Below are 56,281 nucleotides of genomic sequence, written 5' to 3' on the forward strand. Positions count from 1 at the left end.
GGTCTCGGTGCTGCTCGTGCCGGTGTGGCTGCTGGTGATGTGGGGTGGCTATGCGTTCAAACGTCGGCGCGCGGAGCTGCATCGTGGGGCGCGGGTGGCAGGGCGTTAAGGCGTGTCTGTTTGCGTGAGATTGCGTGGGCGGGGATTTTTCGCTCACGCAGTTCATTGTGGCCATGGCGGCCAAATGACTTCAACGTCATAGACCAGCTGGCGGGCTCGTCGCAGCACTCAACAGGCAACAAAAAACCCGCGAAGCCTGATGCTCTCGCGGGTTTCTGGAATGCGTCGGACTATGCCGTCATGCTTGATGGCAGGGCCGGACTGAAAAAATCCTTGCTATCGATTTCCTGTAGCGGGCCTGACTGTTTTTTATTCCAAACATACCCCCAAAAATACCCCCAGACTCCGCGCGCTGCCCTGCTTATCCACAATGTTCCAACGTGTTCCGGTGCTGTATTAAAACCCAGTAGAATGATCCGTGGTCGCGCCCGATCGACGGATCGCAAACCGGGTTCCCTCACCCGGCAGGCGCGGCCTCCTTTATGAGGGGTTTTGCGTGAGGGCGCATGGACGAACTAGATTTATACCGAATCGCTGACACCTATACGCTAGTTGATGCCGCCGCCTTGCTCGTCGGGGAGAAACCGAGCCGTGTTTGCCCGCCGCGTAGAGGCATATGCAAGCGTTACCACCTCCCGCGTTTCGAACCTCTCGATAAGGGTGCCACCGATCTAAACAGTAAGGCAGATTCATTTGATGTAGCCTTGAAATCGTTGCTGCACGCCGTTGAGGGAGGGACGCTCCCGGCAAAATTGAACCTCGTGATTGACGAGGAAATGGCGGCGATGGCGCACGTGATGATGCCGGGATGTGAGATTGCCGGGCCTATCAACCCCGGCTCGGCCACCATACTCGCCGATGATCTGAGGGAATGGTTGACCTCGCGTGGTGTCAAGTCAGGTTTCTTTTTCCCGGAAGTCAGTCCATTACCGGCCAGCGATGCGGCGTTGATTGAGCGCTTGCGCGCCGCCGAAACCGCGCGCGACATATTGATGCGAGAACTCGCCGCGCTTTCAAACGTTGAGACAGAGCGCGACAACCTGCGAGAGCAGACCTCCGCGCTGGCAGATGAGGTTGGTCAATTGACGGGTTCATTAGATGCTGCCGGTACGAGAATCCGCGAACTGTCAGGCAACCAAGCACAGGGCAAAAGTAGAACTGCGATGCTTCGGCTGATCGGCGGCCTCGCCATGTCCGGACACGGTATCGATATTCATGGCGGCCGTCTTGAGGGTATTGGGCAAGTCATTTCCGATATGGCATCAAAAGGCGTCAGCGTAAGCGAGCAAATGTTGCGCGACAGACTTAAAGAGGCGGCTAAATTGATCGATCGGCTGGACCCAAAGTAACGATTTCTACCCTGAACCCCAATATTGGGAACGGTGAAACCAATATTGGGTTCTTCCTGCTCGCTCTTCTCTAGCCTTCGCTCTGTGTTCCGGGATCGTCCCGGAGCGTTCTTCCAGAGCCGAGCATGAACGAGCAAATCAAATCCGCACTCACCATCCTGCGCCGCAAACAGGTAGAAGCCGCAACTGGCCTTTCGCGCAGCACGATCTATCAGCGCATCAAAGACAAGACCTTTCCACCCGCGATTCATTTGTCGTCGCGCAGCGTTGGATGGAGGACGCGCGGGCGGTCCTGCGTGCCGTCGAGCGGCGCACGCGGGTACGCCGCGAATCGGCGACCGACAAACCCGGCGACCTGCTCGCCCGTCTCCGGGCAAATCAAGACGTGCGCACCGCCGTGATGGCGCTCATTCGCGGGGCGAATCGCGATGAGTGACCGCTCTCCGAAAATGCCCCGTCGATTCGCGAAACGGGCCGCCAGGTGGAACCGCCTCCTCGTGCAGTGTGGCGCAAAACCGCTCGATGACGCGCGCGTGCAAGCCATCTATGAGCGCCACGCCGAGCGCCAAAGAATGGCCGATCCGTGCGCTGGCTGCTTGAGCGTGACGAAAGCAGCGCAAGCCCTCGGGACGCGTCGCAGCAGCCTTTTCGAATGGCTCGACCGCGAGGGCTGGCTGCATCGGACGTTTGGCGGCGGACGGCATGCGACGAGTCACGCGCTGTCCGAGGGGTGGGCCGTTCAGCGCGGCAAGGGGGCCGTGTCGTGGCCGCAAATCACGGCGGTGGGCTTTCAGGAACTCGCTCGCCGCCTCGGCGTGAATCCGGAGGCTGACCCTGCAACGTGAGCCGACGCGCGCGAATTTTTATGCACGCATGCGCGCCCGCGCGTTGCGTGAGTCACGCGGACGCTGCCAGTGTTCGATGCAGCCGTCATGCTGCTCAGCGAGAATTCTCGAATGCTTAGCCGATGACGACCCGAAACTCAGGGTGCGAGCCGTGGCCACGGTAAAACGTTCGCGCTGGCACCTCTGACGAAGACTCGCCAAGTGCCCGCCAATATGCCTTCTGAGTGCTGACGTCCCCGCGAACGACATTACGCATTGATGCTGGCAGTCTCATGAGACAGAGACCGGCCGAGGGTGTGTCAAAACGCATGGCGCTTCGACTTGGCTAGAAAGTCGGCTTGTCAGAACGCTCTATACGGGCTTCGTGACCCTCCGGGAAGGGTAAAGCGACCCCCTAAAATCTAGTGTTTTTGAGTTTTGACACACCCTCGGCCAGTTTCGGCCGCTTAATGTTGTCTTGTAGATTTTTGACAATTGATTCGCCTCTAACGGCCCTAGACTGGCAGCGTAAGGTTCAAACTGGGCCTGCTGGTATATTTTCATTGCTCAAATAAGCGCGATTCAATAATGAAAATCATTTTTAAGTCTCTGTCGCTGGGTTTGCTGTTTGCGCTGAGCAGCGACGCCTGAAAGCTAACATTAGGAACACGTCATGGCATCAACTTTTCCCGAGTTTTCGTCGGAAACATCGTTGCCGCCAAGGGAACGTCTAGCCGCCGAACAAGTTGCCGCTCTGTACCGGACCGTAATGCCGAGTGCCATTGGCGCAATGCTCTTTGCGGTAATGCTTGCGCTCATCATTCACCACCTCGGCTACCTAAATGCGATGGCCGGCTTCCGCTGGGTGATCTATATCGCGACCTGTGTTGGCAGCCAAGTTGTGCTTTGCCTCCTCTACAAACACTCCAGTCCTTCGATTAGTCGGTGGAGTTTTTGGGCTATGTGGTTTACTGCTACGAGCCTTGCCGAAGGAATCGGCTGGGGCTGGGCATCAATTAACCTGGCTACGGGTGGAGGCGCTGAAATAATGTGCCTCACGGCTATCGGTACGGCCGGTGTTGCTGCGGGTTCCATTCAGGCTTCCAGCCACTATCTCCCGGCGTTCTTAACTCTGTTCTTGCCGGCGACAATTCCGTATGCGGTCGTTAGCTTCATGTCCGACGACGCTGTACAGTTTGCATTCGCCCCGATTGCGCTTTTCTTCATCGTGGTGGTAGGCGCTCTTGGCGTCATGGCAAATCTCTCCTTCAGACGAGGCGTTAGGCTGAGGATCATGGTGGAAGAGTTAGCCGTCGATCTAAGGCATCAAAAGGAGATTGCCGAGGAGGCTAATCGTGCCAAATCCAGTTTTCTTGCAGCTGCCAGTCATGACCTGCGTCAGCCCATCCACGCGCTGAGTCTGTTTGTCGGCGCGCTGCGCGAAGTCCCGGTGTCACCCGGTACGGAGCGCCTGATTGAGCAGATCGACGCGTCGGCCAATGCCATGGACAGACTTTTTACCGCTTTGCTGGATATCTCCAAGCTCGATGCCGGCGTCGTACCCGTGGACCGCCGACCTTTTTTGATTAGTCAGGTTCTCGATCGCGTCTGTCGCGACTATACGGCCGAAGCCGCAGACAAAGGCCTCACCCTCTCATGTGTACCCTGCCGCGTAACCGTCGATTCCGATCCGACGCTTGTCGAGCGCATCGTGCGTAACCTCGTGTCCAATGCCGTGCGTTATACCGATGGCGGCAAGATCGTGGTGGGATGCCGACGCAGGGGCCCATTTATCGCGATACAAGTGTGGGACACCGGACGCGGGATATCGTCAGATCAACAGGCTCGCGTGTTCAAGGAGTACTACCAGGTCGGCAATCCAGAACGGGACCGCGAAAAGGGACTCGGGCTTGGCCTGGCGATCGTCCGCCGTCTGACGGACCTTCTGGAATGCCCGTTGACTCTGAGTTCGGAGCCTGGACGAGGGTCGTGTTTCGAGGTTTCGATCGCACAGACGAACCGCGTTGCGAGCCCACTGGAGGTATTCGTTAACGAACGCCACGGTATGTTTTCGACGGGATTTGTCGTGGTCATTGACGACGAACAGGCCATCCGCGAAGGCATGTTGGATTTACTCACCCAATGGGGATATGAAGTTCTCGTGGCTGGCTCTGCAGACGAGGCCATCGAGAGGCTTTCGACACGTACGACGCGGCCCGATCTGCTGGTCTGTGACCTTCGCCTGCGTGAAGACGAGAATGGAATAGAGGCGATTGGAAGACTGCGCAGTGAATACAACGAGAACATTCCCGCGATGTTGATCACCGGCGATACGGCCGCCAGCCGCTTGCAGGAGGCTCAGGCCAGCGGACTCTTGCTGCTTCACAAGCCGGTTTCCAACAGCAAACTGAGAGCGGCGATCACCAGACTCATTACCACGGGATCAGACCGGCAACTGATCCCAGACACGAAAACCTAGCTCAGGCCGGCCTTACGAACTCCCCAAAAGAGCCAGCGAAGTGCCGTGTGCGATTACCATACGTTTGTTCGGCAACGGAGGGGCGAGACTCTCGCATGAGTGGCTCAAACGGGTCGTCCTGAGTCGGCCGTCGTCGGGCTCTGTGCGGGTCGCGTGCAGCCGTCAAGCAGTGACCGGCCAACGAAGGGATACCCTCTCTTTTTCTTCCAGACACAGAATTCTTTTACGCCTAACGCGCGCTTGGGCGTGGGCGCGCGCGAATACCCGATTGTATCTCGACGGGCAACACTCACGAACTGTCCGAAAGCTGTCGCCTTGGAAAATGCAGTCAGGAGGCCTGCCAGACCCGGACGAGCATGGAGCCTTACTTGGACAGGAATCACCATGAACGAATTGAGAGGGTTTTTGGCGGCTGGCGATAGCGACGCATCAGCGCCAGTTGCACGGATTTACTTCGGGGCGTTGAAGGACCGCGCCACCGTGCTTGCGATGGAGCGCGTCAAGGTCGCGGAGCGGGCGCTGGTCGATGCGGGCGGGCACTACGAGCTGTGGGCTGCCGCGCATCAATCGCTTGCCGACGGCAGGACTGTTGCACAGGTTCTGCGCGAGCGGGAATTGCACCTGATGCGTCAACGGGAACTCGCGAACATTGAGCGCGCCGCGTTCGTTGCGGCGGCTGATGCACGTCGCGCAGAGGTCGAGCCGATTTTGGCCGCGTGCGCGAGCGAGTTGCTCGCTCTGTCGCAGAAAATTACCGCCCTTGACCTACAGGTTCGTCGCGTCGCGACACTCCGGGCGGCGTCTCTCGAAGCAATGGAGGCGGCTGGTCTCACCCTCGCGCAAATCGAAAGCATTGGCGCGCCGCGCCCGACCGCAAGCGAGCTTGCTGAGTGGCAATCGGACCTCGCAGCAATGCGTGCGCGCGCGGATCGCCTGAAGGCATTCCGGGCGTCCGCGCCGTTTTTCGACTTGGCATTGCTTGACGATTCGACCGACGGGACGGCTAATGGCCGCCAGTGATTCACTGACTGGTGCGCCCCGCATCTTGGGTTCACTCTGGACGGGGCTCAACCCGGCTTTGCTCGCGAAGTTCTATCCGCTCAAGCGCAACAACGACGGCGGATGGTCGCAGAGCACGGACGTGCGTCAGATTTCCGAGGCGGATAGCTACTCGGTGGATGACGGTTTCGAAGTCCACGCGCCAATCACCGATGGCACGAGCGAGCTTTCGGCGAACTGGCACTCTCCGTTTGAAGGCGCGGGCGCAGAGTCCCAGGCTCCCACTATCTCGGCGATGCTTCAGTCCGGTTCGCTGACGCCCGAGGTGCAGGCGTTCTTTGGATTGAAGGGCGATGACGCCAAGGCAGGCTCATCGGGGGTACAGAGCCTGCTCAAGCAGGCGCAAGGCCGCACCGGCATTACCAAGCTGAACTCGACGCAGGTTTTTAACGGCATGCCGCCTGTGAAGCTGTCGATGACGCTGCACTTTCGCGCGCTGCTTGACCCGATCTCAGAGGTTCGCGATCCGATCATGCAGCTTAAGCAGTGGGCGCTTCCTGCATACCTGTCCAATGACAGTGTGATTGCCGGTGCGCTTAAAAACGGCGCGAAGCAAAGCCCGCTTGAGACCATTTTCCCGTCCGTCGCGCCGCAGATTATCGGCATGCGCTACGGCGACCTGAATTACCAGCCGCTCGTTATCGAATCGGTTTCCGACCCGCTAACCGTGCCGCGTGATTCGGACGGGGCAATGATTGCTTGCACCGTGCAAATAACGCTTGGCACTCTCACGGCGCTCGACCGCCGCGACATTCAAACCATATACCTGTGACGAGGGCCGCCATGGCTATCAGACCGAGCAAGGAGACATGGGCCGCAGTTCGGCTCGCCTACATCTCCGGCCAAACCGCCAAAGAATTGGAGCGTCTTTACGGCGTTCCTGCCGACGCGATTCATCGGCGGTCATCGCGGTACCAGTGGGCCGCTAGCGCAGGGGCGACGGAAGCGATTACCTGCCGCGCGGCGGATCGGCTGGATGCTACGTGTGAGCGGCTGGCTGCCATTTGCGGACGGTTGGAGAATGTTTTGACGACGGGGGCAACGTGAACGAGACTGCAATCGATCTGGAACAGCAACAGATCACGCACGATGCTACGCCGCAACGCGAGCCCCGTGCGCCGATGGCCGACGCGCAGCGCGAGATTCACGTCAAGCAGGCGCTCACGCGATTCGTGCGCAACAAGACCCTGCCCGAAGAACTGGAAACGCTGCGCTACAACCTCATTGCGGCGCGCGTGCTCTCGGGCATGACAGCCGTCGAGGCGGCCAAAGAATTCGGCTACGCGAATAGCACGCAACTGAGCCTGATCGAGTCCGGCGCGCGCCCGACGCCTAAGGATCATCAGTTCCTGCGGCAGGCGGCGCGCGTCTATGCCGTCTCGACCGATTTCCTGCTTGGGCTCTCTCCGCACATGGAATTCGATGCGCGGGTAGCGCACCAACATGCGCTCATGCGCGGCACCGAAGAAATCCTTGGCGGCGTAGCGGCGCAGTTCGCAACCGCGATGATCCAGTTCACCAATCAGACACAGCCGGTCCCCGAAGATTTTGAACGCGTAGCGGCTGCAACAGAGCGCATTGAAGGGGCAATCGCCGTTGCTCGCTCCCACGGGCTCGACGATGTACGTGGGAGCGAGCAACGATTGTGGCAGCAGTGGTCGCTCTGGGGCAGGCCGTTGAACCGATTCGGCGCAAGTGCAAGCAATTCCGCAGCGTCGAAGCCTTCATGGGCGAAGTGCGCGCCGGTCGCGCAGCGGCAATTCCCTATCTCGCGGAGCGTTATCGCCAGCAAAATGTTGCTCGCGATTTGGGGGCGGACGGGATCGTGCCATGAAATCCGACGACAAGGGCTTTCTGATTGCCGACAAGCCGCTCAACGTCGCAGACCTTTCCGAAGGGATTGGCGGCATCCGCAGCGATACGAGTGCAATCCTAGCGATGCTGAAAGCGGGCGTCAGGGATTCCGTCGCCCGTCGGCAGAAGGTGGCGCAGTCCACCGCGCCGCAGGTCAACACGCGCGTTTTTCGTACCTCTACCGCAACCTCGCGCAGCATTGCGAGCGTGCCCGCACCTGACCGACAGCGCGACGCTCACGGACGTTTCATCGCGGGCACGACTGGCGTGAGCGCACTGACGCAGGCGGCGACCGCCGTCAAGACGCTCACGCGGCAACAGGGCGCGCAATACGCAGAAGCCCGGCGAGCCGAAGAATCGCGCGACCGCGCGGGCGTGAGCAACGCGGCACAATCGCGCGATGCTCGTGGGCGGTTCGGATCGGGCGGCGGCGCGGGCGGTGGGCACGGCGATGTTGGTGCGGACGGCAAGGGCATTCTCGCGCACCTCAAAGGTTTGGGCTCTAGCCTGCACTCCCCTGGCGTCGATGTTGGCGCTTATGAAAAGCTCGATCCGACCGTGGAGGCGGGCAAGGAACTCAGCAAAATCGTGTCCGGCCCGTTCGGTGCGGTCGGCAAGCTGGGGAAGGCAACCATCGGGCGCGGCTTCGGGGTGGCGACCGGTAAGAATTCGCCTATCCCGTGGTATCGAAAGATTTTCGCTGAGCTACGCCTGACCCGCGAACAGGCGAGCGAGTTCAACATTGCGCAAGAGCGCACGCTGAAGGATATCGACCGAAAGACTGGCGGCGAGCACGACAGCGGCAAGGGCATTCTCGGCTCACTCGCGGGCCTGCTTGGCGCCCTGCTAGGCAAAGGTGGCGGCCTGCTCGGCAAGGGCGGCGGTCTGATGAAGGCGCTTCTCGGTGGCGGTCTGCGCATGATGAAGGGCGGCGGTGGCCTGCTCGGCTCGCTCGGCAAGGGTGCGCTCGGGCTCAGCAAGATGGGCCTGCGACGCCTGCCGCTGCTCGGCGCGCTGTTCGCGGGCGGCTCGGCACTCGCCAGCATTTTCGGCGGCGACGACCCAAACAAGACCGCAGAGGAAAACCACACTGACCGCTTCAAGGGCGCGGGCTCCGGCATTGGCGCATTGATTGGCGGCGGCCTCGGCACTCTAGTCGGCGGACCGGTGGGCACGATGATTGGCGGCGTGATTGGCGATAAGGTCGGCGAGCTTGTCGGCGGATGGCTCGCGACAGTCGATTGGTCCGCAGTAGGCAAGCGGATTACGGACGGATGGGATGCAACGACCGGCTTCTTCAACGACTCGTGGAAGACGGTAACTGACAAGCTTGGCGATATCGCAAAGACTGCCAGCGCCGCGTGGAGTTCTATCGTTGATGGTGCGAAGGCGTTTCTGAAAGACAATTTCGGCATCGATATCGACGCGATTAAAGAGAAGGCCGCAAAGACGGTTGCGCCGGTCGTGGACGCAGCCAAGCAAGGCGTTCAGGTAGCCAAGGATGCCGGAAAGGCAGCGGTCGATTACGGCAAGGATCGCGTCGAGAAGATGGCCGAGCCGATCAAGACGGCGGCGGCTAATGCCGTGGATGCAGCCAAGGGCGTATTCGGCGGCGGCTCGAAGGGCAACAAGGCTGCGCTCGTTGCCGAGATGAACAGTTCAGGCATGACCAATGGAACTGAGCGCGCTATGTTCATGGCGCAGATGGACCATGAAAGCGGCGGTTTCCGCTCGCTTGAGGAGAGCACGAAGTACAAGCCCAAGCAGTTCCTCAAGCTTTTTGGCAAGCGCGCGGGCATCACGACTGAGGAGCAGGCGCAAGCCATCATCGACAAGGGGCCAGACGCAACTGCGGAAGCCATGTACGGCGGCAACTAGGGTAAGAAGAATCTCGGCAACACCGAGGCGGGCGACGGTGCGAAGTTCAAAGGTCGCGGCTTCACGCAGTTGACCGGGTGCAAGAACTATACCGACGCAGCTAACGGCACGGGGCTTGATCTTGTGAATCACCCGGAACTGGCCGCCGACCCGGCCAACGCCGCAAAGATTGCTGTCTGGTTTCATCGTAGCCGCAAGGGGCTTGTCGAGGCCAGCCAGAATGGCGACGTGCTCGCAGCAACGAAGAAGATCAACGGCGGCACCATCGGCCTCGATGACCGAAACAGGCTGTTCCAGAAATACCTTGCGGAAATGAACAATCCCGGTTTTTCGGCGGCGATTATTGCGGCAGGCAAGGCCGCACCTGGCGTAGCGGTGGCAGCGTCTGTCGTGCCGTCCATTGCGCCGCCGACGGTGCAGGTAGCCGCCGCGACGCCCGTACCGATTGCTCCGGTGCCGACTGTGACAGCGCCGCCGATGAACGTTCCGCCGCCCCCGGCTGTCGCTGCGATTCCGATGCAACTCAATACGCCGGGACCGATGGATGTGCGAGTCACGAATAACCAGCAGGCCGGGCAAGACCTGAGCGACCGACAACTCGCGCACATCGCGACGGGCGGCCTGTCGGCTGGTTAGGGCGGCGCGACGGCGCAGGAATAAGGCTTGGCGGGTGCGCCCGCTTCGCAACTAGAATGGCAGCGTCGTTTGAGGGAGTTCGGTCTTTGCCGCGCCACCGAGCGCGGCTTTTTTTCGTCCGCCGCCAACAGTGGTAAACGACAGCTGTCATTTTTGCCGGTCTAAATCGCGAGCCCATGACGATATTTCACATTTTATTCTGTGACAGTCATTTACGATTGGAAGGTTTAAAATCGACGCCACGTTTTAGGCATGTTTTCACGTTGCAAGTTATACACACGTTGAAAAGCTAATCGCGCGTAAGCGGCGACGTTTGTTGCCTCGTCGGGAGGGCCACGTCCGGCTTGGGGTGCGGATGATCGGGAAAATGAAGTGACATAGCAGAGGGCGCGCCGCGCTCGTTTGGAACTCTCATGAACGACAAAAACGAACAAAAATCCACAGAAGCAGGGCCGCGAAAAGCGCTTTCTTTTTTTGAATCAATGCTTGTGCCCGGAGAGACAATACAGGCGTCCACTATTCAGCGTCGTCTTTTCGCATTAATTCATCGGCGCACGATGGTGACTGCGACTTCAGGTCGCCTTATCGGCATGACGCGCGGTATTTTTGGCGGCTTTACGCCGATCGACATGCGCTGGCAAGACATCAAGACAGCGCAAATTAAAGCTGGAATCTTCGGGAGCAAACTGACAGTGACGGGCCTGACGCAACCCGATCTGGCAAGCGGAGGTTCTATGCGCGCGTTCGAGTTCACCGGTCTCCGGAAAGCGGACGCGCAGGCGGTGTATCGAATCTGCCAAGCTCAGGAGCAGGCATGGCGCGAGAAGCGCCGACTTCGCGAGCTTGAGGAATTGCGCGCCAAGTCCGGCGGCTTCCAAGGGAATGTCGGCGGCTCATCCAGCATTGCTGAGGAAGAGCCAACAGAACGGCTCAGAAAGGCTAAAGCCATGCTTGAGCAAGGACTGATCAGTGATTCCGAATACGAAACCATCAAAGCGCGTGTGATTGGTCAGCTTTGATCGCCCTCCCGGGCTGTTGAGCAAAACGAGCCTGCGAACATACGAGATCGCCGACAGGAAGAAGTTAATGGCGCTAATAAATTGCAGTGAATGCCGTACCGAAATCAGCAAGACGGCGGCAACATGTCCGAAGTGTGGCAATTCTATCCGTGCGATCGGAGCGGGACCGGTGGGCCGCAAGCTTGGCGGCGCAGCAGCAGTCTTTTTTGCGACCCTTATCGCCGCCACGTTTATTGAGGGAAAATCGGCCGATAAACCGGTCCAGGGCTCTACAGCCGTCAGTGGTGGAGCAGTGGTATTGCAGGCTGCGAGTTCAAATACTGCAAACACGGCAGCCCAGACACCGGCTCCGACCGAATCAACACCCCCGGCAGCGGCGAATCGGGTAGCCGAAACGGCCATACCTCCGGCATCGGTGCCTACTACTGCAATGTCCGCCGGAGCCGCGAAACCGAGTTTCGACTGTGCCCACGTACATTCAACGCCCGAAAGGCTCATCTGCGGCAATCCCGAGCTGGCCGCCCACGATCGTGATCTGGCAGTCGTATTCGCGCGAGCGAGAGCTGCGGCTAACGATCAGGCGGCGTTCAAAGAGCAGGAGCGGCAGCGATGGAATTACCGCGAACGCACCTGCCGCGACAAGGATTGTCTTGTCCGCTGGTACGCAGATCAGAAAGCCGATCTGACGCAGATCGCTGCGACCGGGAACGTCCCGGGCAGTTGAGAGGTTCGGCGCGCGCAAACCAGTTCTTGGTACCGGCGTTGTTGTGGTGGCGGTCTTGGGGGTTGAGGCAATGCGACAAGGCGCTGGATTACGCGCCGCCGACTGCGGTGATCGGGATGAATTCGGCATCGGGCTCCCGGAACGCATGGGCATTGGCGCGTGCGTCGTGAAGTGCGTGGTGTTGGCCGCCGTGGATCGTGCGGTAGCTTTGGAGGCGCGCCGGATCAAGGCGTGGTGAAACATCCTCGGTACTCCATGCGCGCGGCAGTGGGCCGCCCAGCGCGGAGTAGAGCAGCGGCAGGTCATACTCAGTCCCACCACCGTCACAGCACATCACAGGTGGCGGGTCGAGTGGGATTGCAGCCATCCACTTTCTCAGATCGTCACGGAGTCGCGCATCCGCCAATGCTCGCGCGGGCACCTTGCCGAGTTGCGGAAGCACGTGCGCTCGTACGAAGTCGCTGCACGCCTCGCGATTGAAGTCCGAGCGCTCGGCGTAGAACTCACTGCCGTCTTGGCCGACGATGCTGATGCTGATGAGTTCGGCGTTGTCGAGGGACGTGAACTCGGTATCAACGAAGTAGCGCGCCGCCTTGGGAGCATTGGCGGAGCCCGACGATAGAGGGAGCACTGTCGCACCGACTTTGATCGTATCGAGATAGTCCGCCCAACGTTGCATCATCGCTCGACGTTCCTTGATGAACTTCGTGCGGTTGTACGCGCCGCCTAGATTGTCCGATACGGCGTGCGCGAGCTGATGCTCGATCACTTCTGGTTTCTGCTCAAGCTCCTCATGCAGGATCGTGCGCGCCATTGCCCGGAAGCCGTGACCGGTAATCTCTGTCTTGGTGTCGTAGCCGAGACGCCGTAGCGCCGCATTGATTGCGGCTTCGCTCATAGGGCACTTGCGATCCCGTGCGCCGGGGAAGACGTACAGCCCGCTCCCGGTAAGCGCCTGGAGTGCGTGTAGGATCGCGACGGCTTGCGTGGCGAGGGGCACGAGGTGCAGCGTGTCGGTCTTGGTGACACGATACCTCCATTCCCCTTTGTCCAGGTCGAACTGCTCCCATTCTGCCTTGCGCAGTTCGCCGGGCCGCACGAACAGCATGGGCGCGAGCTTGAGCGCGCAGAGCACGGGAAACGTCCCCGTGAAACTATCAAATGCGCGGAGCATTTCGCCTACCTTCGCAGGTTCGGTTATCGAGGCGAAATGAGTCGTCTGTGCAGGCGGGATTGCGCCAGTAAGGTCGCGAGCCGGATCGGACTTGCAGAATCCTTCCTTGATGCCGTACCGGAATACACGGCTAATCTCACTCCGCAGCCGGTGCGCCGTGAAGCGCGCTCCCCGGTTATCCACGCGCTTGAGTACGTCCAGAATATCCGGCGCTTCAATTTCAGTGATGGGGCGCTTGCCAATCCACGGGAAGGCATCGCTGTTAAAGCGCGCCAGTGTCTTGTCGTACTGCGCTGGTTCAACGTAGGGGCGGCGCTCGTCCATCCAGGCCAGCGCGAGCGCTTCGAACGTGTTGATTGCCGCAAGGCGGGCGGCGCGCTTATCCGCTTTCTTCGCCTCGCCGGGATCGACGCCAGCGGCCAGCTTCTCGCGGGCCTCATCACGTTTCTTACGCGCCGCCGCCAGCGACACGTCTGGATAGACGCCGAGCGCCAATAGTTTCTCTTTGCCCGCCACCCGGTACTTAAGCCGCCAGTAACGTTGGCCTGCGGGTGTGACGAGCAGGAACAGCCCGCCGCCGTCGAAAAGCTTCTGCAGCTTGTCGGTCGGCTTGGTGTTCCTGATGGTCGTATCGGTGAGCGGCATGGGGGTATCTGAGCGTGGGGGTAGCGCGGATAGCGCGACATACCCCGAACATACCCCCTGATACCCCCGGCTGTCCACGGATCAACCCGGAACACTCAGGAAAGAAAAAACCCGCGAAGCCTTTAGCTGTCGCGGGTTTCTGTACTTCTCCGGAACTTGCCGAAATATTCTTTGGTGCCCAGGGCCGGAATCGAACCGGCACGCCTTGCGGCGGGGGATTTTGAGTCCCCTGCGTCTACCAATTTCACCACCTGGGCAGGTCTTGCAGCGTACGCGTCAGAACAGGGCGCGTCGCGAAGACGCAGATTATGGCCGAAAATTCGACGAGCGGCAAGCCACTTGCTTCCAGCCGCCGCGCAACCATCAAACCGTGCGGGAAAAGCGTTCCAGCGTTTGCTGCCCGAGATAGCGGTCGAACACCATCGCGATGTTTCGCACCAGCATGCGTCCGGCCATCTGCACGTCGAGCTTGCCGGCGTCGATCGACACCAGGCCGTCCTGTTCGAAGCCGCGCAGGCGCTCCAGTTCCGGTGCGAACGTTTCCACGAAGCGGATTCCGTAAGCGGCTTCGAATTCATCGAAGCGCAATTCCAGGTTGCACATGAGCTGCGTGATCACGTCGCGGCGCAGACGGTCGTCGGCGGCGAGGCGCACGCCGCGCGTGATCGCGAGCCGGCCCGCATCGATCGCGGCCGCGTAGCCCGGCAGGTCCTTTGCGTTCTGCGCGTACACGTCGCCGACCTTGCCGATCGACGATGCGCCGAAGCCGATCAGATCGCATTCCGCCCGCGTGCTATAGCCCTGGAAATTGCGATGCAACGTGCGCTGTGCCTGCGCGCGGGCGAGTTCATCGGTGGGCAGCGCGAAGTGATCCATGCCGATGTACACGTAGCCCGCGCCCGTCAGCCGCTCGACCACCCGTTGCAGCAGCGCGAGCCGCTGCTCTGGCGACGGCAGCGCCGCGGGGTCCATCTGACGTTGCATCTTGAAGAGTTGCGGCATGTGCGCGTACGCGAACACCGACAGACGATCGGGCGCGAGTTCGATCATCGTGTCGAGCGTGCGGCTGAAGCTGTCGACCGTTTGATGCGGCAGTCCGTAAATCAGATCGACGCCGATCGAATGAAACGCCGTGTCGCGCGCGGCTTGCATCACCGACGCGGTCATCTCGAACGGTTGAATGCGGTTGATTGCCTGCTGCACGATCGGATCGAAGTCCTGCACGCCGAGGCTCAACCGGTTGAAGCCGAGTTTGCGCAGATGCGCGACGGTGTCGGGCGACGCTTCGCGCGGATCGACTTCGATTGAATACTCGGCTTCGGCATCGGGCAGCAATGCGAAGTGCTCGCGCGTGGCAGCCATCAGTTCGGCCATTTCGTCGTGCGACAGAAAGGTGGGTGTGCCGCCGCCCCAATGCAATTGCGATACCGGCCGTTGCGTGTCGAAACACGTGGCCTGCAACGCTATTTCACGCTTCAACCGATCGAGGTACGGACGGGCGTGCGCGCGGTTCTTCGTTGCGACCTTGTTGCAGCCGCAGTAGAAGCACACGGTGTCGCAAAACGGAATGTGGAAGTACAGCGAGAGATCGGTCGACGAGGCGCTCGGGTCGGCGGCGGCGCGTAAATAATCGGCGGGATTGAACTGGTCGTGGAACTGCAGCGCGGTTGGGTAGGACGTATAACGCGGGCCGCTTGCGCTGTATCTGGTGAGCAGGTCGGGGCGGAAAAGCGTATCGGCGAGGGGCATGAGGGGCTCGGGTCGGGATGGCCACCGTGGCAGAGGCGGAACCGGCGGCGTCGCCGGACCGGATCGAACGGCGCTGACGCCTCTTGAGCATGGCCTTTCGGAGCCATCGAGTTTAAGTGAGCGACCTGCAGCCGCATTGCGTAAAAAGGTCGCACGGAATCCGGTGGCACAATGCGGGTCTGGCAATGCGTGGCCTGTTTTCGAGAGCGGAGAGAGTGGGGTGATGGATATGTTGAACAGCATGTCCGCGTCTCATACGGGCATGCGCGCTACCCCGATGCAGCGCACGCCGTGCTGTGCCGTCGTTTTTCAGTCATTCCGGGCATGCCGCGGCACGCCCTCTGTCAAATAAGTCGATTTATGAACTGTCGTCCAAACTGCGGGGCCTGCTGCATTGCTCCGTCCATTTCCAGTGCTATTCCGGGGATGCTTTCCGGAAAGCCCGCAGGCGTGAAATGCGTCCAGCTTGACGACGAAATGCGTTGCAAGATTTTTGGCCACCCCGACCGTCCGCAGGTGTGTGGTTCGCTCAAACCCGCCGCCGGTATGTGCGGAGACAGTCGCGACCAGGCAATGCTCTGGATTGGCGATCTGGAAAAAGCGACAGCGCCGGCTATCAACATCCCCCGATAACTCACCGCGATGGCGGACAGCAAACGCGGGCGGTCATAACGATATTTTTTGATTGTCATCGCGGTTCACCCATAAGGGTGTGTCGTGTCCTCGCTCGTCGCTCTGATTAAAGAAGAGGCGAGGCACACGCCGTCATGCGATATAGAACGAGGCCGCACGAGTCCCGCTATTTTCGATAGCGCAGATTTTGCCCACATGCAAATGGGCAATCCGGCGATGGCATGCCGATTTCCGCATCCCATTGCAGCGCGCGTCGATTGTCCCAGGCCTGGCGTATCAAGGGCGTCTATTCGTCCGTGCCTAAAGTTTTAAGTCTTTTATCCGTAATGCTTATGTTGGCCCGCTGCAAGCACGGGGCTGTGTGCCGGCATTTCCAGCACCGAAAAGCATTCCTGGCTAGCAGTGCGCCAAACGGCTCAACTGCTCAACTTTATGGCGCTTATGAAAAGAACCCTTCTACTTCTTCTCGGCTCGACAGCATTGCTTTCTCAGGCACAAGCCAAGGACATTCGAGACCAGCTCAATATCCAGACAGGCAAGGCAGTGCTGGTTATTTCCGACGTGGCGCCGCAGCAGGCCGCAGAGCAGATAAAAGACGCCATTACCCAGTTCGCCATTCCGACGAGTCTGAACTATCGCCCCATTCCGTCACCGCTGCCCACGAGGCCGGGTTCTCCTGTCGAGCAGCAGGTCGTTATTCAAGGGTCCCCGGCAACCGACTATTCATGCACAGGCGCTTACGCGGAAATCACGAAAACGCCGCCTCCCGTGCAGAACGCTTTCTATTTCAACCGCGAGGCACTGCGCGCCTGCCTGTATGCATTCCAGGGCGGCGTCAAGGTTGAAATGATTTTTCACGTCATGCGCAAAACGGATTCTTTGACGGGTGGTTTGTTCAATGGCATTACGAAGGCCATTCGCGGCAGCGACGGCGAACGGATCGCCAGTCAGCTAAAAGAAAATATCGACGAAATCAGGAAGAAGCTGCCCACCACGCTGGTGGCGCGCATCGACGCGCCCGGTCTGCCAGTAGAAGAACCCGACAAGGATGCGGTGGCGAAATGGATTCCGCCGCTGACTGACGCAGAATTGGCCGCTCAGGCTCCGCAAACTGCTGCTCCCATAACTGCGGTGCCGCAGCCTCAGGCCCAGCATCCGGCGGCCCAGCCGCAACTGGATGGGGGTGTCGATCTTTCCGTGCTGGGTGCGCGCAAAGAGCTTGCGGCCATGGGGCTGAAGTTTTATGACCAGGACCAGTTTGTAGACGCTGCTCGCCGAAATGATTTCCTGACGGTTCGCCTTTTTCTGGCGGCGGCATCAATTCATCCGGGTGCGCCGGATAGCAAAGGCGACACTGCGCTGAGCTTTGCCAAAGACAACTCGGAAATGAAGTTCTTTCTGACCTCTTTCGCGGAAGCTGAAAAGCAGGGGCAATATCCGGGGAAAATTGGCGAAGCAGTTTTGTCGAAATAGATCGCGCGATATGTGCCTGAAATCATGTCCCTGACGGAGGGGCCTGATTTCAGGCGAACGGAGCGACATAAAAAGCGGGTGCAGGGGAAGGCGCCCGGATAAAAGCGTGGATGATAAAAATCATCCAAAAAAATATACAAATGACCACGAAAGCTGAATTGGCGACCAACAAAAAGACGGTCACGCAATGGGTGGGAAAAACACACTGGGCGGACGCGAAAAGCCAAGAAAATTTGAAACGAAGATAATAGCCCGAAGGGAATGTCCCCTGACAGGGCGGCGTTGGACGTTCTCTTTGCGGACGATGAGGCAATGGTCGACTATACGACGCCAGCCATCCCGAAAGATATTCCAGAAGTGCTCAGGCTAAAGGAACTTGAACAGAACTACAAAAACATCGTTGACGGGAGAGCGACGTTAAAGACTAACACGTCGATTTTTCCAGAAATAACGCTCCCGGAAACTCTGCTTGAGTAAAGCGGCCCAGCCTTTTGCAATAAGGTGACGTCTGGCGGGGAAACTCCCCGCCTTTCACAAAGGTCGTCCCGTCCCGTTCAAGCTAGGGAGTGCCGCACTGATTTCCCGTTATGTGGGAAGAAGGCGACCAACGGACGCGTACTGCATGCAACTCGGCTACGATCTGCTCTGCGCGGTCTTCGCGCCGCTGTGGACGGCCGGCGTACTGTCCGGCGCGCACCCGCACTCTCGCATGTGCGGCGACCAGCAAGCAACCCAACCGCATGCTCGAAAAAGCTTCCACTGGAGATTTCGCATGACTCGATCCGCAGCGCCGGCCCGGCGCCGCTTTCTGCGCGCCGCGCTGACAGGCTGTAGCGTGTTCGGCATCACTGTCTCGCTTGCGGCCTGCGCGGCGTCGACTTTTCCGTTCATTCCGTCGCACTACACGTTCTCGCAGCAGCAGGTGCAGGACGCGGTGCAGCGCAAATTCCCGTATCAGCGCACGGTCTCGCAAGTGTTCGACGTTGCGCTGACTCATCCCGTGGTGGGTTTCCTGCCGGACGCGAACCGCGTTTCCGTGCAGCTCGACGCGCGCTTTGCGAGCCCGTTCATGCCGCAGCCGGTCGACGGCGTGTTCACGCTCTCCAGTGAACTGGCCTACGACGCCGCCAGCAGATCGGTCGTACTGCGGGCGCCGAATGTCGACAACGTCAGCGTCAATGGGCAGGCGCAGGCCTACACGCAGCAGATCAACGCGGCCGCGGCGCTGCTCGCGACACAGTTGCTGACCAACTATCCGATCTACACCTTCAAGCCCGAACAACTGCAATTTGCCGGAGTGAATTACGAACCCGGTACAATCACCATCCTTACAAACGGCATACGCGTGCAAATCGTCGAAAAATGACGGAGCGCGCGGCCGGCAGGGCCGCGCACGCATGTGACTGTCGCGCAGGTCCTGTTCGTTCCGACAAACACAGAGACAAGGGGCACGGATGGACTGGCTACTGGCTTGCAAGGCGTTGATTCTGGGCGTCGTCGAAGGGTTGACGGAGTTTTTGCCGGTGTCGAGCACCGGCCATCTGATCGTCGTCGGCAGCCTGCTGAATTTCACGGACGAGCACGCGAAAACCTTCGACGTCGTGATCCAGCTCGGCGCGATTCTCGCCGTGTGCTGGGAGTTTCGCCGCCGCATCGGCAGCGTGGTGGCCGGCTTGCCGAGCCGCCCCGAGGCGCGCCGCTTCACGCTGAACGTGATCATCGCGACGATTCCGGCGATCGTGCTCGGCCTGCTGTTCGAAAAGTCCATCAAGGCGGCGCTGTTTTCGCCGGTACCGGTTGCGTTCGCGCTGGTCGCGGGCGGCGTCGTGATCCTGTGGGCTGAGGCCCGTCAGCGAGCCCGCGGCGCCGAGGTGGCGCGAGTGCGCAACGTCGACGACATGAGCGCGCTCGACGCGCTGAAAGTGGGGCTGGCGCAGTGTTTCGCGCTGATTCCGGGCACGTCGCGTTCGGGCGCGACGATCATCGGCGGGATGCTGTTCGGTCTGGAGCGGCGGGTCGCCACCGAGTTTTCATTTTTCCTCGCGATTCCGATCATCTTCGGCGCCACTGCTTACGAGCTCTACAAGGACTGGCACCTGCTGTCCACCGACGCGCTTGGCAGCTTCGCGCTCGGCTTCGTCGCGGCCTTCGTCAGCGCGTTCATTTGCGTGCGCTGGCTGCTGCGCTACATCGCGTCGCACGACTTCACCGCGTTCGCGTGGTATCGGATCGGCTTCGGCCTGTTGATCCTGCTGGTCGGTTATAGCGGCGCGTTGAGCTGGACCGAATGAGATCTCGCGTTGTGCTCGCAGCATGAAAAAAGGTCCGCAAGTGCGGACCTTTTTGCTATTTGGACCCGGCGACGGAGTTGCCGGCGGTTTTACGCGGCGGCGCGCTTGCGGAACACCAGGTCCCACACGCCGTGCCCGAGCCGTAGCCCGCGCCGCTCGAACTTCGTCACCGGACGATACTCCGGGCGTGGCGCATAGCCGTCGGCGGTGTTCTCCAGCGCGGAGTCCGCACCCAGCACGTCGAGCATCTGCTCGGCGTAGTTCTGCCAATCGGTCGCGCAATGCAGATAGGCGCCCGGCTTCAGACGCGACACGAGCAGCGCGACGAACTTCGGCTGGATCAGCCGGCGCTTGTGGTGGCGCGCCTTGTGCCACGGGTCAGGGAAGAAAATGTGCACGCCGTCGAGGCTGTCAGGCGCGATCATCTGTTCGAGCACTTCGACCGCGTCGTGCTGGATGATGCGAATGTTCGACAGCGACTGCTCGCCCATCAGCTTGAGCAGCGCGCCGACGCCCGGCTCGTGCACTTCGACGCCGAGGAAGTCGTCATCGGGACGATGCGAGGCGATTTCCGCGGTGGTCGCGCCCATGCCGAAACCGATCTCCAGCACGCGCGGCGCGGCGCGGCCAAACACGCTGTTCCAGTCGGGCTGCTGCGGCGCGTAGGGCACCACAAAGCGCGGGCCGAGTTCGTCCATCGCGCGACGCTGGCCGGTCGACACGCGGCCGGCGCGCGTCACGAAGCTGCGGATGCGGCGGCGATGCAGCGCTTCGTCCGGCGCGCCGTCGCCAGCGGATTGGTTTTCGGCTTCGCTCGAAGGCGTCGGGAGTTCGTCCGGCAGGCCGGTGTCGTTTGGATCGTGGATCATCGTCGATGCTGCTACAAGGGTGAGGGCTGCGCGGCTCGCGCGGCGGACTGCAACGCGCCGGTCTGCGCCTTGGCGGCAAAGCCGCGTAACGTGCGCGCTGCGTCGGCGCCGTGTTTGCGACTCGCTGCGCCGGGCCGTTGCCACTACAAAAAAGCCGCCTTCTGGGAGGCGGCTCATGCTGTATTTTTGCTGAAGGCTTAGCGGGAAGTGGAGCGGGCGATGGGAATCGAACCCACGGCTCTAGCTTGGGAAGCTAGGGTATTACCATTATACGACGCCCGCAGAGCGCACAATTCTACTCGGGAAAGGGCGTCCAGCGCAAATCGCACCGCGCATTCCTCTTCACGCGTCGCGCGTCTTCAGATCACGAAGTAGGTCAGTTGAACGGCCGCGCGCGTGACCACCATCAGCAGAACCTGCACGATCACGAACAGCAGGATCGGCGAAAGGTCGATCCCGCCCAGTTGCGGAATCACGCGGCGCAGCGGATTCAAAAACGGCGCGGTCAGCTGATACAGGATCGGCATGGCCGGCGAGCGCGGATTGAGCCACGACAGCAGCGCCATCAGGATCGTCAGCCAGATGATCAGATTCAGCGCCCACTTGATGACGGTCAACACGGCGACGATCAACAGCGTCGGCACCAGCGTCAGCGGGTCGGCGCCGGTGAGGACCACCATCAGCACCACATAGACGATCGCCGCGAGCAGCGCGGCGACGAGACTCGCCCAATCGATGCTGCGCGTACTCGGCAAAATGCGACGCAGCGGCAGCACGATCCAGTTGGTGGCTTGCAGCACGGCGTTCGTCACTGGGTTGTAGGGCGGCATGCGCACGACCTGCAGCCAGGCGCGCAGCAGCAACGCCGCGCCGAACAGCGTGAAGAGGGTATTGAGCAGAAAACGGGCGATATCGCCAAACATCTCGTGTCCTTATGCTTCGGATGGCGGCCGTCGATCGGCCGCGGAGTGCCGGCGTGGACCGATCGGTGCGCGCCGGCGGTTCATTGGGCTTGCATGCGCGTTTCGCGCGGTAAGGCGGTGGTGCAGCGGCGAAGTTTCGATCCGGCTCGGACGCTCATCATGATTGCACGCCGCCGTCTCACCGTCGTCTGCTCGGCATCACACGGAAATCTTGATCTCGCTGATCAGAATCGTGCCGTTGCCGCCGTCGGTGTAGTTGGGAATGTCGGCCAACAGTTTGTCGGAAGCCGGCTTGAAAACTTTATAGAAGTCGTCCGCGCTATCGAACAGGAAATGACCCGCGGCCACGTAGGGCGGCGGCGTTCCGGGCGGCCCGGCGTTGACCCCGACGTCGACCGACCAGCCCTTGAGCGACGGCCCGAACAGCTTTGCCGCCAGCGGCATGTGAGTGACGCAGTAATAGTCCACGTCGAAGTGGCCGTTTTCCCGATACGGATAGAGGATGCTGACCTTGATCATTGTGCGTTCTCGTCTGTTGATCCCGAAGCGCGGCGCGAGCGGATTGTGCGCGGCGCCGGACGTCACATTATCACGCCTTACTTGACGCTTGCACCTGCCGCCGCCTGATTCAGCGACCGGTTCAGCGAATCTTCCACGGCTTCCGAGATTGCGCCGATGGCGGCGGGCGGGCTCGCGCGGCGCTCGGCGAGGCCGACCGCGCGCCGCGACAGCAAACCGTACAGCGCGGCATGGTCGCCGCCAAGGCCTTCCAGCAGCGCCAACTGCTTCTCGACGACGCCGGTGTCGCCGCGCGATACCGGACCGGCGAGCGCGTTCGGCAGACCCTTGTCGCGTGCGGTTTCGATCGTGCCGGCGAGCATCGGCAGCAGCGCGCGCAGCGCGTCGTCCTCGGCGAAACCGAGCGTGCGCCACAGCGCGACGCATTCGGCGAGGCTGCACAGCGCAAAGCTGGCCGCGTAGTGCGCAGCGGCGTGGTACAGCATGCGGCCGCCCGCCGGAATCGATAGCGGATGGCAGCGCAGCGCCAGCGCGAGTGCCGTCAGCGTGTCCTTCAGCGCGCCGTCGGCCTCGATCGTCACCGAGCAACCGGCAATCCGGTCGAGGTCGGCGAGTTCCCCACTAAAGAGGTACAGTGGATGAAAGCCGCCGATCGACGCCCCCTGGTCGCGGGCCGGCGCCAGCAGTTCGACCGGCGACGCGCCGCTGCAGTGCACCAGCGCCTTGCCGGGCCGGCCGGCGGCGTCACGGCCGAAGCGCAGTGTGTGCGCTGACGTACCGATGCTGTCGTCGGGAACGGTTAAAAACACGATATCGGCGGCGTCGACGGCCTGTTGGGGATCGTCAAATGCCGCGCAATGCTCGATTTGACTGGCGAGCTGGCCGGCCGAGGTCGCCGAGCGGCTCGCCACCGCCGTGACCGGATAGCCGGCGCGTGAAAAGCTCAGCGCGAGACAACGCGCAAGCCGGCCCGCACCGATAAAGCCGAGGCGCGGCAGAGGGGACTGGGACATGGTTGCCTGCTCCAGACGGAACATTTGAACGGGAAAGCAGAAGTATCGCGCATCCGGTTGCCAGCGACGTGATCTGGCACCGGCTTTCTCGTCGATCAGTTTGCCCGCGATATGGCGCGCGAGGCCGGTCATCCGGTAGCGCGCTGCTCGCAGGTTCGAAAACTGCTCACAATTCTTCATGCGCCGGTTTGCCAGTGGCTGTTTCTGGGGTACTTCGTTTCGCAGATTCGGGAGGTTCACAATGAGCATTTTTTCTTACCGAAAGCACTTGCGGTTCCTGACGCATGCGCAGCGGCGTCGCTGGTGGGATCAGAAAAAGCGTCTTACGCCGCGGGTGCGCATTAGCGGCGCGTATGTCCCGCCGAGCGTGTCCCGCGAATTCGCCTACGTGAAAGTCGGCTGAAGCGGCGTTTACTGCACTGCTGAGAGATGCCCGGCGCGATTCGCCGGGCATTTTTTATTGGTCGCTTATGCGGGCGGTCAGGATTGACGCTAATTTGTAATCAAAGATTACTGCAATGCGAACTCAAAAATGCCGGCTTTGCATCGCGGGCGTTTCACGCGTACCCGACACCTCTCAATCCCATGTCTTTCAGCCCGTGACGCCTCCGCAGCGTTGTTGGGCGCGGCTGCGCAAATGATGACGTATTGCCGCGAATTGCAATTTGCAACAAATGCGAACAGATGCGCGCGGTCTTTTTCGATACATTGTTCCAATAGCATGCAAGGCATGCGAAGTCGGCGACCTGGGTAAGGCCGCGCTAGGAGAACAAAGTGAAAAAGATAGTTCCGTTCGTTGTCGCCGCAGGACTCGGCCTCGGAGTTGCCGGGGCCGCTGAGGCGCACGTTTCCGTCGGTATCGGGATTGGCGTTCCGGTCGCGCCGGCCTATCCGGTCTACGCCGCGCCGCCGCCGGTGTATTACGCGCCGCCGCCGCCTGTGTATGCGCCGCCGGTCGTGTATGCACCGTCCCCGGTCGTCGTGGGTGGCTACTATAGCGGCTATGGCCGTCCGTACTACCGCCACGGCTATTACCACGGTTATTACGGCCACGGCCACGGGTACTATCGCCGCTAAGCGCGGCAGGCCGCTTTTGCGGCCACGTCCACGGCGTAACGCCGGCTTGATCGCCGGGTTACGCCGTTTTTGTTTGTGCGCCCGAGCAGACAGGGCCGACGTTCCAAAGCATCTGCGAAGCTGGGAGAATGGCTGTTTCGCCACCGCTCAGGAGAATTTCGCCGATGCAAGCGCTTCCCGCTCCCACTTTCGACGACGTAGTCGACGCCGCAGCGCGTCTTGAAGGCGTCGCCCACCGCACCCCCGTCCTGACGTCGAGCACGTTCAACGAGCGCACGGGCGCGTCGGTGTTCTTCAAGTGTGAAAATTTTCAACGCATGGGCGCGTTCAAGTTTCGCGGCGCCTATAACGCGATTTCCCACTTCGACGCGGAACAGCGTAACGCGGGCGTGCTGACGTATTCGTCGGGCAATCACGCGCAGGCGATCGCGCTTTCGGCGCGCCTCGCCGGCATCCGCGCGACGATCATCATGCCGCACGACGCCCCCGCCGCCAAAGTCGCGGCGACCAAGGGCTATGGCGGCGAAGTGATCACCTACGACCGTTATACGGAAAACCGCGAGGAGATCGGCCGGCGGCTCGCCGAGGAACGCGGCATGACGCTGATTCCGCCGTACGACCATCCGCATGTGATTGCCGGGCAGGGCACCGCGGTGAAGGAACTCATCGACGAAACCGGCCCGCTCGACACGCTGGTCGTGTGCCTCGGCGGCGGCGGGTTGCTGGGCGGCAGCGCGTTGTCGGCGGCGGCGTTGAGCCCGGCGTGCACGGTGATCGGCGTCGAGCCGGAAGCGGGCAACGACGGCCAGCAGTCGCTCGCGCGCGGCGAGATCGTGCATATCGACACGCCGCGCACCATCGCGGACGGCGCTGCATCCACGCATCTCGGCGACTACACGTTCGCGATCATCCGCAAACTCGTCGCGCGGATCGAAACGGTCAGCGACGCGCAGTTGATCGAGACGATGCGCTTTTTCGCGCAACGCATGAAGGTGGTCGTCGAACCGACGGGTTGCCTTGCCGCGGCGGCGGTGCTCAACGGCATCGTGCCGGTGAAGGGCCAGCGGGTCGGCGTGGTGGTGAGTGGCGGCAACGTCGATCTGGCGAAGCTCGCGCAATATCTCGCCTGAGCGTCAGGCGGGAATGTGATCGAAGCAGACGGCTCGCCACGCGGGCCGTTTTTCCGTCAGCTTGCCACGTGCGCGGTTTGCACGATCAGATCGTGATACCCGTTGACGATCACGCTGTACGAGAAATACGCGAACAGCAGCGCGGACAGCACGTGGCAGGCGCGCAGCAGACCGGCGCCAGCGCGTTTGCGGCCGTGACTGCCGAGGCCGCAGATGAAGATCGTCCAGCACAGGCCGCCGAGAAAGAAGCCGCCAAGGAAGATTAGCGCTGTCTTCGGGCTGGTGGCGCCGGCTTTCGCGATCAACGCGCCGCCGACGGCCGCGAACCAGAGAATCGCCGACGGCGACGACACGGCCAGCAGCACGCCGCGCAAAAAGCCCCGCCACGGCGACAGATGCGGCGCATTCGCATCGCCTTCGCCTGCGACGGCCGGCGCCGTCGCCGGGAACATCGCCTCGCGCGCCATCTTCCACGTGAGGAACAGCAGGATCGCCGCGCCGCCGATCCACACCACCCAGCGCACCGACTCGAATTGCAGCAGCGCGGCCATGCCGGCGAGCGCGAGCGCCGCATAAATCAGATCGCCGATGCAGGAGCCGAGGCCGAGCCAGAACCCCGGCTTGAAACCGTGCGACAGCGTCAACGAAATCATCGCGACGTTCACCAGACCGATATCCAGGCACAGCGACAACGACAGGAAAAACCCGTCCGACATCATTGAAAAGGCGTGCATCCGTGCAACTACTCCATCTGCATTGTTATTGGTTTTGTCGTACGGCGCCTTACAGGCCCAGTTCGTTCCACAAGGTATCGATACGCTGTTTGACCGCGTCGTCCATCACGATCGGCTGACCCCATTCGCGATCGGTTTCGCCAGGCCACTTGTTGGTCGCGTCGAGTCCCATTTTCGAGCCGAGACCCGCCACGGGCGACGCGAAATCCAGATAGTCGATCGGCGTGCGGTCCACCAGCACCGTGTCGCGCGCCGGATCGATGCGCGTGGTGATCGCCCAGATCACTTCCTTCCAGTCGCGGATATTGACGTCCTCGTCGACCACGACGATGAACTTCGTATACATGAACTGCCTCAGGAAGCTCCACACGCCGAACATCACGCGCTTGGCGTGGCCGGGGTAGCTTTTCTTCATCTGCACGATGGCCATGCGGTAGCTGCAGCCTTCGGGCGGTAGATAGAAGTCGGTGATCTCGGTGAACTGCTTCTGCAGCAGCGGCACGAATACCTCGTTCAACGCGACGCCCAGCACGGCCGGTTCGTCGGGCGGCTTGCCGGTGTAGGTGGAGTGATAGATCGCGTCGCGCCGCATTGTGATGCGCTCGACCGTGAAGACCGGGAACCACTCCTGTTCGTTGTAGTAGCCGGTGTGATCGCCGTACGGGCCTTCGAGCGCATGCTCGTACGCCGCCGACGCGCCCTTGGCGGGCCGTGGCGGCGCGCCTGCCGGAACGGGCGAGGGCGTGCCCTCCTGCGGGTAGATGAAGCCCTCCAGCACGATCTCGGCGCGTGCGGGCACCTGCAAACCGTCGACGCCCGGCGTGATGCACTTCGCCAGCTCCGTGCGGCCGCCGCGCAGCAAGCCTGCGAACTGATATTCGGACAGCGTGTCGGGCACCGGCGTGACCGCGCCGAGGATCGTCGCCGGATCGGCGCCCAGCACCACGGCCACCGGATATGGCTTGCCGGGATTCTGCAGCGCGAATTCGCGGAAATCGAGCGCGCCGCCGCGATGCGCGAGCCAGCGCATGATCAGCTTGTTCCGGCCGATCAGTTGCTGGCGGTAGATGCCCAGATTCTGCCGGCTCTTGTTCGGACCTTTCGTAACGGTCAGGCCCCAGGTGATCAGCGGGCCGGCGTCGCCTGGCCAGCAGGTCTGGATCGGCAGTTTGCCGAGATCGACGTCGTTGCCTTCCCAGACGATTTCCTGGCAGGGCGGCGCGCTGACCGTCTTCGGCGCCATGTCCCACACCGCCTTGGCCAGCGAAAACAGTTTGCCCGCGTCCTTGAGCCCCTTGGGCGGCTCCGGTTCCTTCTGCGCGGAGAGCAGTCGGCCGACGTCGCGCAGCGACTCCAATGCCGCGCCGTCGCCGGCGCCTGCATGCGCGTCGATCCCCATACCGAGCGCCACGCGGCGCGGCGTGCCGAACAGATTGCCGAGTACCGGGAACGCATGCTGCTCTTTGCTCTCGAACATCAACGCGGGGCCGCCGGCGCGCAGCACGCGGTCGCACACTTCGGTCATTTCCAGGTTGGGCGAGACGTATTGCGGGATGCGGCGCAGTTCGCCGATCGTTTCGAGACGGCTGACGAAGTCGCGCAGGTCTTTGTATTTCATCTGGTGCGGTTCAGGGCCGCGTCGGCGGCGAAAAGGGAAGGGCGCGGCGAGTTGCACGGCGCGAGAACAATTGTCGATTTTACCTGCGTTGGCTAGCGCACGTAGATCGACCAAATGGCTTAGCCGGAACGGCCGAGCTCAGGTCGCTGAAAAGGCGCATGCCGCGCGGTTCTCGACGAACTGAACACTGTTCATTATTACAAATAGTTATACATTTTCCATTCTATAGTGTTGACGATCTATAAAACCCTGCATAGAATCCGTCCACATTGGTTGCAGGGCGTGAACCTTTTTACCACTGCCCCCGGTCCCATCAGACGCAACGCGTCACCGTTTTACCGACCCCCTTGCACGGTATTTGACGGCTTATTGAAGTTCTCGCCAGCGCCGACTGACGCTGGTTTTTCGCGTGGGAGCCAACGCCCGCCTGCTTTTCTTGGCATGGCGCGGGTCATTTTTTCAAGATGGCTCCCCACAAACGGTCTATGCCGTTTTCCCGACATCGCTGCTGCCCTAACCAGACAGAGCACGCGATGTCGTGACTCTGCGAACGGGTCGTACCGCCATCTTCATCGGGCGGGTTCGCGGATCATGCAACATGGGAGATCTGAATGAACGCCTGGTTATCGTGGCGTCCCGATGAGCGTATCGCGCAGGTTGTGCGTGGTGTGCTGCGTCGCGGGACGCGAATGAGTCATCACCTGTTCAGCATCGTCGGCGGTATCGCTGTCGTGCTGACAGTTGCACTGTGGCTGATGCCGGCCTTGCGCGGTACCCTCGCCGCGCGGCTGATGCCGGTTATTTCCGCCGCGGTGCAAGCGGGTCCTGCGCGTCTGCTGCAGGGCAATCCGCTGCCGTCCTTCGGGCCGCCCGGCAATATGGGCGCGACTTCCGACGAGACTTTGTCGTCCAACCCGGCCAACGGCCCCGACACCGCGAGCGGTGCAAATAACGACGGCGCGAGCGTCACCGTGAGCAATACCAGCTTCGACGGCGCTTTCGACGGCTCCGGCTCGGCCGGTATGGGCATCGCGGCGCTGAATGGGCTCGACCCGCGCACCATGCAAAGCGTCAGCGCGCTGGCGCGCATGATTCCGGCACAGCGCGTGTCGGCCGACGCGCGCGACGATCGCGTGCTTATTTCGAGCCGTGAGCAGGATCTGGTCTCGTCGTACCTGGCGCGGCGTTATCGCGTCGCTCAGGAGCCCGTCAGCGAGCTCGTGAAGGCCGCGTTCGACACCGGCCGCGAAGTCGGCCTCGATCCGCTTCTGTTGCTGTCCGTGATGGCGATCGAATCGGGCTTCAACCCGTACGCCGAAAGCGGCGTGGGCGCGCAGGGCCTGATGCAGGTGATGTCCAAGGTGCATTCGGACAAGTTCCAGTATTTCGGCGGCGAAAGCGCGGCGCTCGAACCGGTCGCGAACATCAAGGTGGGCGCGCTGGTGCTGAAGGACTGCATTGCTCGCGGCGGCTCGCTGCCGGGCGGCTTGCGTCTTTATGTCGGCTCGACCTCGCAGGACGACGGCGGCTACGGCGCCAAGGTGATGGCCGAGCGTGGCCGTCTGCGTGACGTGGCGCGCGGCCGCAAGGTGCCGATCAACGCGCCGCAGGCGCCGGTGTTGACCGCCTCGACCGGCAGCACGGCCGCTGCCAGCAATGGCAAGCGCGTGCAGGTGACGCTTCAGGGTGGTCATCAGTTGAGCGCAGCAACGCCGGTCAAGGCGCCGGCCGCCGACCAGGACGATGCCGAGACGAAGCATGTGGCATCGGCTTCGGAACTGGGTGCTTGAGGTTGAAGTGCATCAGACCGGCGATTTGACGCACTGCTAGATACGGCGGTTATGAAAAAGGACACCAAACGGTGTCCTTTTTTGCGTCTTAGGGGTAAATACGGCAGTGATGGGCCGGCGGCCGGCGCCTAACGGCAGGGCGTCTCGGGCCGAGTCGCGCGGCGGCGATCCGCGCCCCACCGCTTCATCCCATGCCGGTGGGCGTCAATGCCGCCCGAACAGCTTCGCGAGCCGCTCGACGGCTTCTTCCAGCTTCGGATAGGCCGTTGCGTACGACAAGCGGATGTACTCCTTCGGCGCGTGCGTGCCGAAATCCATGCCGGGCACCAGCACGACGCCCGCGTCATGCAACATCGATCTGGTGAGCGCCGCGCTGTCGCCGGCGGCCGGATGCGCGACGGTGCGGCAATCCGCATACACGTAGAACGCGCCGTCGGGCATGACCGGCACCGAAAAGCCCAGCGATTCCAGCGCCGGCGCGATGAAGTCACGACGACGCTTGAACTCCAGACGACGCGCTTCGTAGATGGCGATCGTTTCCGGCTCGAAGCAGGCGAGCGCCGCGTGCTGCGCGAGCGCCGACGCGCAGATGAACAGGTTCTGCGCGAGTTTTTCGAACGCGCCGACCATGCCGGGCGGCACCACCAGCCAGCCCAGCCGCCAGCCGGTCATGTTGAAGTACTTCGAGAAGCTGTTGACGGTGATCACGTCGTCGCCGAACGAGAGCGCCGACACCGGCTTCGCGTCGTAGCTCAAGCCCTGGTAGATCTCGTCGACGATTGTGAACCCGCCACGCGCCCGTACCGACTTGACGATTCGTTCGAGTTCAGCCGGCTCGATCGACGTGCCGGTCGGGTTCGACGGCGACGCGAGCAGCACGCCGCGGGTGCGCTCGTTCCACAGGCGCTCGACATCGGCGGCGGTCAACTGGAAGCGTTCGGCCGGGCCGCTCGGCACCATCACCGGCTTGCCTTCGGCAGCGATCACGAAATGGCGATTGCACGGATAGCAGGGATCGGGCATCAACACTTCGTCGTCGCGATCGACCAGCGCCGCGCAGGCCAGCAGCAACGCGGCGGAAGCGCCTGCGGTGACGACGATCCGCGCCGGATCCACGCTGACTCCGTAGACCTCGGCGTAGTGCGCCGAAATCGCTTCGCGCAGCGCGTGCAGGCCGAGTGCGTTGGTGTATTGCGTGACGCCGCGGCGCAGTGCGCTGGCCGCGGCTTCGATGACCGGCTCGGGCGCGGTGAAATCGGGCTCGCCGATTCCCATGTGAATGATGTCGCGTCCGTCGCGCTCGAGGAGCGCGGCCTCCTTGGCCAGCTCCATCACATAGAAAGGCTGGATGGCGTCCACGCGCGCAGCAAGCCGCACCAAGGGTTCGGTCACGGAGTTCATACGATCAAATCCAGTTCAGAAGCAAAAGCGGGACGGCGTCCGACGCCTTGGTCGGGCGCGGGACGGCGTCCCTGCAAGCGATACGGCATCGCCGCGCGAAGCGGAGCGGAGGCGACACGCACGGGTGCGGCCAGCGTCATGCGTATGGTGCTCAGCGCTTGCGAGCCGCCTCGATTTCGTCCGCGCGCAGTTGCGCCGACAGCTTGTCCAGCACGCCGTTCACGTACTTGTAGCCGTCCGCGCCGCCGAACGTCTTGGCAAGTTCGACCGCTTCGTTGATCACCACGCGATAGGGAATATCGACGTGATTCTTCAGTTCGAACGCGGCGACCAGCAACACCGCGCGTTCGACCGGCGAGAGTTGTTCGATCGGACGGTCGAGGCACGGCGCGATGGCGGCGGAGAGCTCGTCCGAATCGCGGATCACGCCGCGCAGGAGCGCGTCCAGATGCTCATGGTCGGCCTTGTCGAAGCCTTGCGCGCCGCGCAGTTGTGCGTCGATTTCACTGGCGGGCGAACCCGACAGCAGCCACTGATAAAGCCCCTGCGTGGCCAGCTCGCGGGAGCGTCGGCGTGCGCTCTTCATGCCTCTTCCTCTTCTTCGTCTTCTTCATCGTCGTCGCCGCCGAGTTGTTCGAGCGCGACGGCGAGGTTCGCCATTTCAACGGCCACGCGCGCCGCGTCACGACCCTTCTCGGTCATGCGCGCAACGGCCTGTTCGTCGTTTTCGGTGGTCAGCACGGCGTTCGCAACCGGAATGCCGAAGTCCAGACCGATGCGCGTGATGCCCGCGCCGCTTTCGTTCGACACCAGTTCGAAGTGATAGGTCTCGCCGCGAATCACCGCGCCGAGCGCGATCAGCGCGTCGAATTGCGCGCTTTCCGCGAGCTTTTGCAGCGCCAGCGGGATTTCCAGAGCGCCCGGCACGGTGACGAGCAGCACGTCTTCGCCGGTCACGCCGAGGCGTTCGAGTTCTTCGATGCAGGAGTCCGCGAGGCCGTTGCAGACGGGTTCGTTAAAGCGCGCCTGGACGATGCCGATGCGCAGTCCGTCGCCGTCGAGATTCGGTTGGTATTGTCCGATTTCCATGTGAATTCCGTAGTGTTTTGAGTGGACGCCAAGCTAGGCGCGTGAATGGTCGGATCAGCCTTGCGGGGCCTGCGCGGCGCTGCCCGGCATCGGTACGAAGCCCGTGACTTCGAGACCGTAACCCGACATGCTGCCCAGCTTGCGCGGGTTCGACAGCACCTGCATCTTGCCGACACCGAGTTCGCGCAAAATCTGCGCGCCGATGCCGTACGTCTTGAAATCGACCGGCCGGCGCTTGAGCGCGTTGGTTTTTTCCTTTGAGTCGAACGCCTTGAACACGTCGATCAGATGATCTTTCGAGTCGCCGCAATTCAGCAGCACGACGACGCCGAGGTCGCGTTCGGCGATCTCTTTCATTGCCGCGTCGAGCGTCCACGAGTGCGTAGATTCGCCGACTTCCAGCAGATCCAGCACCGACAGCGGCTCGTGCACGCGCACCAGCGTGTCCTCGTCCGGGCTCGGCGTGCCGCGCACGAGTGCGATATGCGGCTGGCCGCTCGGCTGGTCGAGATACATGACCGCGCGGAACGCGCCGTGCGCCGTCTGCATGGTGCGTTCGCAAATGCGCTCGACGATCGACTCGGTGCGGCTGCGGTAGTGGATCAGATCCGCGATCGTGCCGATTTTCAGATCGTGCTCTTTGGCGAACTCCATCAGGTCGGGCAGGCGTGCCATCGTGCCGTCGTCCTTGATGACCTCGCAGATCACCGCCGCCGGCGTGAGGCCTGCCAGCGCGGTGAAGTCGCAACCCGCCTCGGTATGGCCGGCGCGCACCAGCACACCGCCGGGCTGGGCCATGATCGGGAAAATGTGACCCGGCTGCACGATGTGATCGGCCTTGGCGTCCGGTGCGACCGCCGCGGCGATCGTGCGGGCGCGGTCGGCTGCCGAAATGCCGGTGGTCACGCCTTCGGCCGCTTCGATACTGACCGTGAACGCCGTGCCGTACTGCGTGCCGTTGCGGTAGGTCATCAACGGCAGGTTCAGCAGCTTGCAGCGTTCCTGCGTCAGCGTCAGGCAGATCAGGCCACGGCCGTAGCGGGCCATGAAATTGATCGCTTCCGGCGTGACGAACTCGGCGGCGATCACGAGGTCGCCCTCGTTTTCGCGGTCTTCTTCGTCGACGAGGATCACCATCCGACCGGCTTTGAGTTCGGCGATGATCTCTGGAGTGGAGGCGAGCGTCATGTTGGCGAGATTTTCGGGAAAGCGCGTATTTTACGCCACGCGCGAGTCCAAGTCGCCTCCGCCGGATGGCATAGGCCGTTTGGCCGACTGGCGACGAGCTATCCGCCGTTGCTATGCTCGTTCAAACGATGCACGCATGAACCGGCTGAAGGCGGCGGGGCGCCGCCGCCAGTCCATGCGTGGCCGGGCCAGAAACCCGGCCTCGGCCTGTTATTTCGGCGCGTTCAGCATGCGCTCGACGTAGCGCGCGATCAGATCGATTTCCAGATTCACCTGCGTGCCTTCGCGCAGACGCTTGAGCGCGGTCACTTCGACCGTGTGCGGAATCAGGTTGATCGAGAATTCGCAACCGTCGTCGCGATCTTTAACCGAGTTGACGGTCAGACTCACGCCGTTGACAGTGATGGAGCCTTTGTACGCCAGATAGCGGCCGATCTCGCGCGGCGCGAGCACGCGCAGTTCGTGCGATTCGCCGACCGGCGCGAAATGCGTGACCGTGCCGAGGCCGTCCACGTGACCGGAGACGATGTGACCGCCGAGCCGATCGTGCGCGCGCAGCGCCTTCTCCAGATTGACTTCGCCGACTTCGCCCAAGCCCGCCGTGCAGTTCAGGCTTTCGCGCGATACGTCGACTTCGAACGAATGCGCAGTCTTCGCGACGACGGTCATGCAGGCGCCCTGGATCGTGATGCTGTCGCCCAACTGCACGTCGCCGAGGTCGAGCCCGCCTGCTCCGACATTCAGGCGCACGCCCGCGTCGCCGTCCGTACCGAGCGGCTTGACTGATTCGATGCGGCCCACTGCCGCGACGATTCCTGTGAACATCGTGCTAATCCTTGATCAATTCGAAACGGGTGGAGACGCGGGATCGGTCCCGGGTTCGGAGGCGGCCTGCGGCGCGAAGCGCGCGAGAATCCGCAGATCGTCGCCGATCCGGTCGAGCGCGTGGAAATTCAGTTTGACACGGCCGTCGAGCGACGCGGGCGCGCCGAGATTGAACATGCTCATCGAATCCACGCCGAGCAGGCTCGGTGCGAGATACACCAGCAGTTCGTCCACGCAGCCTTCGCGCAGCAGCGAGCCGTTCAGCTTGTAGCCTGCTTCTACGTGCAGTTCGTTCACGTGGCGCTCGCCGAGCACGTTCAGCATGGCCGGCAGATCGACCTTGCCGGCCGCGTTCGCCAACTGGACGATTTCGGCGCCGCGATCGCGTAGCGCGGCGGCGCGCTCGGTGTGACGTTCATCGAGATTGCCGCAGAAGATCAGCGTCGGTGCGCCGGCCAGAATCTGCGCGTCCGGCGGCACGTCGAGCTGGCTGTCGATCAATACGCGCTGCGGCTGGCGCGGCGTGTCGACGGCGCGCACCGTCATGCGCGGGTTGTCTTCCTTCACGGTGCCGATGCCGGTCAGGATTGCCGACGCACGGGCGCGCCACGCATGACCGTCGGCGCGCGCCGCTTCGCCCGTGATCCACTGACTGACGCCCGACGGCAGGCCGGTGCGGCCATCCAGCGAAGCCGCCACTTTCATGCGCACCCACGGGCGGCCGCGCGTCATGCGCGACACGAAGCCAATGTTCAGCTCATGCGCTTCGTTTGCGAGCAGTCCGCAACGCACTTCGATGCCGGCGTCGCGCAGCATCGCGAGACCTCGCCCGGACACCTGCGGGTTCGGATCCTCCATTGCCGCGACCACGCGCGCGACCTGCGCTTCGATCAGCGCGTTCGCGCACGGCGGCGTGCGGCCGAAATGGCTGCACGGTTCGAGCGTCACGTAGGCGGTAGCGCCGCGCAGATCATGGCCGCGCGAACGCGCGTCCTTCAACGCGCGAATCTCCGCGTGATCCTGGCCGGCCGGTTGCGTGAAGCCTTCGCCGATCACCTCGCCATTCTTGACGAGCACGCAACCCACGCGCGGATTCGGATCGGTGGTGTACATGCCGCGCCGCGCTAACGCGAGTGCGCGTTCCATATGGACGAAGTCGGTTTGCGAAAACATCGGGGTCCGGTCGGGTACGGTGGCTAGGCTGTATGAGCTTCGGTTGGGGTGTCGTTTTTTGCGGCTTCGCGCGGCTTCTGCTGTTCCTGCTGCCTTTATGGCTTCCGCCGCTTCGAAGCCGCGCGGGCCTCAGGCCGCGAGCGAGGCGAACGCGCCGCGCGCCGCGTCGATCGTGGCGTCGATGATCGCGTCGTCGTGAACGATCGACACGAAGCCCGCCTCATATGCGGACGGCGCGAAGTACACACCCGCATCGAGCATCTTGTGAAAGAATGCGTTGAAACGCGGCACGTCGCTCTTAGTGACTTCGGCGAAGCTGGTCGGGATCGACCCGGTGAAGTAGAGGCCGAACATGCCGCCGAGCGAATCGGCCGAGAACGGCACCTTGGCTTTGCGGGCGACCTGCGCGAGTCCCTGCGCGAGACGCGTGGTGCGTGCAGAGAGCGTGTCGTAGAAGCCGGGCGCCTGAATCAGTTGCAGCGTCTTCAGACCGGCGGCGACCGCGATCGGATTGCCCGACAGCGTGCCCGCCTGATAGACGCCGCCGAGCGGTGCGAGGTGAGCCATGATGTCGCGTCGTCCGCCGAAGGCCGCCGCCGGCATGCCGCCGCCGATCACCTTGCCGAGACACGTGAGATCCGGCGTGATGCCGTAGACCGCTTGCGCGCCGCCGAGCGCCACGCGGAAGCCGCACATCACTTCGTCGAAAATCAGCACCGAGCCGTACTCGGTGCACAGGCGCCGCAACGCCTGCAGGAATTCCGGCGTAGCGCGCACGAGGTTCATGTTGCCCGCGACCGGCTCGACGATCACCGACGCGATCTCGTTGCCGAACGCCTTGAACGCTTCTTCGAGTTCGGCGACGTTGTTGTATTCGAGAACCGTGGTGTGCTTCGCGATATCCGCCGGCACGCCCGCCGAGGTCGGATTGCCGAAAGTCAGCAGGCCCGAGCCCGCCTTGACGAGCAGGCTGTCCGCGTGACCGTGATAGCAGCCTTCGAACTTGACGATGCGGCTGCGGTTCGTGAAGCCGCGCGCGAGACGCAGCGCGCTCATGGTCGCTTCGGTGCCGCTCGACACCATGCGAACCTGCTCGATCGATGGCACGAGCTTGCAGATTTCTTCGGCGATTTCCACTTCCGACTCGGTGGGCGCGCCGAACGAAAAGCCGTTGGCCAATACGCGCTGCACAGCCTCGAGCACTTCCGGATGAACGTGGCCGAGGATCATCGGGCCCCACGAGCCGATGTAGTCGATGTAGCGTTGACCATCCGCGTCCCAGAAGTACGGGCCTTGCGCGCGTTCGATGAAGCGCGGCGTGCCGCCGACGGAGCGGAAGGCGCGCACCGGCGAGTTGACCCCGCCGGGAATGGTGCGTTGCGCGCGTTCGAAGAGGATTTCGTTTTTGGACATGGCGATAGCCGGAATGGAGTTGCGCAGCGGCGCAGGCGGCCCGTGGGCGATTCGCGCGATGCTGGGATAGGTGGAGAAATTGTACCGGAGTCAGCGTGAACGGGCTTTGCAGTTGTCCCTTACGGCGTGGCCTTGTGCTCAACCCTCGCGCGTGCGTTTCGTCCGTTTCGTCGTCATCTTCTTCGGTGCTGATCCTGTCGCCGGCGTGGTCGTCTGTCTGCTGGCCGTCTTTGGTCTGGCGGCCGGCGGGCTCGCCGCCGCGCTTTTTGCCGCCGCCGCCACGTGCGCCGTGACTTTGCTCGAGCGCGTCGGGCCCGCAGGCGTGTCGAGCTTCGGCGGCCTGCGTTTGCCGGTGAGCTCGGCCCAGCGCTTTTCGAGCGCGCCTTCGGCAATCGGCTTGATCGCGGTGCCCGAACTCTGCGCATCCCATGTCTGCACGGAGAACGGAAACGTGCGCAACATCTCGCGCGGAATCACCGGTGCTTCGTGCGCGTCGACGAGCCAGTCATACACGAAGTCGATGCACAGCCGGTAGCCGCGTTTCGTCGCCGGGTCGGGGACTTCGTACGGCGCGCGCGTCACGTAGCCGGAGCCGAAAATCCCCTTCGGTTCCTGAGCGACGCGATGCAGGAACACGCGGTCGCCCGGCAGGATGCTGCGCGCGAATCCGCAGCCCCACACATCGCTGACCGCGACGCCGGCGGCGACGCGCTTCGCAATGTCGGGCAACTCGGGCCACGGCCATTTCTTGGGGCTCCAGATCAGCAGGAAGGCGGTCATCGCGGGCTCGACACGGAATGAATGGAGAAGGGCGGCGCGTCTGCCGGCGTGGGCTGCCCGAGTGGTCAGGCGGCAGCTTAACCGATCGACGGTGCGCTTGCCGCTCATGCACGCGAGCGGACCGGGCGTGGTCTGGCGCGCTCGCGAGCCTGAGCTCGTCGCGTACAATCGAGGCCAACACGTTGCTGTCCCGTTCTACCGTTCCGCTGCCGATAACGGCGCGGCGCTCCTTCCGGATTCCCATGTCTCACGTTGCCAGAAGCCGGCCCGATGGCCGGCTGATTCTGTTGCTCGGTGCGCTTGCCGCATGCGGGCCGATCTCGATCGATATGTATCTGCCCAGCCTGCCGACCATCGCACAGGCCTTCGCGATCAGCACCGGCGCCGCACAGGCGACGCTCACGAGCTTCATGTTCGGCTTCTCGATCGGCATGCTGCTGTATGGCCCGCTGTCGGATACGTATGGGCGCCGGCCGGTGCTGCTCGGCGGCATCATCATGTATGCATTGGCGAGCGTGGCGTGCGCGCTGTCGTTCTCGATCGGCTCGCTCGTAACGTTCCGCTTCGTGCAGGCGCTCGGGGCGGGCGCGGCGTCGGTGCTCGCGCGCGCGATTGCGCGCGATGCGCACGGGCCGACGGATGCGGCCCGCGTGCTGTCGATGCTCGCGATCGTCACGTCGATCGGTCCATTGCTCGCACCGTTGATCGGCGGACAGTTGCTGCTGCTCGGCGGCTGGCGCGTGGTGTTCGTCGTGCTGACGCTGTTCGGCACGGTGTGCGCGGTGACCGCCTTCTTCAAGGTGCCGGAGACGTGGCCGCGCGAGAAGCGTGCGCAGTCGGCGTTGCTGAAATCGTTCGGCGCTTACGGCAAGCTGCTGCGCGATCCGGTTGCGTGGGGGCACATGCTGTGCGGCGGCATGGCGTTCGCATCGATGTTCGCGTACATCACGGCGACGCCGTTCGTGTATATCGAGTATTTCCATGTGTCGGCGCAACACTACGGCTTTCTGTTCGCGTTGAACATCGTCGGCATCATGTTCGGCAACTACCTGAACACGCGTCTCGTGGGCCGCCTCGGCTCGCTGCCGATCATTTCCGCCGCGGCAACCGTGAGCTTCGTGGCGTCGCTGTTCGTGTCGCTCGTGTCGTTGACCGGTTGGGGTGGCTTGTGGTCGATCGTGTTCGGCCTGTTCTTCGTGGTCGGCGTGGTCGGCGTGCTGTCCGCCAATTGCACGACCGATCTGATGCATCGCTATCCGGTGAACGCCGGCGCCGCGGCCGCCGTGTTCGGCGCGGTGCAGCTGGCGCTCGGCGCGTTGTCGAGTCTCGCGGTCGGGCTGTGGCAGGACGGGTCGCCCCGAGGCATGGGCATCGTGGTGGGCATCGCGGGTTCGCTGTGCTATGTCGGGCGGATGCTGGTCATCCGGTGGCATGGGACGAAGGTCCCCGCCGCTGCCGCCTGATGGTTGTTTGACGTTTGCCTCGCGTGTGCCTCGCGTGTGCCTGGCGTGTGTCTGGTGTTTGAGCGAGGCACGTGTGACGGCCGGGCAAGCGCGGCCCGAAGTAAACGCTGCATCACCGGCATGACATAGCCGTTCGTCGCGAGTAGTACGGCGCGTCTACGGAAAACACCAGGTGTTGCGTGCGCGCGACCTTGCGTTTCAAATTGCATTGCTATGATGGAGTCACTGTTCCTCGGAGCGGCAATCATGGCGATCAGAGACTTGATGAACGGCGAGCGGCAACATGCGGCTTTCGCCGAAGCGCAGAAGCTGGCTGACAGCGGCGCCTATCACGATTACACGGACATCGAATACGTCTTGCGCTTTGATTACGGGTTGACCGATGTGTCGGCGCTGCTCGACAGTCAGTTGATGCATCGCGACCTGAATTGTCGTTGCGCCGATGCGCGCGAAAAGCTGGAAGCGCTTAGCGTGTGACGGATGCGGCGGTGATCGGGCGGGCTTGCTGGTTGAAGGCGCGCGGGCGAGGCGAGGGCGTTTCGACTTGTCTCGCAGTGTCCTCGCGCGTTGTTCGCGGCAACGCGCTTTCATTCGCTATGACCGCGTCTATCTTACGTGACGCTTCATCGCGCTCGCGAGTGAAGGTGTTCATGTGATGCCGCGCGCGTGCAACGCGATGTCATCATGCTGGCACCCGTGCGCCGTCGAGGCTTCGTCACCACCGGAGTGAATTCATGGCTGCCAGCCAGCACGATCCACGTCTGCCGCAGACGGACAATCCCGCCACGCTTGCGAAGCCAGGCGGTCACTACAGTCATGTCGCGATTGCGAACGGCTTCGTGTTCGTCTCCGGGCAATTGCCGATCAACGCGCAGGGCGAGAAGTTAGCCGATGCGTCGTTCGAAGCGCAGGCAGAACAGGTTCTGGCGAACGTGCAAGCCGCGCTCGAAAGCGCCGGCAGCAGCATCGCGCAACTCGTGCAGGTGCGTGTCTACATCGTCGATGTCGAACACTGGATGAGCTTCAATCAGCTCTACGCGCGTTGGGCAGGCGAAGCACGGCCGGCGCGTGCCGTCGTGCCGGTTCCGCAACTGCACTATGGGTTCAAGATTGAGGTCGAGGCGACTGCGCTGCTTTAGCCACCAATGAAAAACGGGCCGAGAGGCCCGTTTTCAATGATGATCTGGCGGAGGCGGTGAGATTCGAACTCACGGAAAGATTGCTCCTTCGCCGGTTTTCAAGACCGGTGCCTTAAACCGCTCGGCCACACCTCCAAGCCCGAAATTGTAACCTGAAAAAACCTCGCTGCGGGGCTCGGTCGAACGGCAATCACTGCGAATCTTTCAGAAATAGCGCTTGCAGATCGTTCAGGAACGCCTGGCCGAGCGGTGTCGGCGCAATCTTCTCATGGTCGCGCGTAATCAGTTTGCGCTTTTCGGCTTCCTGCAACGCTGGTTCGATCGACGTCATCGACAGTCCCGTGCGTTCGATGAACCGATGCACCGGAAAGCCTTCCACCAGTCGCAGCGCGTTCAGCATGAACTCGAACGGCAGATCGCGCGGCCCGACTTCGTGCTCTTCCTGTACTGCTGTGCCGGCCAACGCCTGCTCGATGAAGGTGGTCGGATGCTTGTAGCGCACCTGGCGCAGCACGCGATTCGGAAACGACAGCTTCGTATGCGCGCCCGCGCCGATGCCGAGATAGTCGCCGAAGCGCCAGTAGTTCAGATTGTGCCGGCTCTGCCGATGCGGCTGCGCATACGCGGACACCTCGTAGCGCTGGTAGCCGGCGGCCGTCGTGCGCTCGTGAATCCAGTCCTGCATGTCGGCGGACGCATCGTCGTCGGGCAATGCGGGCGGGAATTTCGCAAACAGCGTGTTCGGTTCGAGCGTCAGGTGATACAGCGACAGGTGCGGCGGCGCGAACGACAACGCCGTGTCGATATCGGTCTGGCATTCGGCGAGCGTCTGGCCCGGCAACGCGAACATCAGATCGAGGTTGAAGTTGTCGAACGTGGTCGCGGCGACTTCGACCGCGTGGCGCGCTTGCACCGCATCGTGAATCCGGCCGAGCGCTTTCAGATGCGCTTCATTGAAACTCTGGATGCCCACCGACAGCCGGTTCACGCCGCTCGCGCGAAACTGCGCGAACTTGTCCGCCTCGAATGTGCCGGGGTTGGCTTCGAGCGTGATCTCCGCGTCGGCGTCGAGCGGCAGCAGCGCGCGAATGTCCGACAGCATGCGATCGAGCCCCGCCGCCGACAACAGGCTCGGCGTGCCGCCGCCGATGAACACCGTATGCACCTGGCGGCCCCAGATCAGCGGCAGCGCCAACTCGAGATCGGCGCGCAACGCGTCGAGATATTCGTTCTCCGGGAACGCATCGCCTTTCCACTCGTGCGAGTTGAAATCGCAATACGGACACTTGCGCACGCACCACGGAAAGTGCACGTACAACGCCAGCGGCGGCAGCGACGTGAGGCGAATGCTGCCCGGCGACGTGAACGCCTTGATGACGCCGTTGCCGATCTCGGCAGGCGCGGGCTTGATCGGAATCACGCTTCCTCCGTCAGCCGCGCGAGCAGTTGCCGCAACGCGATCGCGCGATGACTGCTGGCGTTCTTCACCGCGGGTTCCAGTTCCGCGGCGCTCGCATTCAGCGCTGGCAGGAAGAAGTACGGGTCGTAGCCGAAGCCATGCGCGCCGCGCGGCGCGTCGAGAATCTCGCCATGCCAGCGGCCTTCGGCGATCAGCGGTTCGGGATCGTCCGCGTGACGCACCAGCGCCAGCACGCAGTAGTAGTAGCCACGCCGATCGCTTTCGCCCTGCAACGCTTCGACGAGACGCGCGTTATTCGCCGCGTCGCTCTTCTCGCCGCCGGCGAGTTGCGCATAGCGCGCCGAGTACACGCCGGGTGCACCGCGCAACGCGCGCACGCACAGACCCGAGTCGTCGGCGAGGGCGGGCAGGCCGGTGAGCTTCGCCGCATGGCGGGCCTTCGTCAGCGCGTTTTCGACGAAGGTCGGATGCGGCTCTTCCGCTTCCGGCACGTTCAACTCGCCTTGCGCAATCAGTTTGATGCCGGCCGCGCCGAGCAGCGCCGCGAACTCGCGCAGCTTGCCCGCGTTGTTCGACGCGAGCACGACTTTCTTCAGCGGCGTGTTCAACGGCGCGCTTGCCGTATTCGCGCCGCCGTCTTCACGAACCTCATTCACTCTTTTGCTCCAGCGCTGCCTTCTGTTTCGCGATTAGTGTGTTGATGCCGTCGCTCGCCAGATCCAGCAGCGCGTTCATTTCGTCGCGCGAGAAAGGCACGCCCTCGGCGGTGCCCTGAATTTCGACGAAGCCGCCCGCGCCCGTCATCACCACGTTCATGTCGGTATCGCACTGCGAGTCTTCGTCGTAATCGAGGTCGAGCACCGGCAGTCCGTCGTACACGCCGACCGAGATTGCCGCGACGTAATCGGTGATCGGCGAGCTTTCGATGCGGCCGGTGGCTAGCAGTTTCGCCACCGCGTCGTGGGCGGCCACGAACGCGCCGGTGATGCTGGCGGTGCGCGTGCCGCCGTCCGCCTGGATCACGTCGCAATCGATATGCAGGGTGCGCGCGCCGAGCTTCTCGAGATCGAACACCGAGCGCAGCGCGCGGCCGATCAGCCGCTGGATTTCCTGGGTGCGTCCGGTCTGCTTGCCGCGCGCCGCTTCACGGTCGCTGCGCGTGTGCGTGGCGCGCGGCAGCATGCCGTACTCGGCCGTGAGCCAGCCCTGGCCGCGATCGCGCAGAAACGACGGCACGCTCTCGGCGATGCTCGCCGTGCAGATCACTTTCGTGTCGCCGAATTCGACCAGCACCGAACCCTCCGCGTGCTTCGTGTAATGGCGCGTGATGCGCACGTCGCGCAGCTGATTGGCCTGGCGGCCGCTGGGGCGTTGGGTGTCGTTGGTCATGTTGGGATCGGTCAGGAAGAAATGCGGAGGGAAAGCGCGATTTTACAGCCGAACGGGTAGGGCAGTCAGCCGCGCGCGTCGCCGATGAGCGGCGGTGACTCGCGGCAGGCGTTAGCGCAAGCTGGCGGTCCGTGTTGAACGACGCATCGGCGATGCCGGGCAACCGCGCGTTCGCCCGCATGCACGCTCGCTCGCGGCGGGGCTCGCCGCCAAAAATGGGATAATGCCGGTTCCCCGCCCCGCGTCTCGTACACGCCGGGCGATTTGCCTCTCAGGCCGGCGTTTCGACGCCCGGCCGCAATCGCGAGAAATACGATGATCTACAGCATGACTGGCTATGCGAGCGCCACGCGCGAACTCGTCGCGGCCTCGGGTACAGGCGGCGTGAGCGTGTCGGTCGAATTGCGCACGGTGAACTCGCGCTTTCTCGATCTGAACTTCCGCATGCCCGAAGACGTGCGCGTCTGCGAACCGACGCTGCGCGAAATGCTGATGCATAAGCTGTCGCGCGGCAAAGTGGATATCCGTATCAACCTGCAACGCAGCGAACAGTCGGCCAACGCGGGCGCGATCAATCGCGACGCGCTCACGCAGCTCGCGCTGCTCGAACGCACGGTGCTCGCGACGTTCCCTGAAGCCGAGCGCCTGCGCACCGGCGAGATTCTGCGCTGGCCGGGCGTGCTCGCCGAAAGCGGCGTGGCGCAGGAAGTGCTCCGCGACGCGGTGCTCGCGTGCGGCAAGCAGGCGATTACCGATCTGATCGACGTGCGCGCTCGCGAAGGCGCGCAACTCGCGACGATGCTGCTCGCCAACGTCACCGAAATGGAAGCGATCGTCACGAAGATCACGCCGCTCGTGCCGGAGCTGATCACGAAGCATCAGCAGAAGATCGTCGAACGTTTGCAGGAAGCGCTCGGCATTGCCGCGCCGGATACGGCGGCGACGATCGTCTCGCGTGAGGAGATCAACGAACGGATTCGCCAGGAAGTGACGATGTACGGCATCCGTATCGACATCGCCGAAGAACTGTCGCGCCTCACGGCTCACCTGAACGAAACGCGTCACGTGATCGAGAAGGGCGGCAAGGTCGGCAAGCGCCTCGACTTCATGATGCAGGAGCTGAACCGCGAAGCGAACACGCTCGGCTCGAAAGCGGCGGCGAAGGAACTCGCGGATTCGTCGATGACGCTGAAGCTGCTCATCGAACAGATGCGCGAGCAAGTTCAGAATCTGGAATAAAGCTGGACACACCAACATGACCGATCATCACCCACGCGAAAGCGGCGCACCGCGCAACCCGTACGCCGGCGCTTATCCCGGCAACCTGTTCATGGTCGTCGCGCCTTCGGGCGCGGGCAAGTCGACGCTCGTGAACGCGCTGCTCGCCAGCGACGACGCGATCCGTCTGTCGATCTCGTACACGACGCGCCCGCCGCGTCCGAAGGAGCAGGACGGCGAGCACTATCACTTCACCACCGTCGACGACTTCATGCGACGTCACGATGAAGGCGAGTTTCTGGAAAGCGCGGAAGTGCACGGCAATTACTACGGCACTTCGCGCGTGTGGATCGAGGAGCAGATGAAAAGCGGCCATGACGTGCTGCTCGAAATCGACTGGCAGGGTGCGCAGCAGGTGAAGAAGCAGTTTCACAACGCGGTCGAAATTTTCATTCTGCCGCCGTCGCTCGAAGCGCTTGAAGAGCGTCTGAAAAAGCGCGGCCAGGATGAGCCGAACGTGATCACGCGCCGTCTGCTGGCAGCCGGCAGCGAGATGGCGCACGCGGCCGAAGCGGAGTATGTGGTGATCAACGAGAAGTTCGAGCGCGCGTTGAGTGAGTTGCAATGTCTCGTCGCCGCGACGCGTTCACGCTTCGCATCGCAGTACGCGCGTCACACGCAGCTTTTCGTGCAGCTCGGCATTCATCTGCCGCACGCTTGAGCGCGGCGTTGTGCCGAGCACATAAGGTAGAATAAGCAACATACTGAGAAGGAACCCAACATGGCCCGCATTACCGTCGAAGACTGCCTCAAACAGATCCCGAACCGTTTCGAACTCGCGCTTGCCGCAACCTATCGCGCGCGTCAGCTCGCTCAAGGCCACACGCCGAAGATCGAAAGCCGCGACAAGCCCACGGTCGTCGCGCTGCGCGAAATCGCAGCCGGTCAGGTCGGCGTCGAAATGCTGAAGAAGGTGCCGGTTTAAGGCGCAGTGTTCTGTTTTCGATTGCCACGTATTTGCTACACCCAGTTGCATCATTAACGTACAGACCGGCGTCCAACCCTAACCCGCTACGGAGGCGACCATGAGTGCTACCCCGCCCACCGCCACGGAAGTGGACCACGACGCCGACTCGCCCTCGTCTGCACGCAAGTACATCGACGCGGTCCTCGAACAGTCGTTCCGCCATCTGTTCGGGCCGACCGCCACGCCGGAGCAACCGCGCCGGCATGATGTCGTCTCCATCGCCAAACTGACGTCCTTGTTGTCCGGCTATCTGCAGCCGGAAGAGATCAAGGACATCAAGGCGGCCTTCCATTTCAGCGACGAAGCCCACCTCGGCCAGTACCGCCAGAGTGGCGAGCCCTACATCACGCATCCTGTCGCCGTCGCGGAAATGTGCGCCGGCTGGAATCTCGACGCCCAGTCGATCATGGCGGCGCTGTTGCATGACGTGATGGAAGACCAGGGCGTGACCAAGGCGGAACTCGCCGAGCGCTTCGGCGCGAAGGTCGCGGAACTGGTCGACGGTCTGTCGAAGCTGGACAAGATGGAGTTTCGCAATCGCGAAGAGGCGCAAGCGGAGAATTTCCGCAAGATGCTGCTCGCGATGGCGCGCGACGTCCGCGTGATTCTGGTGAAACTCGCCGACCGGCTGCACAACATGCGTACGCTCGGTGCGGTGCCGCCGGAAAAGCGCCGCCGCGTGGCGCGCGAAACGCTCGATATCTACGCGCCGATCGCTCACCGTCTCGGCCTGAACAACACCTATCGCGAGCTGCAGGACCTGAGCTTCGCGAACTTCAATCCGCATCGGTACGCCACGCTCGAAAAAGCCGTCAAGGCGGCGCGCGGCAACCGGCGCGAAGTCGTGGGCAAGATTCTGGAGTCGGTACAGCGCGCGATCGCCGACGCGAAGATCGATGCCGAAGTCACCGGCCGCGAGAAAACCATCTTCAGTATCTACAAGAAGATGCGCGACAAGCAGTTGTCGTTCTCGCAGGTGCTCGACGTGTACGGCTTCCGCGTGGTGGTCGAAAGCGCGCTGGAATGCTACACCTGTATCGGCGCGTTGCACGCGCTGTACAAGCCCGTGCCGGGCAAGTTCAAGGACTACATCGCAATCCCGAAGGTGAACGGCTATCAGTCGCTGCACACCACGCTGGTCGGCCCGTTCGGCGCGCCGATCGAGTTCCAGGTGCGCACGCGCAAGATGCACGAGATCGCCGAAGCGGGCGTCGCCGCGCACTGGCTGTACAAGAACGGCAGCGCGGACCTGAACGATGTGCAGAAACGCGCGCACCAGTGGCTGAAGTCGCTGCTCGACATTCAGAGCGAAGCGGGCGATTCGAGCGAATTCCTCGAACACGTGAAGATCGATCTGTTCCCGGATGCGGTCTACGTGTTCACGCCGAAGTCGAAAATCATGGCGCTGCCGCGCGGCGCGACCGCGCTCGACTTCGCGTACTCGATCCACAGCGACTTGGGCAACCAATGCGTCGCGGTGAAGATCAACAATGAACTGCTGCCCCTGCGCACCGAGTTGAAGAGTGGCGATATCGTCGAAGTCATCACGGCGCCGTACTCGAAGCCGAATCCGGCGTGGCTCGGTTTCGTGCGCAGCGGCAAGGCGCGCTCGGCAATCCGCCACTATCTGAAGACGATGCGCCTGAACGAGTCGGTGCAGCTCGGCGAGCGTCTGGTCGATCAGGCGCTGAAGGGCTACGGTCTCGCGCTGTCGGATGTGACGCCGGAGGCGTGGGAAAAGCTCGTGCAGTGGACGGGCAACAAGAACCGTCAGGAAATTTTCGCGGACATCGGTCTCGGCCGGCGTGTCGCGGCGGTCATGGCCAAGCGCATCGAAGTGCTGATGAGCGGTCGCGACGCCGACGACGACGGTTCGCGCTCAGGGTCCAACGCGCCGCATGCGCCGCCAGTGGTCATCACGGGCACCGAAGGCATGTCGGTGCAACTGTCCGCCTGCTGCCGTCCGATTCCAGGCGACGACATCATGGGCTATATCGGCATCGGCCTCGGCATGGCCATCCACACGACCGACTGCCGTGTCGCGCAGCGCATTCACAAGCGCGATCCGGGCCGCTGGATCGACGTCGCGTGGGCGCCGCAGCCGGGTCGTCTGTTCGACGTGGCCGTGAAGGTGCTGGTCAAGAACACCAAGGGCGTGTTCGCCCGCGTGGCGGCCGATATCACGTCGGCGGATGCGAACATCGTGCACATCGCGATGGACGAAGACTTGTCGCAGGAATCCACGGTGCTGCGCTTCGTGATCCAGGTGAGCGATCGCGTCCATCTGGCCAACGTGATGCGCCGTGTGCGTACGAACCCGGACGTCATGCGAATTGCGCGTGAACGGCCGAGCGAAGAGGGGCATCACCGGCACGAAGGCGGCATGCGAATCGATCGCGAGCGCGCGGATTATTGACCGACGCGCAGTTCTTCACGCCTGATGCGTACCCGGCGGATTTCAAATGTCCGCCGTTCTTATCTGAACGTGCCGGCTACCGGCGAGTCTCACCTGAAACTCTGGGAGAACGCTGATGAACGTAGCCGACCTCAATGGCCTGGCGCTCGATTACTGGGTGGCCCGCAGCCTGCACGACTTTGTGCGCGAAATCTATTTCACCGACAGCGGCGAAACCGTCTCGATTCGCGGCAACGACGGTGGTCGTCCGTGGGATGGACGCTTCACGCCGTCCGCGTCATGGGAGGCAGCCGCGACGGTGCTGGAGCGCGCACAGCGGCTCGAAGTGCGTGAGCGGACCGAAGGCGGCGCGGCGCATTGCGTCGCGGAGTTCCATGGCGGGCATCGGACGGTCGAAGGGCGGGGCGACTCGTTGCGAGTGGCGTTGCTGCGTGCGTTCGTCACAAGCCGTTTCGGCGATAGCGTAGACGATGTGCTGCGCGAGCCACAGGCGCTGGCGGGCGATGGGATTCGGCTGATAGGCGAGCAAACGGCGGGGGGCGTTGTCGAGGACGTGCCGAGCCCGGATGGGCGGCTTGGCGATATACAGTCGCCCCCACGATAACGAGCGGCGAGCAGCGGAGCGGACTGCCTCGCGCTAAAAAGTGCCGGACAAAAACAAAGGGCCTTCCGATCGGAAGGCCCTTCATAGGTGGTGCGGCTGGCAGGATTCGAACCCACGACCCCTTGGTTCGTAGCCAAGTACTCTATCCAACTGAGCTACAGCCGCACGCTAAACGGGTAATGCTTACTGCAATGAAACCGGGTGAAACGTTCGGGCCGCCCCGCAGGGAAACCCTCGAATAGTTGGTGCGGCTGGCAGGATTCGAACCCACGACCCCTTGGTTCGTAGCCAAGTACTCTATCCAACTGAGCTACAGCCGCACACAGAAACGAGATTATAGCCAAGGGTTTTGGAAAATGGAAGGGTGTAACTGCGATTTGTCCCATGGGCCCGATCGTGTACCCTTGATAGGCAGTCGTTTGCTGCAGTTAACGGACCATCATGAACAAGGCCTTTGTCAAAGAGTCGAGTGAAGAGAATGACGACGACCTCGACGTCGCCCAGCCGGACATCCCCGCGGGTACCAAGAACTACATCACGCCCGCCGGCTACCGGCGCATGCGCGATGAACTGCTGAATCTGATCGACGTTGAGCGGCCGGAAGTGGTCAAGCTCGTGTCGTGGGCGGCGTCGAACGGCGATCGCTCCGAGAACGGCGATTACATCTATGGCAAGCGACGCTTGCGCGAGATCGACCGGCGCATCCGCTTTCTGACCAAACGTCTCGATCTCGCGGAGGTTGTCGATAGCAGCAAGCAGGAGAACGTCGACCAGGTTTTCTTCGGCGCGACCGTCGAATATGCGACGGAAGATGGCGACACCCATGCGGTGACGATTGTCGGTATCGACGAGGTCGACCTGGACATCGGGCGCGTGAGCTGGATTTCGCCGATTGCGCGCGCGCTGCTCAAAGCGAAAATCGGCGATACGGTTACGCTGTACACGCCGGGCGGTCCGCAGCCGATCGATATCCTCGACGTCAAGTATCCTGCGCCCGATACGGGCGGTTAGGCCTATGTGTTGCCGCGTCCTCGAGGTCTGTGAGGTGGGGCGAATCAGACTGTTTCGAAGAGATCCGTCCTGCTACCGCGGACGAGCGTGAACGCTCGCATGCGCATGTGCGAGCAGCGTGCGCACCTGATCGAGTGTTCCGCTGCGCTTCCAGTGCAGATACTTGGCATAGCAGGTCTGTTGCGGCGGGAAGTGGGCGGGCAGATACAGCCAGCGCTCGCCCGTGCGTTCGATCCACAGAATCGCATCGAGCACGGCGCGCGAATCGGCGGCTGGGCGCCCAGTGGGCCTTTGCGCGCCCGCCCGAAACAGGTGTCGAATTTTCTCCCATTCGGCGTCTGATAGCCGGTCCATCTGGTCTTCTCCCCAAAGTGTCGTCTGGCGCGACATAAAAAAAGGCGCCGCGAACGGCGCCTTCGATACTGCAAGTACTTCGCAGCTTGGGAAGCTTAGAAGCGGTGACGCAGACCTGCCGTCACAGCGATTTGCTTGTTGCTGCTCGACGCTGCGCCCAGGCCATTGATGTTGGCGTCGACGATTGAGCCTTCGTTAGCTTCCTGATACACGCCTTGCAGGTACACGTCCGTCCGCTTGGACAATGCGTAGGCGGTTTGCAGGTTGAACTGGTTCCAGTGCACATGCGAGCTGGACAGATTCGCGCGGGTGTACGTGTACGCGCCGGCGATGCTGATAGCCGGCGTCAGAGCGTAGCGGGCGTTCGCTTCGAAGTTCTGGAAGTGAGCGCTGTTGGTCGGGAAACCGACGCCGCCAGCGATGCCCGACGCACCCTGGCTGATGCCAGCGAGGCCCGACAGATTCGTTTGCGAGTACACGAGGCCGACCGTTGCAGGGCCGAACGCGTAATTGGCACCCGCGCCCCACGTTTGCTGGCGGGCAGCGAAGAAGGTGTTATCGCCCGACACTGCGCCACCCGAGTTGAACGCAGCGGCCGCGCTGGTCGCGCCGTTATTGTTCAATTGCAAGTAAGCAGCACCGACATTCAGGCCGCCCCAGTTGTACGACGCGCCTGCGCTGTATGCGCGGTTGTTGGCGAAGCCGTCAGCCTGGTTCGAGAAGCCGTACAACGCGCCGAATTTGAAGCCGCCGTAGTTCGCGCTCTGGTACTTGACCGAGTTGTTGACGCGGAACGAGTTGTTCAGGTTGTCGTTGTCGAACGGATGCGCGAATTGCGTGCCGCCGTATTGCGTACCGGTCAGCGCCAGCGGGCCGACGTAGTCAACCATGCTGTCATATTGACGGCCGAGGGTGACGGAGCCGAATTGGTCGCTCGACAGACCCACGAAAGCCTGACGACCGAATAGACGGCTGTTCTGCTTGAGCGTGCCGTCGTTGATGCCGAAGCCGTTTTCCAAAGTGAAGATGGCCTTCAGGCCGCCGCCCAGATCCTCAGCGCCACGCAGGCCGAAACGGCTACCGTTCACCGAGCCGCTCGTCATCTGCCAGTTGCTGTGGCCATGCTGGTTGTTCGTGTAGGTAATGCCGGCGTCGATCAAGCCGTACAACGTCACGCTGCTTTGCGCGTGCGCGGCGGTTGCAAAAACGCCCGTGAGGGCCGCGACCATGAGTGTCTTCTTCATTTTGTAACTCCGAGAGCGAGAGATGTATCTGGAACCCTAGCTTGGGAGACCTTCACACGGGGCGCGTGCTGCGAGAGGCGAGGCCATGTGAGAAAGCGCGTCGAGCAAAATCGCGCTGGTTTCCGGTTAGGCAGAGTGTAGAGAGACACTTCGCGAATTGGGCGTTCCGATTTCCGCAATAAAGTATTACGCGATCAGAAATGATGTGCGAACGCGCTTCGAGCCTTATAGATAAAGGCTTTCAGCGTTATTGAGAGAAGCAGGGAATGGCTTACGCGAGATCGCGTTGCTCATTTGCGACACTAAACGATGCAAAAAAACAACGCAGCAATATCGAAATGAGGATTGTTGTTATTACTGCAATAGATGATTGTTAATTGTGTGAATAATAGAAACGGACTGTGTCGCTATACTAAAAGTTCTGCTTTCCGAAGCAGACTTTTTCGTTGACGAAAAAGATCTCCAAACCTTTGTCGGCGCGACTTCTCAGTCGCGCTTTTTTTTGCCCTAAATTGCCCAGCGTCGCCAGATCCCGTTCAATGTGCCGGCGCGGCGCCGTCCAGGTCGTTCCAATCGATCGTTGTCGAGACGCTCCAGTCTTCCATCACATAGCGGCGCGCATCCATCGGGGACGACAGCAGGTTTTGCCAGTGATCCCCGTGCCACATGGGATCGAATTCGAACGAGGTATCCGTGGTTAGTTCGGGTTGATCGGACGAGGGCTTTGCGTGGGAAGGCGTGAGCCAAACGATAAGGCGGCGGAGTTCATTGAGCAGCATGGCAATCTCCTGATACGCATTACTACGACGGCTGATCCGATCATCCTGCCGGCCACGCGATGCAACAAGTCGGACAAACACTTACTAAAAACATTTCTTGTTACATTTACTTATAGCCTCAAGAAAAAATTCCCACGTCGGCGCGTGTTTGGAAGTGACTGAGCAATATTGACGGATTTATTTATTCTGTAGTTAATGAATATGCCTACGGAATTACGGCGAACGGGTGAACGCCTAGCTCGATCTGTGCTAACTGCATACGAAAAATTTACTTGATGGAGATTCTTTGTTACCCGTATAACGGCAAGTCTGAATTTCAGTTGCCAATTCTGAATGTTGAAGCCTGCTGAATATGGCGTGGCTCTCCGGAGCGGCGGTGTTATTCGACGTAGGGCAATGCCAAATTTGATAAATCATCGAGGGAAACTGGTGTCGTCAAATGGTTTAACGATGCTAAGGGCTTTGGCTTCATTACTTCGGATGCGGGTGGCGAAGACCTGTTCGCTCACTTTTCGGAAATTCGTGCGGAAGATTTCAAATCGTTGAAGGAAAATCAGCGCGTGTCCTTCGACGTCAAAGCCGGCCTGAAGGGTAAGCAGGCGGCGAACATCCAACCGCTGTGAGCCGTGCGGCGTGTGCTGTACCGCCGAACGCCAGAGAGCCCTCACCGGAGTGCGAGGGCTTTTTTATTGGCCTTGGAGTATTTCAATTGCAGATTGCCGCAAAGGTTAGCGGATGAAATAGATTCGGTTTGAAATAAATGCGGGCATGGAAATGAAAATGCCGAAATTTTTTGTTTTCACCAGATAAAGGTACAACCTTCAAGTTTCGCAAGCTTGGCTGCGGCTTACCCCTACACCCTCTTTTCCTCATCGCGACCCATCCGCATGAATGCGATGCGATCTGAGTGCGCGACGCTCAACTGGTGCATACTGCCGCAAAGCCACGCGTCTAAAGTCTCTCTTTCCATGTCTGAACAGTTTTTGTCTGAACCGGCCCTAGATGTGCCGATCGTTTTCGTCGACCTCGAAACCACCGGCGGTTCCACCAGTGAGCACCGTATTACCGAGGTCGGCGTCGTCGAAGTGGGGGCCGCCGGCGTGTCGCGCTGGAGTAGCCTGGTCGATCCGCAGCAGCCCATTCCATCGTTCATCCAGCAGCTCACCGGCATCACGAACGCGATGGTGCACGGCGCGCCGACCTTCGATGAGATCGCGCCAGCTCTGCTCGAACGCCTGAACGGCAAATTGTTCGTCGCGCATAACGCCAGTTTCGATCGCGGATTTCTGCGCGGCGAGTTTCGCCGGGTAGGGCTCGCGTTCGACCCCGATGTGTTGTGCACGGTGCGTCTGTCGCGTGCGTTGTTTCCGGCCGAAAAGCGTCACGGGCTGGACGCGCTCGTCGAGCGTCACGCGCTCGTGCCGTCCGACCGTCACCGTGCGCTCGCCGATGCCGATCTCATCTGGCAATTCTGGCAGCGTCTGCACGGCCTCGTGCCGCTGGACGTGCTGCGCGCGCAGATCGAGCGCACCACGCGACGCTACCGGCTTGCCGGCGATATCACGGAAGATCTGCTCGACACGGCGCCGGCCGGTTGTGGTGTGTATGCGTTCTATGGAGAGGAAGACTTGCCGCTGTATGTCGGCCGAAGTGTGCGTGTGCGTCAGCGGTTGCGCTCGCATCTGACAGGCGAGCGGCGTTCGTCGAAGGACATTCGGCTCGCGCAGCAAGTGCGGCGCGTCGAGTGGCGCGCGACGGGCGGCGAATTGGGCGCGATGCTCGCAGAGGCGCAATGGATCGCGACGCTGCGTCCCGGCCACAATCGCGTGCCGCGCGTCACCAAAAGCGATCCGGTCGACGCGCCCTGGCCGTTCCAGGGGCCGGTCGTCTTCGAGGAGCGCGAGGAGGCATCGCAGGCGCGCGCTTTTCATGTCGTTGACCGCTGGCGCTACGTGGGGCATGCGCCGTCGCTTGCGCAGGCGGCCGAGTTGTATGCGTCGAGCGTTGCCGGGCCATTCGAGTTGTCGACGTATCGCATCCTTCAAAGCCATCTTGCACGCGGTCTGCGTGTGATGGCATTGAGCGTATCAAGCAACACGCCGGCGTCGAGTCTCGTTTGACGCGGTGGTCTGTCTCTCAAAGCAACGCACGTTTTAGTCAGGCGCGGAACATCACCGTCGGTCGCATGCAGCGTTCGCAGGTTTAAGCGGCGCGCTCCTTCGTGCCGATCGGATCAACCGGTGGCACCCACGCCGCCCGTTTCGCACACATGACCTAGCGCACGAGTCAGCGCGTTCGAGTGAGCCGAGTCGTAGCGGGTCAGCGACTTCCAGTTGGCAAGCGCCTGGGCGACGCGCGACGGACAGTCGTCCGCCGTCCGAAGCGGTTGCACACGCGCAAGACCCGTCACGAGCGATTGCGTCAGGCGGTCAAGCTGCGGCCTCGTGCTGGTCGCGAGGTCGGGCGCGGGCCCTTGCGGCGGCTGAGTACTGCGCCAGGTGGCAAACAGCGCATTTTGCACGTCCTTGCTCGCGTCGATCTGATCCTGGAAGAACGCACGAGCGAACGCCGGGTCGACGTTCGCCGCTGCGGCGCGCTTCTCCACGTCGGCGAGCAGCGCGTTCTCGCGTGGCGTGTCGGTAATCGCTTGATGGTTGGCCCACTTCCAGCGCGCGACCGGCTCGGCGAGCGCGAGGCGCTGCGAAGCCAGCGCAATCAGATTGGTGAGCGCCGTGTCGTCGCCATCGGCGACGGCGGGAGCGGGCGCGAATGCGAGGCAAGCGGCTAACGCGAGTGCGCATGATGCGCCAAAGCGAGACGAACGATTCATGGAAAATGGACGTGGCCGAAGGACCGCTGAGGAAAAGCAGAAGGATAAATGATGCCGGGTGGGGAGGGCGCTTTGTCCGAACGCGAGAGGGTATCTGGGAGATTCCATTGCGCGATGGATAAGGCGCGCGCAAGCGAAGGCCGCGGTCCAGTACCTGCGCGCAGGCGTGGATCAGGCGACCCGATTCGGCGTCACCGGCAGATCGCGCGACGGTTAATGGGGCGCGTGCCTACGCCGCGCGTCGCGCGCGCGGACGTCGATGCTGCATCGCGCCACTGTTCAATTACTTCGAGTCGCACGACTTACGTTGTTCGTCGAAAAATGCGCGAACGTGTTCGGGCAGCTCGGCACCCAGAAACTCGACGCCAGCGGGTTCCGGATCCGGGCAAAAGACTTTATCCGGGGTCGGAATCTTCGTTGGTTTGGCATCCATGATCTTTCTCCTTTACGAACCGATTATCTGCCTCGGTCCCCGTTTCGCACCAGTATCTGATGCCGGTCACATGTTCTCTGTTGCTTTAACGGCACAACTCAACACTTCAACAGAGGGTTTCAATAGAATTTATTGCCTGCTGTTGCCGCGCCGATTTTTATCCGGTGCGAATCAAATCACTCCCACTCGCCTCGTCGATCCCTCTCGGCCTTATCCAGAGCGATTCTTCAGCGGACGCTCCTCTCGTTTACCCGGAACGGTTTCACATATTCTTCACGTAAATAATCACGCTGAATTTGTGCGCTGCCGCATCGGGAGGATTTTCTCGATATTTGACTGAACGTTCGTTAATTACCGACGCGTTCACGTCGTCCATTCGGACCCTAATCTGTTGTAAACGATTGCCTTCATGGATTCGTTGACGAAAATCCAGATTTATTGAGGATTTTCTTCGAGCCTTAGCAATCCTTGGCTTGCATGGAATGTGGCCGGATGGTTGGGGCGCTTATTCGATACCTTGGAAGGCCTGGCTGGTCGCTTCGAAAACGGGGAACGTAGGCGGAACATTGTCGTAGCTGCAGCGCGCATAGCTACCAGTTTGAAGAGGGGACGTCGCGCGAAAACAAAATGCCAGCGTCTTATGCAGGCGGATCGAAACGGCTAAGCCAATCCCTGCACACCTTTGCGCCCAGCGCCACTCTCACGCCGTTGCCAAAAACCTCGTCGCCCGATGGCAGCCATCTCGCGCAGCAATCTCCACCTACGCCTAAAGCAGCTATCTGCCCCGTGGCGTGCGATGGCCCACGGACGCGCCAAGGCTCGCGCGGAAGATATCGGTCTTCGCCCTTCGGAGAGTTTGCAATGGAAAACGCAGTCTACTGGAACGGACGTCAGGTCGGAATTGAGTGTGCCGGCCGAATCTCCTGGTTTGCGTCGGCGCCGCAGGAGGCGATCGCTGCGTATGGCTCGACGCGGACTACGTCGGCGGTTGTCGAAGATTCTATCGTGGCTCGCAATCTACTAATAACGCGGCCGCAAGACCCGCAGAATTTTCGCGGGTGAGCAGGGCGGTTTCTTGGACGAATTGACTTTGCAAATAGTGTTGCCGGCGGCGATTTGGGGCGAAGAGCTGCACTCTTGAGGGTGAAGGGACGAATGAATGCCTTCATCTACTTGGCGCGTTGCTGTCTGGCGACGGTCGCGCACTTCGGCGAGAGAAGGTGGCTAGTCGCCGAAGGTGGGCCGGTTCTCTTTCCAATCGAACCGATCCTTGAGGCACCGCTTGTTCGAGCCGCTGGACATGCCCCGCACTTGCCACGGTTGGGAGGATTGGAGTGAGAGGCGAACAGACACCTGAAACAAAAAACCCGCGTCATCACTTGGATATACGCGGGTTTCGATACAGCTGATACTGCTTAAAATTCTTGATGGTGCCGGAAAGAGGAATCGAACCCCCGACCTTCGCATTACGAATGCGGGAAATATTACCTTTACCGTTATTGACGCATCTCGCCTTTATGGTAAAAAAACTAATAAAATCAATTGTATGCGGTCACGCGTGGCGA

Annotated in this window: 51 protein-coding genes, 5 tRNA genes and 3 pseudogenes (1 of these 59 only partly in view); 30 read left to right on the forward strand and 29 right to left on the reverse strand. The window is 61.9% G+C overall.

Going from position 1 to position 56,281, the window contains the following annotated elements; genetic code table 11:
• The 11 genes and pseudogenes from BGI01S_RS01800 to BGI01S_RS30025 form a co-directional block, all read left to right on the forward strand.
• A protein-coding gene (locus BGI01S_RS01800; RefSeq protein ID WP_042321564.1) for an amino acid permease crosses the window boundary here: on the forward strand, window positions 1-109 show its 3' end. 1,277 nt of this gene lie to the left of the window's left edge; 109 of the gene's 1,386 nt are visible here — the last part of the coding sequence; its start codon lies beyond the left edge, outside the window; the stop codon is at window positions 107-109.
• A gap of 457 nt (window positions 110-566) precedes the next feature.
• Window positions 567-1,409 (forward strand): hypothetical protein, encoded by an 843-nt coding sequence (locus BGI01S_RS01805; RefSeq protein ID WP_042321566.1) that lies wholly within the window; start codon window positions 567-569, stop codon window positions 1,407-1,409.
• Window positions 1,410-1,534: 125 nt separating this feature from the next.
• Complete coding sequence (locus BGI01S_RS29170) at window positions 1,535-1,810, forward strand: AlpA family phage regulatory protein (protein ID WP_084585238.1); 276 nt, start codon at window positions 1,535-1,537, stop codon at window positions 1,808-1,810.
• A 171-nt stretch (window positions 1,811-1,981) separates the two neighbouring features.
• Window positions 1,982-2,254 (forward strand): phage antirepressor KilAC domain-containing protein, encoded by a 273-nt coding sequence (locus BGI01S_RS30460; protein ID WP_255219633.1) that lies wholly within the window; start codon window positions 1,982-1,984, stop codon window positions 2,252-2,254.
• A 652-nt stretch (window positions 2,255-2,906) separates the two neighbouring features.
• The gene (locus tag BGI01S_RS01815) at window positions 2,907-4,712 is read left to right on the forward strand and encodes an ATP-binding response regulator (RefSeq protein ID WP_042321569.1); all 1,806 of its coding nucleotides are present in this window, start codon (window positions 2,907-2,909) and stop codon (window positions 4,710-4,712) included.
• A 384-nt stretch (window positions 4,713-5,096) separates the two neighbouring features.
• A complete protein-coding gene (locus BGI01S_RS01820; protein ID WP_042321571.1) occupies window positions 5,097-5,732 on the forward strand; it encodes a hypothetical protein in 636 nt (211 codons plus the stop codon).
• Window positions 5,719-6,543 carry a hypothetical protein gene (locus tag BGI01S_RS01825; protein ID WP_042321573.1) on the forward strand — a complete coding sequence of 275 codons (825 nt, stop codon included), beginning with the start codon at window positions 5,719-5,721 and terminating at the stop codon, window positions 6,541-6,543. Before BGI01S_RS01820 ends, BGI01S_RS01825 begins: the two co-directional genes overlap by 14 nt.
• A 1,058-nt stretch (window positions 6,544-7,601) precedes the next feature.
• A complete protein-coding gene (locus tag BGI01S_RS01840; protein WP_042321579.1) occupies window positions 7,602-9,503 on the forward strand; it encodes a hypothetical protein in 1,902 nt (633 codons plus the stop codon).
• Between the two features lie 45 nt (window positions 9,504-9,548).
• Window positions 9,549-10,139: pseudogene (locus BGI01S_RS28860) on the forward strand (glycoside hydrolase family 19 protein); the annotation flags it as partial.
• Window positions 10,140-10,552: 413 nt separating this feature from the next.
• The gene (locus BGI01S_RS01850; protein ID WP_042321580.1) at window positions 10,553-11,158 is read left to right on the forward strand and encodes an SHOCT domain-containing protein; all 606 of its coding nucleotides are present in this window, start codon (window positions 10,553-10,555) and stop codon (window positions 11,156-11,158) included.
• Window positions 11,145-11,882, forward strand: coding sequence for a lysozyme inhibitor LprI family protein (locus tag BGI01S_RS30025; RefSeq protein ID WP_157004101.1), 738 nt, complete (start codon window positions 11,145-11,147; stop codon window positions 11,880-11,882). Before BGI01S_RS01850 ends, BGI01S_RS30025 begins: the two co-directional genes overlap by 14 nt.
• Window positions 11,883-12,495: 613 nt before the next feature.
• On the opposite strand, the pseudogene BGI01S_RS01860 reads toward BGI01S_RS30025, so the two are convergent.
• The 3 genes and pseudogenes from BGI01S_RS01860 to hemN all read right to left on the reverse strand — a co-directional run.
• Window positions 12,496-13,701: pseudogene (locus BGI01S_RS01860) on the reverse strand (tyrosine-type recombinase/integrase); the annotation flags it as partial.
• A 172-nt stretch (window positions 13,702-13,873) separates the two neighbouring features.
• A tRNA-Leu gene (locus BGI01S_RS01865) sits at window positions 13,874-13,958 on the reverse strand.
• 106 nt (window positions 13,959-14,064) lie between these two features.
• A complete protein-coding gene (gene hemN, locus BGI01S_RS01870) occupies window positions 14,065-15,450 on the reverse strand; it encodes an oxygen-independent coproporphyrinogen III oxidase (protein ID WP_042321583.1) in 1,386 nt (461 codons plus the stop codon).
• Between the two features lie 360 nt (window positions 15,451-15,810).
• Here hemN and BGI01S_RS29175 point away from each other — a divergent pair, with 360 nt between their 5' ends.
• The 5 genes from BGI01S_RS29175 (at window position 15,811) to BGI01S_RS01890 (ending at window position 19,847) form a co-directional block, all read left to right on the forward strand.
• A complete protein-coding gene (locus tag BGI01S_RS29175) occupies window positions 15,811-16,083 on the forward strand; it encodes a YkgJ family cysteine cluster protein (protein ID WP_084585241.1) in 273 nt (90 codons plus the stop codon).
• 441 nt (window positions 16,084-16,524) lie between these two features.
• On the forward strand, window positions 16,525-17,556 hold the full coding sequence (locus BGI01S_RS01875) for a hypothetical protein (RefSeq protein WP_157004102.1): 1,032 nt from the start codon (window positions 16,525-16,527) through the stop codon (window positions 17,554-17,556).
• Between the two features lie 261 nt (window positions 17,557-17,817).
• Entirely contained in the window at window positions 17,818-18,033 is a 216-nt protein-coding gene (locus BGI01S_RS01880; protein WP_042321585.1) for a hypothetical protein, read from the forward strand.
• A gap of 295 nt (window positions 18,034-18,328) precedes the next feature.
• Window positions 18,329-18,922: a DUF1439 domain-containing protein gene (locus BGI01S_RS01885; RefSeq protein WP_042322544.1), complete on the forward strand. Its 594-nt coding sequence runs from the start codon at window positions 18,329-18,331 to the stop codon at window positions 18,920-18,922.
• Between the two features lie 88 nt (window positions 18,923-19,010).
• On the forward strand, window positions 19,011-19,847 hold the full coding sequence (locus tag BGI01S_RS01890) for an undecaprenyl-diphosphate phosphatase (RefSeq protein ID WP_042321587.1): 837 nt from the start codon (window positions 19,011-19,013) through the stop codon (window positions 19,845-19,847).
• A gap of 89 nt (window positions 19,848-19,936) precedes the next feature.
• Here the strand turns inward: BGI01S_RS01890 and trmB are convergent, their stop codons facing one another.
• From trmB to BGI01S_RS01915, 5 genes are all read right to left on the reverse strand, one after another.
• Window positions 19,937-20,716, reverse strand: coding sequence for a tRNA (guanosine(46)-N7)-methyltransferase TrmB (trmB, locus tag BGI01S_RS01895; protein ID WP_042321589.1), 780 nt, complete (start codon window positions 20,714-20,716; stop codon window positions 19,937-19,939).
• 208 nt (window positions 20,717-20,924) lie between these two features.
• A tRNA-Gly gene (locus tag BGI01S_RS01900) sits at window positions 20,925-20,998 on the reverse strand.
• A gap of 77 nt (window positions 20,999-21,075) precedes the next feature.
• Window positions 21,076-21,639, reverse strand: a complete 564-nt coding sequence (locus tag BGI01S_RS01905) for a YggT family protein (protein WP_042321591.1) — start codon at window positions 21,637-21,639, stop codon at window positions 21,076-21,078.
• A gap of 198 nt (window positions 21,640-21,837) precedes the next feature.
• Entirely contained in the window at window positions 21,838-22,158 is a 321-nt protein-coding gene (locus BGI01S_RS01910; RefSeq protein ID WP_042322546.1) for an EthD family reductase, read from the reverse strand.
• 77 nt (window positions 22,159-22,235) lie between these two features.
• Window positions 22,236-23,171 (reverse strand): Rossmann-like and DUF2520 domain-containing protein, encoded by a 936-nt coding sequence (locus BGI01S_RS01915; RefSeq protein WP_042322548.1) that lies wholly within the window; start codon window positions 23,169-23,171, stop codon window positions 22,236-22,238.
• Window positions 23,172-23,945: 774 nt separating this feature from the next.
• On the opposite strand from BGI01S_RS01915, the gene BGI01S_RS01920 reads away from it, so the two are divergent.
• Together BGI01S_RS01920 and BGI01S_RS01925 are read left to right on the forward strand one after the other, a co-directional pair.
• Window positions 23,946-24,248 carry a hypothetical protein gene (locus BGI01S_RS01920; RefSeq protein ID WP_042321593.1) on the forward strand — a complete coding sequence of 101 codons (303 nt, stop codon included), beginning with the start codon at window positions 23,946-23,948 and terminating at the stop codon, window positions 24,246-24,248.
• Window positions 24,249-24,412: 164 nt separating this feature from the next.
• Complete coding sequence (locus BGI01S_RS01925; protein WP_042321594.1) at window positions 24,413-25,378, forward strand: threo-3-hydroxy-L-aspartate ammonia-lyase; 966 nt, start codon at window positions 24,413-24,415, stop codon at window positions 25,376-25,378.
• 56 nt (window positions 25,379-25,434) lie between these two features.
• Here the strand turns inward: BGI01S_RS01925 and BGI01S_RS01930 are convergent, their stop codons facing one another.
• Together BGI01S_RS01930 and BGI01S_RS01935 are read right to left on the reverse strand one after the other, a co-directional pair.
• Window positions 25,435-26,112 (reverse strand): LysE family translocator, encoded by a 678-nt coding sequence (locus BGI01S_RS01930; protein WP_042321596.1) that lies wholly within the window; start codon window positions 26,110-26,112, stop codon window positions 25,435-25,437.
• 49 nt (window positions 26,113-26,161) lie between these two features.
• A complete protein-coding gene (locus BGI01S_RS01935; RefSeq protein WP_042321598.1) occupies window positions 26,162-27,730 on the reverse strand; it encodes a UbiD family decarboxylase in 1,569 nt (522 codons plus the stop codon).
• A gap of 611 nt (window positions 27,731-28,341) precedes the next feature.
• Here BGI01S_RS01935 and BGI01S_RS01940 point away from each other — a divergent pair.
• Window positions 28,342-29,520 carry a lytic transglycosylase domain-containing protein gene (locus BGI01S_RS01940; protein WP_042321600.1) on the forward strand — a complete coding sequence of 393 codons (1,179 nt, stop codon included), beginning with the start codon at window positions 28,342-28,344 and terminating at the stop codon, window positions 29,518-29,520.
• Between the two features lie 204 nt (window positions 29,521-29,724).
• Here the strand turns inward: BGI01S_RS01940 and BGI01S_RS01945 are convergent, their stop codons facing one another.
• From BGI01S_RS01945 to BGI01S_RS01980, 8 genes are all read right to left on the reverse strand, one after another.
• Window positions 29,725-30,921, reverse strand: coding sequence for a pyridoxal phosphate-dependent aminotransferase (locus BGI01S_RS01945; RefSeq protein ID WP_042321602.1), 1,197 nt, complete (start codon window positions 30,919-30,921; stop codon window positions 29,725-29,727).
• A 151-nt stretch (window positions 30,922-31,072) separates the two neighbouring features.
• On the reverse strand, window positions 31,073-31,507 hold the full coding sequence (gene nusB, locus BGI01S_RS01950; RefSeq protein WP_042321605.1) for a transcription antitermination factor NusB: 435 nt from the start codon (window positions 31,505-31,507) through the stop codon (window positions 31,073-31,075).
• Window positions 31,504-32,010, reverse strand: coding sequence for a 6,7-dimethyl-8-ribityllumazine synthase (gene ribH / locus BGI01S_RS01955; RefSeq protein ID WP_042321607.1), 507 nt, complete (start codon window positions 32,008-32,010; stop codon window positions 31,504-31,506). The genes nusB and ribH overlap by 4 nt, the downstream gene beginning before the upstream one ends.
• Before the next feature lie 54 nt (window positions 32,011-32,064).
• Complete coding sequence (gene ribBA, locus BGI01S_RS01960; RefSeq protein ID WP_042321610.1) at window positions 32,065-33,198, reverse strand: bifunctional 3,4-dihydroxy-2-butanone-4-phosphate synthase/GTP cyclohydrolase II; 1,134 nt, start codon at window positions 33,196-33,198, stop codon at window positions 32,065-32,067.
• A gap of 210 nt (window positions 33,199-33,408) precedes the next feature.
• Complete coding sequence (locus BGI01S_RS01965) at window positions 33,409-34,023, reverse strand: riboflavin synthase (RefSeq protein ID WP_042321613.1); 615 nt, start codon at window positions 34,021-34,023, stop codon at window positions 33,409-33,411.
• Window positions 34,024-34,038: 15 nt separating this feature from the next.
• Window positions 34,039-35,196: a bifunctional diaminohydroxyphosphoribosylaminopyrimidine deaminase/5-amino-6-(5-phosphoribosylamino)uracil reductase RibD gene (gene ribD / locus BGI01S_RS01970; protein WP_042321615.1), complete on the reverse strand. Its 1,158-nt coding sequence runs from the start codon at window positions 35,194-35,196 to the stop codon at window positions 34,039-34,041.
• Window positions 35,197-35,325: 129 nt separating this feature from the next.
• Window positions 35,326-36,609 carry a glutamate-1-semialdehyde 2,1-aminomutase gene (hemL, locus tag BGI01S_RS01975; protein ID WP_042321617.1) on the reverse strand — a complete coding sequence of 428 codons (1,284 nt, stop codon included), beginning with the start codon at window positions 36,607-36,609 and terminating at the stop codon, window positions 35,326-35,328.
• Between the two features lie 138 nt (window positions 36,610-36,747).
• Window positions 36,748-37,389, reverse strand: a complete 642-nt coding sequence (locus BGI01S_RS01980) for a hypothetical protein (protein WP_042321620.1) — start codon at window positions 37,387-37,389, stop codon at window positions 36,748-36,750.
• 242 nt (window positions 37,390-37,631) lie between these two features.
• On the opposite strand from BGI01S_RS01980, the gene BGI01S_RS01985 reads away from it, so the two are divergent.
• The 3 genes from BGI01S_RS01985 (at window position 37,632) to BGI01S_RS01995 (ending at window position 39,991) form a co-directional block, all read left to right on the forward strand.
• Window positions 37,632-38,852: a Bcr/CflA family multidrug efflux MFS transporter gene (locus tag BGI01S_RS01985; RefSeq protein ID WP_042321624.1), complete on the forward strand. Its 1,221-nt coding sequence runs from the start codon at window positions 37,632-37,634 to the stop codon at window positions 38,850-38,852.
• A 246-nt stretch (window positions 38,853-39,098) separates the two neighbouring features.
• Complete coding sequence (locus BGI01S_RS01990) at window positions 39,099-39,329, forward strand: hypothetical protein (protein WP_042321625.1); 231 nt, start codon at window positions 39,099-39,101, stop codon at window positions 39,327-39,329.
• 257 nt (window positions 39,330-39,586) lie between these two features.
• The gene (locus BGI01S_RS01995; RefSeq protein ID WP_042321628.1) at window positions 39,587-39,991 is read left to right on the forward strand and encodes a RidA family protein; all 405 of its coding nucleotides are present in this window, start codon (window positions 39,587-39,589) and stop codon (window positions 39,989-39,991) included.
• 45 nt (window positions 39,992-40,036) lie between these two features.
• On the opposite strand, the gene BGI01S_RS02000 is transcribed toward BGI01S_RS01995, so the two are convergent.
• The 4 genes from BGI01S_RS02000 to rph all read right to left on the reverse strand — a co-directional run bounded on the left by BGI01S_RS02000 (window position 40,037) and on the right by rph (window position 42,800).
• Window positions 40,037-40,126: transfer RNA gene (locus BGI01S_RS02000), tRNA-Ser, on the reverse strand.
• Window positions 40,127-40,181: 55 nt separating this feature from the next.
• Window positions 40,182-41,411: a radical SAM family heme chaperone HemW gene (gene hemW, locus BGI01S_RS02005; protein WP_042321630.1), complete on the reverse strand. Its 1,230-nt coding sequence runs from the start codon at window positions 41,409-41,411 to the stop codon at window positions 40,182-40,184.
• Window positions 41,408-42,067, reverse strand: coding sequence for an RdgB/HAM1 family non-canonical purine NTP pyrophosphatase (gene rdgB / locus BGI01S_RS02010; RefSeq protein ID WP_042321634.1), 660 nt, complete (start codon window positions 42,065-42,067; stop codon window positions 41,408-41,410). Before rdgB ends, hemW begins: the two co-directional genes overlap by 4 nt.
• Window positions 42,060-42,800, reverse strand: a complete 741-nt coding sequence (gene rph / locus BGI01S_RS02015; protein ID WP_042321637.1) for a ribonuclease PH — start codon at window positions 42,798-42,800, stop codon at window positions 42,060-42,062. The genes rdgB and rph overlap by 8 nt, the downstream gene beginning before the upstream one ends.
• A 315-nt stretch (window positions 42,801-43,115) precedes the next feature.
• Here rph and BGI01S_RS02020 point away from each other — a divergent pair, with 315 nt between their 5' ends.
• The 5 genes from BGI01S_RS02020 to BGI01S_RS02040 all read left to right on the forward strand — a co-directional run bounded on the left by BGI01S_RS02020 (window position 43,116) and on the right by BGI01S_RS02040 (window position 48,065).
• A complete protein-coding gene (locus tag BGI01S_RS02020) occupies window positions 43,116-44,039 on the forward strand; it encodes a YicC/YloC family endoribonuclease (RefSeq protein WP_042321640.1) in 924 nt (307 codons plus the stop codon).
• Window positions 44,040-44,055: 16 nt separating this feature from the next.
• Window positions 44,056-44,739: a guanylate kinase gene (gene gmk / locus BGI01S_RS02025; protein ID WP_042321643.1), complete on the forward strand. Its 684-nt coding sequence runs from the start codon at window positions 44,056-44,058 to the stop codon at window positions 44,737-44,739.
• A 60-nt stretch (window positions 44,740-44,799) separates the two neighbouring features.
• Window positions 44,800-45,003, forward strand: coding sequence for a DNA-directed RNA polymerase subunit omega (gene rpoZ / locus BGI01S_RS02030; protein WP_006025620.1), 204 nt, complete (start codon window positions 44,800-44,802; stop codon window positions 45,001-45,003).
• Window positions 45,004-45,103: 100 nt separating this feature from the next.
• Window positions 45,104-47,461, forward strand: coding sequence for a RelA/SpoT family protein (locus BGI01S_RS02035; protein ID WP_042321649.1), 2,358 nt, complete (start codon window positions 45,104-45,106; stop codon window positions 47,459-47,461).
• Window positions 47,462-47,576: 115 nt separating this feature from the next.
• On the forward strand, window positions 47,577-48,065 hold the full coding sequence (locus BGI01S_RS02040) for a phage protein NinX family protein (RefSeq protein ID WP_042321650.1): 489 nt from the start codon (window positions 47,577-47,579) through the stop codon (window positions 48,063-48,065).
• A gap of 88 nt (window positions 48,066-48,153) precedes the next feature.
• Here BGI01S_RS02040 and BGI01S_RS02045 read toward each other — a convergent pair.
• Window positions 48,154-48,230 (reverse strand) — tRNA-Arg (locus BGI01S_RS02045).
• A 78-nt stretch (window positions 48,231-48,308) separates the two neighbouring features.
• A tRNA-Arg gene (locus BGI01S_RS02050) sits at window positions 48,309-48,385 on the reverse strand.
• 121 nt (window positions 48,386-48,506) lie between these two features.
• Between BGI01S_RS02050 and greB the strand changes: the two genes are divergently transcribed.
• Window positions 48,507-49,076, forward strand: coding sequence for a transcription elongation factor GreB (gene greB, locus BGI01S_RS02055; RefSeq protein WP_042321652.1), 570 nt, complete (start codon window positions 48,507-48,509; stop codon window positions 49,074-49,076).
• 72 nt (window positions 49,077-49,148) lie between these two features.
• Here greB and BGI01S_RS29180 read toward each other — a convergent pair whose 3' ends face one another.
• The 3 genes from BGI01S_RS29180 to BGI01S_RS02070 all read right to left on the reverse strand — a co-directional run bounded on the left by BGI01S_RS29180 (window position 49,149) and on the right by BGI01S_RS02070 (window position 51,453).
• Window positions 49,149-49,430: a transposase gene (locus BGI01S_RS29180; RefSeq protein ID WP_167335622.1), complete on the reverse strand. Its 282-nt coding sequence runs from the start codon at window positions 49,428-49,430 to the stop codon at window positions 49,149-49,151.
• 95 nt (window positions 49,431-49,525) lie between these two features.
• Window positions 49,526-50,674 carry a porin gene (locus BGI01S_RS02065; protein ID WP_042321655.1) on the reverse strand — a complete coding sequence of 383 codons (1,149 nt, stop codon included), beginning with the start codon at window positions 50,672-50,674 and terminating at the stop codon, window positions 49,526-49,528.
• Between the two features lie 536 nt (window positions 50,675-51,210).
• The gene (locus BGI01S_RS02070) at window positions 51,211-51,453 is read right to left on the reverse strand and encodes a hypothetical protein (RefSeq protein WP_042321656.1); all 243 of its coding nucleotides are present in this window, start codon (window positions 51,451-51,453) and stop codon (window positions 51,211-51,213) included.
• Between the two features lie 422 nt (window positions 51,454-51,875).
• Between BGI01S_RS02070 and BGI01S_RS02075 the strand changes: the two are divergent.
• Both BGI01S_RS02075 and BGI01S_RS02080 read left to right on the forward strand, forming a co-directional pair.
• Window positions 51,876-52,076, forward strand: a pseudogene (locus BGI01S_RS02075) (cold-shock protein); the annotation flags it as partial.
• A gap of 345 nt (window positions 52,077-52,421) precedes the next feature.
• Window positions 52,422-53,573 carry an exonuclease domain-containing protein gene (locus tag BGI01S_RS02080; RefSeq protein WP_042321661.1) on the forward strand — a complete coding sequence of 384 codons (1,152 nt, stop codon included), beginning with the start codon at window positions 52,422-52,424 and terminating at the stop codon, window positions 53,571-53,573.
• A 113-nt stretch (window positions 53,574-53,686) separates the two neighbouring features.
• Here the strand turns inward: BGI01S_RS02080 and BGI01S_RS02085 are convergent, their stop codons facing one another.
• Window positions 53,687-54,283 carry a chorismate mutase gene (locus BGI01S_RS02085; protein ID WP_042321666.1) on the reverse strand — a complete coding sequence of 199 codons (597 nt, stop codon included), beginning with the start codon at window positions 54,281-54,283 and terminating at the stop codon, window positions 53,687-53,689.
• Between the two features lie 283 nt (window positions 54,284-54,566).
• Complete coding sequence (locus BGI01S_RS30465; protein WP_042321669.1) at window positions 54,567-54,716, reverse strand: hypothetical protein; 150 nt, start codon at window positions 54,714-54,716, stop codon at window positions 54,567-54,569.
• Between the last annotated feature and the right edge of the window lie 1,565 nt (window positions 54,717-56,281).

Origin of the sequence: Paraburkholderia ginsengisoli NBRC 100965, assembly GCF_000739735.1 — a bacterium.
GTDB lineage: Bacteria > Pseudomonadota > Gammaproteobacteria > Burkholderiales > Burkholderiaceae > Paraburkholderia > Paraburkholderia ginsengisoli.

Coding starts and splice junctions, on each gene's coding strand:
- BGI01S_RS01805 (WP_042321566.1), top strand. CDS start 567: ATGGACGAACTAGATTTATACCGAATCGCTGACACCTATACGCTAGTT.
- BGI01S_RS29170 (WP_084585238.1), top strand. CDS start 1,535: ATGAACGAGCAAATCAAATCCGCACTCACCATCCTGCGCCGCAAACAG.
- BGI01S_RS30460 (WP_255219633.1), top strand. CDS start 1,982: ATGGCCGATCCGTGCGCTGGCTGCTTGAGCGTGACGAAAGCAGCGCAA.
- BGI01S_RS01815 (WP_042321569.1), top strand. CDS start 2,907: ATGGCATCAACTTTTCCCGAGTTTTCGTCGGAAACATCGTTGCCGCCA.
- BGI01S_RS01820 (WP_042321571.1), top strand. CDS start 5,097: ATGAACGAATTGAGAGGGTTTTTGGCGGCTGGCGATAGCGACGCATCA.
- BGI01S_RS01825 (WP_042321573.1), top strand. CDS start 5,719: ATGGCCGCCAGTGATTCACTGACTGGTGCGCCCCGCATCTTGGGTTCA.
- BGI01S_RS01840 (WP_042321579.1), top strand. CDS start 7,602: ATGAAATCCGACGACAAGGGCTTTCTGATTGCCGACAAGCCGCTCAAC.
- BGI01S_RS01850 (WP_042321580.1), top strand. CDS start 10,553: ATGAACGACAAAAACGAACAAAAATCCACAGAAGCAGGGCCGCGAAAA.
- hemN (WP_042321583.1), bottom strand. CDS start 15,450: ATGCCCCTCGCCGATACGCTTTTCCGCCCCGACCTGCTCACCAGATAC.
- BGI01S_RS29175 (WP_084585241.1), top strand. CDS start 15,811: ATGAACTGTCGTCCAAACTGCGGGGCCTGCTGCATTGCTCCGTCCATT.
- BGI01S_RS01875 (WP_157004102.1), top strand. CDS start 16,525: ATGAAAAGAACCCTTCTACTTCTTCTCGGCTCGACAGCATTGCTTTCT.
- BGI01S_RS01880 (WP_042321585.1), top strand. CDS start 17,818: ATGTCCCCTGACAGGGCGGCGTTGGACGTTCTCTTTGCGGACGATGAG.
- BGI01S_RS01885 (WP_042322544.1), top strand. CDS start 18,329: ATGACTCGATCCGCAGCGCCGGCCCGGCGCCGCTTTCTGCGCGCCGCG.
- BGI01S_RS01890 (WP_042321587.1), top strand. CDS start 19,011: ATGGACTGGCTACTGGCTTGCAAGGCGTTGATTCTGGGCGTCGTCGAA.
- trmB (WP_042321589.1), bottom strand. CDS start 20,716: ATGATCCACGATCCAAACGACACCGGCCTGCCGGACGAACTCCCGACG.
- BGI01S_RS01905 (WP_042321591.1), bottom strand. CDS start 21,639: ATGTTTGGCGATATCGCCCGTTTTCTGCTCAATACCCTCTTCACGCTG.
- BGI01S_RS01910 (WP_042322546.1), bottom strand. CDS start 22,158: ATGATCAAGGTCAGCATCCTCTATCCGTATCGGGAAAACGGCCACTTC.
- BGI01S_RS01915 (WP_042322548.1), bottom strand. CDS start 23,171: ATGTCCCAGTCCCCTCTGCCGCGCCTCGGCTTTATCGGTGCGGGCCGG.
- BGI01S_RS01925 (WP_042321594.1), top strand. CDS start 24,413: ATGCAAGCGCTTCCCGCTCCCACTTTCGACGACGTAGTCGACGCCGCA.
- BGI01S_RS01930 (WP_042321596.1), bottom strand. CDS start 26,112: ATGCACGCCTTTTCAATGATGTCGGACGGGTTTTTCCTGTCGTTGTCG.
- BGI01S_RS01935 (WP_042321598.1), bottom strand. CDS start 27,730: ATGAAATACAAAGACCTGCGCGACTTCGTCAGCCGTCTCGAAACGATC.
- BGI01S_RS01940 (WP_042321600.1), top strand. CDS start 28,342: ATGAACGCCTGGTTATCGTGGCGTCCCGATGAGCGTATCGCGCAGGTT.
- BGI01S_RS01945 (WP_042321602.1), bottom strand. CDS start 30,921: ATGAACTCCGTGACCGAACCCTTGGTGCGGCTTGCTGCGCGCGTGGAC.
- nusB (WP_042321605.1), bottom strand. CDS start 31,507: ATGAAGAGCGCACGCCGACGCTCCCGCGAGCTGGCCACGCAGGGGCTT.
- ribH (WP_042321607.1), bottom strand. CDS start 32,010: ATGGAAATCGGACAATACCAACCGAATCTCGACGGCGACGGACTGCGC.
- ribBA (WP_042321610.1), bottom strand. CDS start 33,198: ATGACGCTCGCCTCCACTCCAGAGATCATCGCCGAACTCAAAGCCGGT.
- BGI01S_RS01965 (WP_042321613.1), bottom strand. CDS start 34,023: ATGTTCACAGGAATCGTCGCGGCAGTGGGCCGCATCGAATCAGTCAAG.
- ribD (WP_042321615.1), bottom strand. CDS start 35,196: ATGTTTTCGCAAACCGACTTCGTCCATATGGAACGCGCACTCGCGTTA.
- hemL (WP_042321617.1), bottom strand. CDS start 36,609: ATGTCCAAAAACGAAATCCTCTTCGAACGCGCGCAACGCACCATTCCC.
- BGI01S_RS01980 (WP_042321620.1), bottom strand. CDS start 37,389: ATGACCGCCTTCCTGCTGATCTGGAGCCCCAAGAAATGGCCGTGGCCC.
- BGI01S_RS01985 (WP_042321624.1), top strand. CDS start 37,632: ATGTCTCACGTTGCCAGAAGCCGGCCCGATGGCCGGCTGATTCTGTTG.
- BGI01S_RS01990 (WP_042321625.1), top strand. CDS start 39,099: ATGGCGATCAGAGACTTGATGAACGGCGAGCGGCAACATGCGGCTTTC.
- BGI01S_RS01995 (WP_042321628.1), top strand. CDS start 39,587: ATGGCTGCCAGCCAGCACGATCCACGTCTGCCGCAGACGGACAATCCC.
- rph (WP_042321637.1), bottom strand. CDS start 42,800: ATGACCAACGACACCCAACGCCCCAGCGGCCGCCAGGCCAATCAGCTG.
- BGI01S_RS02020 (WP_042321640.1), top strand. CDS start 43,116: ATGATCTACAGCATGACTGGCTATGCGAGCGCCACGCGCGAACTCGTC.
- gmk (WP_042321643.1), top strand. CDS start 44,056: ATGACCGATCATCACCCACGCGAAAGCGGCGCACCGCGCAACCCGTAC.
- rpoZ (WP_006025620.1), top strand. CDS start 44,800: ATGGCCCGCATTACCGTCGAAGACTGCCTCAAACAGATCCCGAACCGT.
- BGI01S_RS02035 (WP_042321649.1), top strand. CDS start 45,104: ATGAGTGCTACCCCGCCCACCGCCACGGAAGTGGACCACGACGCCGAC.
- BGI01S_RS02040 (WP_042321650.1), top strand. CDS start 47,577: ATGAACGTAGCCGACCTCAATGGCCTGGCGCTCGATTACTGGGTGGCC.
- greB (WP_042321652.1), top strand. CDS start 48,507: ATGAACAAGGCCTTTGTCAAAGAGTCGAGTGAAGAGAATGACGACGAC.
- BGI01S_RS29180 (WP_167335622.1), bottom strand. CDS start 49,430: ATGGACCGGCTATCAGACGCCGAATGGGAGAAAATTCGACACCTGTTT.
- BGI01S_RS02065 (WP_042321655.1), bottom strand. CDS start 50,674: ATGAAGAAGACACTCATGGTCGCGGCCCTCACGGGCGTTTTTGCAACC.
- BGI01S_RS02070 (WP_042321656.1), bottom strand. CDS start 51,453: ATGCTGCTCAATGAACTCCGCCGCCTTATCGTTTGGCTCACGCCTTCC.
- BGI01S_RS02080 (WP_042321661.1), top strand. CDS start 52,422: ATGTCTGAACAGTTTTTGTCTGAACCGGCCCTAGATGTGCCGATCGTT.
- BGI01S_RS02085 (WP_042321666.1), bottom strand. CDS start 54,283: ATGAATCGTTCGTCTCGCTTTGGCGCATCATGCGCACTCGCGTTAGCC.
- BGI01S_RS30465 (WP_042321669.1), bottom strand. CDS start 54,716: ATGGATGCCAAACCAACGAAGATTCCGACCCCGGATAAAGTCTTTTGC.